The organism is Clostridium aquiflavi (assembly GCF_031344075.1).
Classification (GTDB): Bacteria; Bacillota; Clostridia; order Clostridiales; family Clostridiaceae; genus Clostridium; species Clostridium aquiflavi.
Genome location: NZ_JAVJAN010000017.1, coordinates 1 through 57,671, shown reverse-complemented (window position 1 = coordinate 57,671; position 57,671 = coordinate 1). Strand labels below are relative to the sequence as shown.

Here is a 57,671-nt window from a genome sequence, read left to right as displayed (position 1 = left end):
ATTTCGTTGGAATATGCAAAATAGAAAATAAATTTATCTTTTTATGGGAAATTAGATATAATATAATATAGGACAACTAGAATTTTATGGAGGAGATAATTAATGAATTCAATAGCCTATAATATCAATAATAAAGAACTGAATTCTACTAATACTTTTTATGATATATTATCTAAAGATATATTAGAAGTTAATAATATAGCATTATGTAAACTAAATGGAAAATATCATGAATTAAGAGAAATTATTGACGAATGTGGAAAAATAGAAGCAATACCATTTAACACAGAAATTGGATTAAATATATATACGAGAACTTTACAATTCATATTTATTAAAGCTACGTTAGATTTATTTCCAAATTCAAAAATTAAGATAGAACATTCAATCAGTAAGGGATTATTTGGAGAAATAATCAAAGAAAATCCTTTAAGCGACAAAGATATAAACTTAATTAAAGAGAAAATGAAGGAAATTATTTCAACAGATGTACCTATAAATAGCATAAAAGTTTCTAAAAATGAAGCTATTAATATATTTAAGAAATATGGAATGGAAGATAAAATTTCACTTTTACAATATTCTAATCTTAATGAGGTAAGATTATATGAATTAGAAGATAGATATGATTACTTTTATGGTCATATGGCATATTCAACAGGAGTTATAAAAGCTTTTGATTTAATTTATTATGAATCAGGATTTATATTAAGAAGCCCTGAAAAAGAAAATTTAAATGAACTTCCACAATATAAAGAAGAAAGAAAGTTAAGAAATATATTTTTTGAAACAGAAAAATGGCTTAGTATATTAGATATTGGAGAAGTAGGAACTTTAAATGAAAAACTTTCTAGTAATGAAGTACAAAGTTTAATATTAACTTCAGAAGCATTACATGAAAAGAAGATTGCTAATATAGCAGATCAAATAGCGAACAAAAAAGATTCTAAAATAGTTCTTATTGCAGGCCCATCATCTTCAGGAAAAACTACATTTGCCAATAGACTTGCAATACAACTTAAAGTTAATGGATTAGTGCCTCAATCATTGTCATTAGATGATTATTTTGTAGAGCGAGTAAATACACCTAAAGATAAAAATGGAGATTATGATTATGAATCTATTTATGCGTTAGATTTAGAATTAATTAATAAATCACTTACAGCTTTAATGAATGGCGAAGTTGTTGATATTCCTACTTATAATTTTTTAACAGGAAAAAGAGAATGGAATGGGAATAAGATAAAATTACATGAAAATGGTGTATTAATATTAGAAGGAATTCACGGATTAAATCCTATATTAACATCAGACGTTGATCAAAATAAAATTTTCAAAGTATATATTTCAGCATTGACTCAATTAAATTTAGATAATCATAATAGAATATCAACAACGGATGTTCGAAAAGTTAGAAGAATAGTTAGAGACTCATTAAGTAGAGGGCATGATGCAGAAGCAACCCTTAAAATGTGGCCTTCAATAAAAAAAGGAGAAAAAAATAATATATTTGTTTATCAAGATAAAGCTGATGTCATGTTTAATTCAACATTAGTGTATGAATTAGGATTATTAAAACCTTATGCATTAAAAGAATTAAATAAGGTTAAGGAAGATAGTCCAGTATATACAGAAGCAGCAAGATTAAAATCTATATTAAATTTCTTTAAAGAAGTAGATTCTAGTTATGTACCTATGAATTCAATACTTAGGGAATTTATAGGCGGAAGTTGTTTCTATGAGTATTAAATATATTAGGCATATGAAAATAAATAACAATCATACTAACTAGTTATTTATTTGAATGTGCCTTACCTTAATAAGATATGTTTTAAATTTAAAAACATATCTTTTTTCTTACCCCTTGACTATATTAATTAAATTATGCATTCTATATATGGATAATAAATTGAATTTTAATTTTTATAAATAAATTTTTAAATAAAATGTTAATGAGAGGGGGTATTTAGTAAAATGTTATTATATTTTACTAAGTAATGTTTATGAAAAGTTTAGGTGTTTTTGATATTTTAGGACCAATAATGATAGGTCCATCTAGTTCTCATACAGCAGGAGCTGCAAGACTTGGAAAAATTGCAAGAATAATAGCTGGTAATGAAATAAAGGAAGTAACATTCTTATTACATGGTTCTTTTGGTAAAACATATAAAGGGCATGGAACAGATAGGGCTTTAGTTGCAGGTATTTTAGGCATGGAACCAAGTGATGAAAGACTTAGAGATTCTATGGAAATAGCAAGAGAAAGAGGAATGAATTTTTCATTTAAAGAAGCTGATTTAGGTGATGTACATCCTAATACAGTTAAATTTTTAATGAATACAGTAAAGGATACATATTGTGAAGTTGTTGGATCATCTATTGGTGGTGGAAATATTCAAATTTCTGAAGTTAATGGTAATCCAGTTGAGTTTACTGGAAATTATGAAACGTTAATAGTTTCTCAAAGAGATTTACCAGGAGTTATACATAGTGTAACTAGTATTTTATCAAAGGAAAATATAAATGTAGCTTTTATGAAAGTTTTTAGAAACCATAAAGGTAAAGATGCTACAATGATTTTTGAAATGGATAACAAAGTTAGTGAAAAAGCTATAAACGAAATAGAAAAGTTAGAGTTAGTAAATAGGATTATTTCAATAAGTCCAGCAAAGGAAGGTGAGTAAAAATGCTTGCAAGAACAGGGGAAGAGCTATTAAAAATTTGTAAGGAAAATAATATATCTTTAAGTGAATATGCTATAAGATGTGAAGTTGAAGAAAAAGGGTTGACAAGAGAAGAAGTAATAGAAAAAATGAGAAAAAATTTAAATGTTATGATAGCTGCAGCAAAGGAAGGAACAGAAAAAGAAGTATATTCTGTTAGTGGTCTTATTGGTGGAGATGGACATAAGTTATATGAGTATTCAAAATCTAAGAAAACATTGACTGGTAGAGCAACTACAATAGCTATGGCAATGGCACTTGCTTCATCAGAAGTAAATGCATCTATGGGTAAAATAGTAGCATGTCCTACAGCTGGATCATGTGGGATACTTCCAGCTGTTATTTTAGCAGCAGGGGAAATTCTTGAATTAAATGAAGATGAACTTATAAAAGGATTATTAGCGGCAGCAGCAGTTGGGCTTATTATAGGTCTTAATGCAACATTATCTGGAGCAGAAGGAGGTTGCCAAGCTGAGTGTGGTTCAGCATCAGCCATGGGAGCAGCAGCTGTTGTAGAAATGATGGGTGGAACTCCAAAGATGAGCTTGGATGCTGGTTCTATAATACTTCAAAATATATTAGGATTAGTATGTGATCCCGTTGCAGGTTTAGTTGAAATACCATGTGCAAAAAGAAATGCACAAGGAGCAATAACAGCACTTTGCACTGCAGATATGGTTATGGCAGGTATTGAAGCTAAAATACCATTTGATGAAGCTGTAACTGCTATGTACAAGGTAGGAAAAAGCTTACCACCAGCATTAAGAGAAACTGCAATGGGCGGAATAGCAACAACACCTACTGCATTAAGACTTAAAAAACAAGTTTTTGGTGAGGAATAGATTAATTTATTATAATAGATTTTCTTGATTTTTTTACATTAATGGTATAATCTAAATATTATAGAAAACAAAATATTGAATTAATAACTAGGGGTGCTGATATATCAGCTGAGATTGGAAAAAGTGATTTCCTAGACCCTTATAACCTGATTTGGCTAGTACCAACGGAGGGAAGGATAAATATAAGACAAAATAGTTTATATTATGTAGCCCTTGGGCTACATTTTTTTTGGTTAAATATAGGTAATGAAGAGAGGATGAAGAAAAATGTTTAAGGCATTAACTATAGCAGGATCAGATAGTTGTGGAGGCGCAGGTATTCAAGCTGATTTAAAATCTTTTTCAGCCAATGGGGTATATGGAATGAGCGTTATTACAGCAATAACAGCACAAAATACAATGGGGGTTTTTGGAATACAAGATATAAATCCAGAAATTATTGAATCACAAATAAATGTTATTTTTGATGACATTATTGTGGATGCAATAAAGATAGGTATGGTTTCAAAAATTGAATCTATAAAAGCTATATCAAGAGGTTTGAGAAAAATTGAAAATTTACCTAAGGTAGTCTTAGATCCAGTTATGATTTCGAAAAGTGGATTTAATTTATTATCTCCAGATGCTAAAGAGGTATTAATTGAAGAATTATTTCCATTAGCAACTTTAATAACTCCAAACCTTCCAGAAGCAGAAGAGATATTAGGAATGAAAATAAGCAATTTAGATGAAATGAAAGAAGCAGCTAAGAAATTACAAGAATTAGGACCAAAGTATGTGTTGGTTAAAGGTGGACATTTAGAAGATGATGCAACTGATTTATTGCTTTATGGAGATGAGTTTGTTTTCCTTCCACAAAAAAGAATAAATACAGTTCACACTCATGGGACAGGATGTACTTTATCATCAGCAATTGCAGCAAACTTAGCAAAGGGATTAGATATTAAAGAATCAGTTATAAATGCAAAAGAATATATAACAGGTGCAATAGAAAATGGTTTTTCAATAGGAAATGGTGTAGGTCCAACACATCATTTTTATAAATTTTATTAAAATAAATACACTATTATTAAAAAGGAGATGTAAAATTAATGATTAATGAAATATTAGATAAGGTTGGAAGCTTATTAGCAGAGGTTAGGGAAAAAAAACCATTAGTACATAGTATAACTAATTATATAACAGCTACAGATTGTGCAAATGTGATTTTAGCAGTTGGTGGTTCTCCAACTATGGCTGATTATGTTAAAGAAGTTGAAGAAATTGCAAGTATTTCATCAGCAGTAGTTTTGAATATGGGAGTTATAAGTGATGATATGGTTGAAGCTATGATTCTTGCAGGAAAGAGTGCTAATAAAAATAATGTACCAGTTATTTTTGATCCTGTTGGAGCAGGTGTTGCTAATTTTAGAAATGAAAGTGCAGAAAAGATATTAAGTGAAGTAAAGATAGATATAATTAGGGGAAATATTTCTGAAATCAAATTTATATGCGGATTAAGTTCTGAAACAAAAGGTGTTGATGCTTCGGAAAGTGATATGAACATGAGTAATGATAAAAAAGTAATAGTAGCACAAGAGTTAGCAAAAAAATTAAATTGTACAGTAGCAATTACAGGAGTAGATGATATTATTTCAGATGGAAAAAGAAATGTAGTTTTATCTAATGGCCATAAAATGCTTGCAAATATTACTGGGACAGGATGCATGAGTAGTGCATTATGCGGGGTCTTTGCTGGAGCTAGTGATGATTATTTTATAGCAGCCATATGTGCAATTTTAACAATGGGTATAAGTGGTGAAATCGCGTATGAAAAATCTAAGGGAATTGGAATGGGAACTTTCCACATTTCACTTATTGATGCTATTAGTATGATGAATGAAAATATTATAAAGGAAAAGGCGAGGGTAAAGATTAATTGAGAAGTGAGAATTGAAAATTGATAGTATAGGAATAAATTCAATTGTGGAATTTAAAAATATGTTATTGAAATGAGGAGAGTTTATGAATAATAAAATAGATTATAGTATTTATCTTGTTACAGATAGGGATTTAATGAGCACTGAAACTTTAGAGGAGGCTGTAGAACAATCAATACTTGGAGGAGCTACATTAGTTCAACTAAGAGAAAAAGAATGTTCATCGCATGATTTTTATGAAACAGCATTAAAAATAAAAAAAATAACACAAAAATACAATATACCATTAATAATAAATGATAGAGTTGATATAGCTTTAGCTGTTGATGCAGATGGAATTCATATAGGACAAAGCGATTTACCAGCAACTATTGTGAGAAATATAATTGGAGAAGATAAAATTCTTGGAGTTTCAGCTGGTAATTTAGATGAAGCCTTAAAGGCACAAAAAGATAGCGCAGATTATATAGGGGTTGGAGCAATGTATTCAACTGGAACTAAGAAAGATGCAACGTCAACAACTATGAATGAATTAAAGAAAATAATGAAAAAAGTATCAATACCTGTAGTTGTGATAGGGGGAATAAATAAGGAACGAATTAAAGATTTTAATGGAATAAATATAGATGGATTAGCTATAGTATCGGCTATTATAGCACAAAAAGATATTGAAAAAGCCACAAGAGAATTAAAAGAAGAATTTTTAAAAATTAGATAGTTTAGGATTATTTATATAAAATCATACCATAAGTAAATACAAAAAGTAGTCTTAAACATTGAAAATACTTGTTTAAGGCTATTTTTATATTGATAGGAATTTATAGGACTTTTGAACCATGAAATGTTGATAAAGTCTGATATTAGATGTTTTTAAAGTTGACAATATACAATGAATAATTGAAAATTAAGGATAAAGGCTTCAAGGAGAAGGATAGAAGAACGAAATATAAAATGTACTGTATGAAAGTTTAGAATAATGTTAGAAAGAATATTATTAGTAATTTATACATTTTTTATGTAGTTAAAAATGTAAGAGTATGCTAGTATATTTAAATAATAATCGTTACTGATAATGTTTTTCTTTTGTATTTAGTGATTAAAGCATTACTATATTTTTAGTGTGAAAGATATGTATATTTTATAAGAAACTTTCACTATTCAGTAAAAAATTAATTATTTAAGTTGGAGGGATATATGAGAGTTGTTAATGTCTCGAGCCTCAAAGGAGATGAAATTCTAGGAAGGCAGATTTATGATGAATTAGGCAGGGTTTTACTTAATGTTGGAGTAAAATTAAAACCTTATTATATTGAAAAAATTAAAGAAATGGGAATTAATTCAGTGTACATTAATGATGATATATCAAAAGATGTTATTATTGAAGAAAGCATTTCTCAAAAAACAAGGCAAATGAGCAAACATGCTGTTAAGCAAATGATTCAAACATATTGTCGTGAAGGAAAGACTGATAATAGAAGTGTTATGAATTCAGTTAACTCAGTTATTGAAGATGTACTATTAAATAAAAGTGTTTTGATAAATGTTGGAGAAATAAGTACAAGTGATAACAATATATATTCGCATTCGGTAAATGTATGTGTATTGTCTACAATAATAGGAACTCATATGGGATACAGTATGTTAAAGCTTAAAGATATAGCAGCAGGTGCATTACTGCACGATATAGGTAAGATAAAAATTATGAATGATAAGAAACTTTTAGCAGAGTTTAAGACTAAGGAAGAATTAGATAAATATATTAGATTAATGCATCCAAAGGTTGGATATGATTTTTTAGGAGAGCAGTATATTTGGAATGCATCTGTCAAGGTAGTTGCCTTAATGCATCATGAAAGAAGTGATGGTAGTGGTTATCCTTTAAAATTAAAATGTGATGAAATAAATCAAATTGCAAAGATAGTATCTATATGTGATGTATTTGATAATTTGATATCAGGTAGAAATATGGAGGAAAGTAAAACTATATCTGAGGTTATTGAATATCTTGTAGGTATGAGTAACATTTATTTTGATGCAGAAATAGTCGAAAAATTTACTAGTAATATAGCTGCATTTCCAACTGGTTGTGGAGTTATTTTAAGTTCAAATGAAAAGGGTTTAGTTGTAAGGCAAAATAACTCAATGCCAATGCGACCTGTGGTAAAAGTTATATATGATAAAGTAGGAAATATGCTTTTAGAACCTTATGAAATTGATTTATTAGAAGAATTAACTATTTTTATTACAAAAACTTGTGAAATTTAGATTTTTGGAGGGATTTTATGAGTTATGAAGATAAGTACACAAATATTAGACATTCATATGATTGTCTAAAATTAATTAATTATACTTTTCAGAAATTTTTAGATGTAGATAGTATTAATTATCAGATTGAGTTAAAAAAATCATTAGAAGAAATTGGTTTGCTTTTTGAATTGGATAGAATTTATATCTATTATTTTTCTGAAGACCCTACTTTTATGCAAATAGAATGTCAATGGAATAAAAAAGATATAAAACCAAAAAGAGAAATACAACAAGATGAGGTAGTTTATGCTCTTCCATGGCTTATACGTGAGATTAAGAATAATGATTTTGTTGCAATAAATAATATGGATGAGCTTCCTGCTGAAGCGGTATTTGAAGAAGAAGCCTTTTTAAAGGAAGGAATAAAAGCTTCTCTTATAATTCCATTAAAAAATGAAAACAAATTAATTGGGTTTATAGGCTATGAAAGTTTGTCAAAACCTATTATATGGGAAGAGGATCAAGTAAAAATATTAAGAGATATTTCAAGAGCTTTTTCATATACAAGAGCAAGAATTATAAATGAAAAAGCGTATGAATCAACTCTTAATGGACAAGCAATTTTACTCAATAATTCTGAATCACAGATTTGGGCTTTGAGGAATGTTACTTCTTATGCAACTGTTAATGAAGCTCATGCAAAATTTTTTGGAAAGAAGAAAAAGAACTTAGAGTATCAAGATTTATACGATATATTTGATATAGATACTGCAAATAAGTTGTCTGAAAATAACTGGGATTTATTTCAAAAAAATGAGCCGGCAGAAAAAGAACTTGAGATTAAGAATTGGAAAGGTGAAAATAGGTTACTTAAAATTAAAAGTAAGCCCCAGAGAGATGAAGTAGGTAATATTAAGTTTATTATTTGTACTGCTGACGACATTACAGAGCAGAGGATAGCAGAAACTGAGCTATACAAGGCAAAAGAACAGGCAGAAGCAGCCAATATAGCAAAGGGTCAGTTCCTTGCCAATATGTCTCATGAAATAAGAACACCAATGAATGGAATATTAGGATTTCTTGAATTGTTGAAATCAACTAATATGTCTTTAGAACAAAAAGAATTTATACGTGAAGCAAAAGCCGCTTCAGAGATATTATTACATATTATTAATGATATATTGGATTTTTCAAAGATCGAAGCTAGAAAGTTAACTATGGAGAATATTGGTTTTAACTTAAGAAATATTATTGAAGATGCAGTTTCTCTCCTTGCTCATAAGGCAGCAGAAAAAGGAGTTCAACTTTATACTATGATTAACCTAGGTGTTCCTGAAGAGGTTGTTGGCGATCCAGCAAGGCTTAGCCAGATATTAAATAATCTTATAAGTAATGCAGTAAAATTTACTGAATGTGGTGAGATTTCTGTTACAGTTGATTGTTTAGAAGAAGAGAATGGAACAGCCATGCTTAATTTTCAAGTAAAGGACACTGGAATTGGAATTCATAAGGACCATATTAATACAATCTTTCAATCTTTTAGCCAAGGGGATTCTTCTACAACTAGAAAGTATGGAGGAACAGGACTCGGACTTGCGATATCTAATGAATTGGTCAAAATGATGGGTGGTAAAATTCATGTTGAAAGTGTACTAGGGGAAGGATCTACTTTCAAATTTAATGTGAGATTGAAGATTACTAAGAGAGCTTCAGAGCAGAAATTTGCGTTTGAAAAGCTTAATGGTGTGAATATTTTGATTGTTGATGATAATACGAATAATAGGAAAATTATGAGTTCATATATTCAAGGAAATGGTTTAAAGGTATTTGAAGCCCAAAATGCTACTAGTGCTATGACCACAATTTTTTCAAATGCAAATACAGAAAACAAAATAAGTGTTGCTATTATAAACTACCAAATGTCTGATATGAGTGCTTATGAACTTGCAACTACATTAAAAACAATACCTTTTGCAAAGGATATTAAACTAATACTTTTAACTTCAGTAGCTCAAAAAGTAGAGGCTAAAGTTGCAAAGGAATATGGCTTTTCATCGTATTTGGGTAAGCCTGTAAGAAGAGACGACTTACTTGCTTGTATTGCTATGGCATTGGGATTGAAAAAAGAAGATAAAGAAGAACATCAAGTTATAATGAAACATGTAGTTAAAGAAGTTAAGAATGCATTAAAACCGAGGATTTTATTGGTTGAAGACAATGAAATGAATCGTAAAATTGTTATAAGTATGCTTAAATCTCGTAATATGACTTGTGATGTGGCTGTAGATGGTAGTGAAGCATTAAAAGCAGTGTCAGAAAAAGATTATGATGTTGTTTTTATGGATTGCCAGATGCCAATAATGGATGGATATGAATGTACATCTAAAATAAGGTTGATTGAAGGAGATAAAAAGCATACTACAATTATTGCAATGACTGCTAATGCCATGGAAGGTGACTCAGAAAAGTGTATTGAATCTGGAATGGACGAGTATATTAGCAAGCCTATTAATTTTGATACTATGTTTAATATGATAGAAGTGAATATTAAAGAGAGGGAGCTTAGAGCTGATTATATTAGTATAATAGATAATAATATTGATCATTTTGTTGAAATCACAGGACTTGAAAAAGATGATGCGAGAGAAATATTTGAAGACTATATAAAATATTTGCCAAATTTATTGGCAGGTATTAATGATGCCATTGAAAGTAATGATTTTAAGAAATTAGCAAAGTTGACTCATGAGTTAAAAGGTTCCACTGGAACTTTAAGAATAACGTCTATTTATGAATTAGCAATAAAGCTTGAGGAAAAAACTACGAAAAGAGAAATAGATGAATGTGCTAGGCTTTTTATTAAAATAAAGGAGTTGTTTTATTAAGTAGATGCATTAGGTGATACTCAAAAATTTAGTAATTAAATTTAAAAAAATAAGAGATATAGGGGAGTTTTTAGTATGAAAAAGGTATTAATCATTGATGATTCATCATATATGCGAATGTTTTTAAAAAAAATTATTCAAAAAGGAGGTTCGTATACGATATTTGAGGCATCAACTAAAGATGATGCAATAGAGATGTTTAAAACTGAGAAACCAGATATTGTAACTTTAGATTTGAATATTTCTGCGGTTATGAGGGAAGGTATTGATACATTAATTGATATAATGAGTATTGATCCTGAAGCAGTTGTAATTATTGTATCAGCGTCGGGATACGAAAATTTTAAAGATGAATGTATTGAATTGGGAGCTAAGAGTTATATTAAGAAACCATTCGATACTGAGACTATATTAAAGACATTAGAAGAATATAAATAAAAAAAGCCTAGTGATGATAACACTAATCAATCCTTAGAACAAAAGCATATAATCCAAATATTACATTTGGTATTAGTTGCTTTCACATAGTGCTTATTTTGTTTTAGGGATATTGGATTTAACGGAATATATTAACAAAAAGGATGCTAATCTTGCGAGGATGGGGCATCTTTTTGTTTGCGTTTAATCTCAAGATCAAGACCAATAACAACCTGTAATTTATCTATTAGCGAAAAGAGTTTATCAGGTATATGAAACAAATGACAAGTTATTACATTTCATATTTAAAATTTTTATAAGTTAAAGTTTACATTTTGAATTGAAGAGATCTTTTAGTATATAGAAGACAACACAATCGATTGAAAAAATCTTCAAAAATAAACTTAATTTATAAGAAGGGATGATAAATATGAATAATGATAACAAGAAATTTGATGCTGTATTTGAAGGCGGAGGAGTAAAGGGTGTAGCTTTCGTAGGAGCCATAGCTAAACTTGAGGAGGAAGGATATTCAATAGAAAGATGTGCAGGAACATCAGCAGGAGCTATAATATCAGCACTTTTAGCAGTAGGATATACAGCAGCAGAAGTAAAAGAGATTATGCTTAATACAGATTATAATAATTTCTTAGATAAAAATATATCTATATTAAGTACTGGGAATATATTAGAAAAAGCATCTCATATGTACAATTTATTTACAGACAAAGGTTTTTATAGTGGAGATTACTTTGAAAAATGGATAGACAAGCTTCTTAAAGCAAAATTAAAAACTAAATTTAAGGATGTATGTGTCAATGGTAAGTCAAGATTAAAAATAATTGCTGCTGATATAACTAATAGCACTATGTTAATATTGCCTGATGATCTTAAAAAATATGGAATAGATCCTATGGAATTTGAAATATCAAAAGCTGTAAGAATGAGTATGAGTATTCCATTCTTCTTTAAGCCAGTAGAATTAAATACTGATAAAGGTACTAATTTTATTGTGGATGGTGGAATTTTATCTAATTATCCTATATGGATATTTGATTCAGAAGGTAAACCAGAATATCCTACATTTGGATTTAACCTTGATGAGAATGAGTTAAGTTATACAGCACAAGGTAAGACTAATTTCTTATACTATTCATATGATGTATTAAGCACTTGCATTTTTAGTCATAATAGTGAAGATAATTATATTAGAGATAAGGATTTGGTCAGAACAATAGATATACCAACACTTGGAGTGAGTACAACAGATTTTGACTTATCAAAAGAAAAGAGTTTAGCATTATATAAATCTGGATATGATAGCACTGAAAAATTCTTAAAAGAATGGGATTTTGGAAAGTATGTCAAGAATTATAGAGATGCAGCATAAAAGTCTGTATTTGAAGTTAGAGCATAATTTTAGTTAAAGAAATAGCAATGAAAATAAAAGGAGCTATCTTAGAATGATTTTTCAAATCATTAGCTGAGATGGCTCATTTTAATTTTGTTGATACATTTATTTTTATTATTACATAAGTAAAGAATAATTATTTTTAATCTTCAAATAATAAGAATGTTAAAAATATTACAACTAGATTATACAAGGAGGTATATATTTATGAATAATTTTAACGAAAGTCAAACTAAAGAAAACTTAATGAGAGCATTTGCGGGAGAAAGTCAGGCAAGAAATAGATATAACATTGCTGCATCAGTGGCTAAGAAAGAAGGATATTCTATTTTACAAGATTTATTTAACTATACAGCAAATCAAGAAAAAGCTCATGCAAAAGAATTTATGAAAAGATTAAAAGAATTTTCAGGAGAAGACATTACTATAACAGCAGCGTATCCAGCAGAAGTAGAAACAAGTACATTGGTTCTTTTAAGAGCAGCAGAAAAGCATGAAGCAGCTGAACATGATGATATTTATAGTGGTTTTGCAAAAATTGCACGAGAAGAAGGATTTGATGAAATTGGAACATTATTTGATAAGATAGCTTCAATCGAAAAAATTCATTCTAATAGATTCAAAAAATATGCGGATGAATTAGAAAATGGGAATCTATTTAAGAAAATTAATAATGAACAATGGATGTGTACTAATTGTGGATATATTTATGAAGGAACAGAAGCACCAGAAGTATGCCCTGTTTGTGTGCATCCTAAAGGATTCTTTATTCCATTTAAAAATTCACCTTTTGAATAAAGATTGTTAAACTAAAAAGGCTATTACTATTTATTGTTAATTATAAAATGGTAATAGTCTTTTTTGATTAATTAGAAAATACTTTATTAAATGATAATCTTACAACTGGAGATACAATAAGCATATTAAGAGGTAATGCCATAATAAAGTTTCTAATAATACATAATGGATAAATTTTTAATGCTCCACTATTAAAGCCAACAGCTGTTATAGCACCATACATAGACATACAAAGCACCATACCTATTACCATACATGATGAGATAGTTAATATAACCTTAATTGGTTTAGTTTCGTTATTAGGTTTCACAATTTTTAGTGCAATTGGTTTTGCAATTTTACCGACAATAAACACATCTAATAAAAGTGCAACAATAAATCCAAGCCAAAAATCTTTTAAAAGATTATTAAAGAATTGACTATGAAAGCCTTCATTTAATAGCATATTATAAATGGTCATACCTAAAACCATACCAAAGCACATCATTAAAGTAAAAATAAATTTTTGTAATTTTGTTTGTCCCATAATAAAAATTTTCCCCCATATTAAATATTTTTAAAGTCAACTAAGTTGACAAAATGAATTATAACAATTATTCTGTGTTGTGTCAACTTAGTTGACTCGGTGCGGTACTTATTAAATCTGAAATGCAGAAAAATATATGTTACAATATATGAAAATAAAGAATAAGGTGAGAATGATGAAGAGTAATTTAAATATAATAGATTTAATAAGCGAAAAACATATTGTACTCAGACGTGAAGTGGAAGATAGATGGGAAGCTGTAGAAGATGAGGAGATTTCTCATACTGAAGCACTTTTTTTAGCTAAAATTGAAATGGGTAAGATATCTATTGCTGAAGTTGCTAGGCAAGCTAATATATCTCGTCAAGCCATGTATAAATGTGCTAAAAAATTAGAGCTAAGAGGATACTTAAAATTTGTAATAGATGAAAGCAATAATAAATATACAGATCTAACAGAGAAAGGTAAAGATTATTGTAGAAGAAGCAAAGAATTAAAGGAGAGTATAGAAAAAGAAATTTCTGATGTTTTAGGTGAGGAAAATATAAGAATGCTTAAAGAATTATTAAATAAGAGATGGATAAAATAATAATACTATAAGAGTAATATATATATGTAATATATATATGTAATATAAACAAAATAAGCTGTTATGGAATGAGTTATATCATTAGTCCATAACGGCTTTTTATTTTAGATTAATAAAAATTATTCTTCAAATGTAAGAGAAAGTTGACCTTCACCTTTTAATATTACAGTATGTTTATCTATTGGAATATTTAAGAATACATTTGTCAAATTAATACTATTATTAAGATTAAAATAGTATTTTAATTTATCATTTGAATCTTCTATTATTATTACAGTTATTGGTTTCTCAGGTGTGATTAATCTTAATGTTACTTTTTGTCCAATACTTTTATCAAAATGATATATACCTTCAGTGTAAATTTTTGCAGTAGGAACTGGTTCACTTTTATATGCACTGGCTTTTAAAGGTGTATTTATGATTATACAAAAAATAATAAAAATAAAAATAAGTAATTTTTTCATTATATATATTTCACATCCTTTCCTTAGTAGTGTTCTTTATTTAGATAATATTATTACTATTATTTTTAAAATAACTATGCAAATCAGATAAAAATTATATATAAATAAAGTATAGATATATTTAAAATAAAGCGATATTTCTATTGAAGTTTTTTAATATCATATATCTGTAATACAAATATACTTAACAGAATATATTTGTAAAAAGGTTATAACTTACAGAATATTGATTGGAGGGAGCTACAATGGACTTTAGTAAATATAATTCACAAGTAATTAAGGATATAGAGCACTATGTAAGTAGGGCTAAAATAGGGATAATACTAAAATCTGAACAAAAAGAAATTACAAAAGATAATAAGAAAGTAAATACATTTAATTTGATTATTCAACTTAGAAAAGGTGAAGCAATAAAAATAGATGGAAAGAATAATATATATAATTTTACTGTTTCTATTGATGGGAAAGATGTTTATAAAGCAGAAAAATGCAACTATAGAGATGAAGAATTTAGACAGTCTATAAAAGATGCAAAAGAGAGCATTAATTTTATAAATTGTTTTGAAGCATTAGGAAAAATATTTAAAAAGAAAAGAAAATAAATAACTTATATAAGAACTAGTAACTTAAATTATGCTTAATGTTACTAGTTCTTATTTAATATTGATTAATAGATTAGAAAAGAGTTATCTTATTATTAATAATAAGGTATAATTAGGAAATGTTAGAGCATTTAACAGAATAATAATAGAAAAAATTTAAGATATAGGAGTAGACATAATGTATAAGATATTAATTGTAGAAGATGACCTAACTATAGCAAGTATTTTGAAAAATTATTTATGCAAATGGGGATATGAGGCAGAAATTATTTCTGATTTTAACAATGTTATGGAAGACTTTATTAAGTATGATCCACAATTAGTAATATTAGATATTACATTACCTTTTTATAATGGATTTCATTGGTGTACAGAGATTAGAAGAATATCTAAAGTTCCAATAATTTTTGCATCATCAGCAAGTGATAATATGAATTTAATTATGGCTATAAATATGGGGGCAGACGATTTTATTGCTAAGCCTTTTGATTTAAATGTAGTAGTTGCAAAGGTACAGGCTCTAATTAGAAGAACTTATTCATTTCAAGGACAGACAAATATTTTAGAGAGTAATGGAGCTGTTCTTAACTTAGGTGATACAACTCTTACATATAATAATAAAAAAATAGAATTAAGTAAAAATGAATTTAAGATACTGCAAATACTTTTAGAAAATAAAAATAAAACTGTTTCGCGTGACGATATTATGAGGCATCTTTGGAATAGTGATAGTTTTATTGATGATAACACTTTAACTGTTAATGTTACTAGACTTAGAAAAAAGTTAGAAGATATAGAACTTAAGGATTTTATTAAAACTAAAAAAGGTATTGGATATATAGTGGGTGATTAATATGAAGAGAGAATCTATTTTATTTATGATATATTCTTATATTAGAGAAAAGTTAAAAACTATTTTGGTATTTTTTATATTTATACTTATATTTTTTACAGTATATCTTTTGTATCATATATCATTAGAACCAGTCTTATATTCAATGCTATTAACTTGTACATTAGCTTTTTTATTTAGTGTATATGATTTTCATAAGTTTTATAATAAGCATATATATTTAAAAGATATTCTCAATGGTGTAGAAGAAAAGTTAGATAATTTACCTAGAAATAAGAGTTTAATAGAAAAAGACTATCGAAGTATTATTAAAGCGTTACATAAAAATAATGTAGAGTTAGAACATAAAGTTAATAACAATCGTAGTGAAATGATAGATTATTATACAATGTGGGTTCATCAAATAAAAACTCCTATTTCTGCATTGCACATGATTTTGCAATCTATGGATTCTGGTAAATACAAAAAGATTATGGATCAAGAAGTATTTAAAATAGAGCAATATGTTGAAATGGTACTTCATTATCTTAGATTAGAAAGTATGTCATGTGATTTACGTTTAGAAGAGTATGAGTTACAAAATATTCTTCATGAAGTAGTAAAAAAACATTCTATGATATTTATAAATAAGAAGATTTCATTAGATTTAGAACAAATAGATTATAAAGTGATTACTGATGAAAAGTGGCTTAGTTTTGTATTAGAACAAATTTTATCTAATGCATTAAAATACACAAGAGAAGGAAAAATTTCTATTTATATGGATAAGAAAAGAGAAGATACTTTAATAATTAAAGATACTGGTATTGGAATAGAAGAGGAAGATATATTTAGGGTATTTGAAAGAGGATTTACAGGATTTAATGGCAGAATGAATAAAAAATCTACGGGAATAGGGTTATATTTATGTAAAGAAATTTTAAATAACCTTTCTAATAAAATATTTATTACTTCAGAAGTAGGAAAAGGAACAAAAGTGGCTATTGATTTTTCAAGAAAAAATATTGAAGTAGAGTAACCTTACACAATTGTAAGATTAAAAGGAGAAATGTAAGTCAAGGTTAAGGCAGTACATTTCTTTTTTTATTATACTTAATTTGTAATAAGGTACATCAAAAATATTTGGAGGTAATAATAAATGGCATTATTAGAAGTTAAAAATTTAAAGAAGATATATACTACAAGATTTGGTGGAAATAAGGTAGAGGCATTATCTGATATTTCATTTTCAGTGGAAGAGGGAGAATATGTTGCTATTATGGGTGAATCAGGTTCAGGAAAAACTACATTACTTAATATATTAGCATCATTAGATAAACCAACTAATGGTGAAGTATTATTAGAAGGAAATAATATTGTGAATATAAAAGAAAAAGAAATTTCTGCTTTTCGTAGAAATCATTTAGGATTTGTATTTCAAGATTTTAATTTATTAGATACATTTTCATTAAAAGATAATATATTTTTACCTTTAGTATTATCAGGAAAAGAATATAAAGAGATGAATGAAAGATTAAAACCAATTGCTAGTAAATTAGGAATTAGAGATTTATTAGAAAAGTATCCATATGAAGTATCCGGAGGACAAAAGCAAAGAGCAGCAGTGGCAAGAGCACTTATAACAAATCCTAAATTAGTATTAGCAGATGAACCAACAGGAGCATTGGACTCAAAATCATCTACTGAACTATTAGATTTATTTTCAGATATAAATAAAGCAGGTCAAACAATAGTAATGGTTACTCATAGCACTAAAGCAGCTAGTCATGCAAGTCGTGTGTTATTTATAAAGGATGGAAAGCTTTTTCATCAAATTTATCGTGGCGCTATGAATAATGATGAGATGTATCAAAAGATTTCAGACAGTCTTACTGTTTTAACAACAGGAGGTGCTGAAATTGAATAATTCATTTTATTTTAAATTAGCTCTGACTAATTTGAAGAAGAATGGTAAGACTTATTTTCCTTATATTATAGCGGCAATTTGTGCAGTAATTACATTTTATACTATGAAGTCTATGGTATTAAACAAAGGATTAGACACAATGAGAGGTGCTTATGCATTAAAATCATTATTAGGATTTACATCATATGTAATAGCTATATTTTCTATAATATTTCTATTTTATACTAATAGTTTTTTAATAAAACGTAGAAAAAAAGAAATTGGGCTTTATAATATTCTTGGAATGGAAAAAAAACATATTGCAAAAGTACTCTTTTTTGAAACACTAATAGTAGCAGTTATAAGTTTAGTGTTAGGATTAATAGGTGGAATTCTAATAAGCAAGTTATTGTTTTTAATATTGCTTAATTTAATGAAATTTAAAGTTACATTATCTTTTTCAATATCAATTCCAGCAATAATTTCTACGGTTAAGATTTTTAATATAACTTTTATAGTTATATTAATTAAGAATTTTATACAAGTTAAAATATCTAATCCTATAGAATTATTAAAAGGTGGGGAAAAGGGAGAAAGAGTGCCTAAAACATCAAAATTCTTGGCTATTTCAGGAATTATTGAATTGATGATAGGTTATGGTATAGCAATTACAGTAAAATCTCCAGTAGAAGCACTTCAATTATTTTTTATAGCTGTACTTTTAGTAATGGCTGGAACATACAGTACTTTTAGAGCTGGAAGTATAGCTTTATTAAAATTATTAAAAAAGAATAAGAAGTTTTTTTATAAGACAAATAACTTTATTTCAGTATCAGGAATGATATATAGAATGAAGCAAAATGCGATAGGACTTGCTAATATATGTATACTTAGTACAGCAGTATTATTAACAGTATCTACTACAGTATGTTTATATGTTGGACAGGAAGATAGTCTTAGAGATAAATATCCTCAAGATATAAGTATATCTATAGACAATGGAGCAAATGAAAATGCAGAGAGCATTAACTATGTGATAAATGAAGAAGTAAAATATAATAATATAAATTTAGATAATAAGATTACATTTAATTATATTGAAATGATGACAATAAAAAATGGAGATGCTTTTGAAGTTGCACAAAAAGATATGTCTAATATAAGTAGATTATATGGTTTAACTTTGTTAACATTAAAAGATTACAATCAAATTGAAGGAAAAGATAGTTCTTTAGAAAATAATGAGGTATTAATATTTTCGCAGGAAGGAACTTTTAATGAAGAATCTATAAACATTGGGCAAAAGGAATATAAAATAAAAGATGAACTTAATAGTTTGAGATTCGTAAATAAACAAGATACTGCTATAATAAAAGGTTATTATATTGTTGTAAAGGATAGTGATGTTTTAAAAAATATATATAAAGATATGACTAATGAAGATTTAGAAAGTATAAAATATAACATCTCATTTGATGTCAGTGGTGATAAAAATTATATTATGAATTTTTGTAGTGATATAAGTAGTAAGGTTAATGAAATGTATAAGGGAGACTTTACTAGCATTTATACTGATAGACAAGAGCTTTTTACAATTAATGGTGGATTCTTATTTATAGGTGTGTTTTTAGGTTTATTATTTACAATGGCTACAGTTTTAATAATTTATTATAAGCAAATTTCAGAAGGCTATGATGATAGTGAAAGATTTAAGATAATGCAAAAGGTTGGTATGAGTAAAGAAGAAGTTAAAAGGACTATTAGTAAACAAATATTAATGGTATTTTTCTTACCATTAGTTACAGCTGTAATTCATATTGTTTTTGCCTTCAAAGTAATGAAAAAAATGTTAGCTTTATTTGCAATAAGCAATACAAGTATATTTTTACAATGTACTTTAGGAACAATGATTACTTTTGCTATAGTTTATATATTAGTTTATATGATAACAGCAAAAACTTATTATAAAATTGTTGAACAAGAAGATTAGTTAAATACAATTTGATGATAAATAGTAAATTAAATAAAATTTAAAGGGGGTATATCATGCAAAATACAATTATTAAAAGAAATCAAAGATTAACAGTTAAAGATTTAGTTATAACAGGCATTTTTAGTGCGTTATTTGCAGTAGTTACTGTGATAGGTGGATCATTTTGAGGTCTTTAGACAAAGATTTTTTTAAACAAATTATAGGAGAACGCATATGTAAAAAAGATTCTATAATTTATAAAATTGCATCACAGGCAGGAGAAGGAACTATGCAAAGTTTTAAAGTAATGCCTGGAATAGAGCTTATATATAATGATTTAAAGCTAAAAAATCCTATTAAAAATATGATGAATGTTGAAACCAATTGTGTTGAAATAACTTACTGTTTAAAAGGACAAGTTGAGATAAAATTTGGGAATGAAAAGTATGCTTATATGGCAGATGGTGATATATCTTTATTTGGATATCAAACAAAGGCAATTTCATGTGACTTTAGTTTAAAACATTTTGTTGGAATTAGAGTTATGATTTATATAGATGAATTTTTACAAAATCTAAATATTATGCTTGGAACAAATGAATTTAAAGGAGATACTTTCTTCAAAAATGTTTTTTGTTCTGATAGATGTATCATAACTCATGGTAACCAAAGTATACATCATATTTTTAAAGAACTTTATGTATTGCCAGATGAATATAAAAATTATCTTATGAAGATTAAAGTAGTTGAATTAATTCTATATTTAATATCAGGAACAGATTATAAGAAAAATGAGACAATTTATTTTTCTAAAACTTCTGTGGAGAAGATTAAAGAAGCTAGAAAAATTATTTTAAGCAAAGTGGATCAGTTTATTACAATAAAAAGTCTTTCTAGAATGGTTGGAATGAATACTACTGATTTAGAAAAAGGATTTAAGAGCATTTATGGTTATACCATTTTTTCATATAGTAAAATGTATAAAATGAAGAAAGCAAAGGAGCTTATTTCAAATGAGAAGATTCCTATATTAGAAATTTCATTATTATGTGGATATTCTAATGGGAGTAAATTTGCAAAAGCGTTTAGAGAAACTTTTGGAGTTCTACCAACACAATATAGAAAAGAGATGAGTGCATCAAAATAAGTTTGATGCACTCTATTATTTTTGAAAAAATTTTCAATCGGGCTATTACCTAAAAGAAAGAGCAGAAATATTAAATGAATATCATTATCATTTAATTACAGAAAGAAAGGAAGGTAATTATAATGAAACGAAAAAAAGAAAAGCCGCTAGCACTCTTATTTAAATGGGCGGAAGGCGATAAATATTATTTATATTCATCTATATTTTGTGCATTTATAAGTGGAATATGTATTATAATTCCATATTTGTGTATTTACAATATAATTGATGTTGTTTTTAAAGAAGATATTTCAAGTGTAATTATATTTAAAAATGCAGTTATTATTGGAGCTTCAGTGATAATAAGGTGTATATCATTCGGGACATCAGGAATATTGTCACATAAAGGTGCTTATAAAACATTATTTAAAGTTAGATGCATGGTTAATGAGCATATGGCTAAAATTCCATTAGGTCATTTAAATGAAAGAAGTACTGGTGAAATTAAGAAAGTGTTAAATGAGGACATTGAAAAACTAGAATTATTTTTAGCACATCACTTACCAGAACTTGTAATGTATGCAAGTGGACCATTAGCAGTTTTCATTTATCTTTGCACAGTAAACTTAAAATTAGCATTAATTTCATTGACTCCAATTCCAATTGCATTACTTTGTCAATGTTTTATGTTTTGTGGAGTGGGAACTTTACTTGATGAAATGAACAGTTCACTTGCATCTCTAAATTCAACAATGATTGAGTATATAAGCGGAATGAGACTAATTAAAGCTTATAATATGGGAAGTAAATCATTTGAAAAATACGCTAAGGCAATTAAAGATCAACGTTCTGTTTGGAAAAGGATGTCACGCAAAATGGGAATACCATTTTCAATGTATGTAATTATAATCGAATGTGGATTGATTTTAATTGCACCAATTGGAGGAATTATGTTACTTAATGAAAACATAACAGCAAGTACATTTATATTATTTGCATTTGTTGGATCATTATATTTAACTGAACTTCGTCCATTGCTTGAATTAGGATCAAATTTTTCACAAGTTTTAAATGGAGTAATAAAGATAAAAGAAATTTTAGATATACCAATGTTTAAAGGTGGTACAAAAGAGTTTCCTAAAAATCATGATATTATACTTAAAAATGTAGATTTCTCTTATGATGGAAAAACTAATGTACTTAAAAATGTAAATTTAAATATAAAAGATGGAGAGAAGATTGCAATGATTGGAAAATCTGGAAATGGAAAAAGTACTATTGTACAGCTTATTGCAAGATTTTATGATATTAATCAAGGTGAAATATTAATTGGTGAAAAGAATATAAAAGATATTGATTATGAAACACTTTTACAAAATGTAGCTATTGTTTTCCAAAAGACATTTTTAAGTAGAGGAAGTGTCTTTGAAAATATAGCTATGGGAAAGAAGTCAACACTAGAAGAAGTGAGATCTGCAGCTAAAAAAGCACAGATAGATGATTTTATTATTAATCTTCCAAATGGATATAATACACTTGTTGGAGGTTATGGATCAAGATTTTCAGGAGGACAAAAACAAAGAATAGCCATTGCAAGAGCGATTCTTAAAAATGCTCCTATTTTAATTCTTGATGAAGCAACCTCAGCAGCAGATCCAGAAAATCAAGTTGAAATTGATAAGGCTATTTACAATCTTTGTGAAGGAAAAACTGTAATAATAGTAGCACATCGATTGGGATTAGTGCAAAATTGCAATCGTGTTGCAGTAGTAGAAAACAACACAATTGAAATTATAGGAACACATGAAGAGGTTTTAAATAATAATAAATATTACAAAAAATCATGGCATGATTATAATGAAGCACGTAATATTTCATACGTTATGGAGGGCGGTGTTTCAAATGAATAGTAGTAATAATGTTATGAAAAAAAATAAGAAATTGTATATTTCAATGATATTAAATGTTGTAGAAGGATTAATGTCAGGAACTAACTTTGCAGTGTTATATTTTTTAATAAAATCACTTGTGGGTAAAACCTTAAGTAGAGAATTAGTTATGAATTATAGTACTTTACTAATAGGCATATTTGTTCTTAGATTAATTATTTATACTATAGCATATACGGGTGGACATATAGCAGGGGCAGAGATGTCACAAAAAATCAGGCTATTTTTAGGTGATAAGATTAAAAAAATTCCACTTTCTAAATTTACCAAGGTTAAGACAGGAGAATATATTAATGTAGTAACAAGTGATGTAAGCAATTATGAGAATATTTTGACGCATAAATTAGGAGATATAATAAAAAACATTTCACTTCTTAGTATGCTTACTATATTTATGGGTAGTGTGTATTTTAAGGGCGGGTTAATTATATTTGTGGCGACTTTAATAATGTTTCCTGCATTATACTTGTCTGCAAGAGTTGTTAAGAAGTATGGTACTGAAAAAAATAATACTATAAGTGAAAATGTAAGTAATGTTGTTGAGTATATAACAGGAATACAAACATTTCGTGCATATGGACTTGGTGGAACGAAAAATCAAACAGTTACAAAGTCCATGAAAAAGTATTCTGATATAAGTTATAAATATGAAGCAAAAATAATACCAATTGGATCTGTACAAGCTGTCATTACTGGTCTTTGTATGCCAGCTATAATACTTGTAGGACAATCATCAATATTAAATGGCACATTAAATGTAATTGATTTTATTATGGAAATTATGATACCAACTTTTGCCTGTAAACTTATAACAGCAATTTTTGTAGATTTTACTTCTTATAAAAATATGATGATTTCAAGAAGAGCTATTGAAAGAGTAGTAGATGAAGAAGAAGAAGAAATATCTAGTATAAATTTTGAACCAAAAACTCATGAAATAAATTTTGACAATGTATGTTTTTCTTATGAAGAAAATGAAAAAATACTTAAAAATGTTAGTTTTAAAGCTGAAAATGAAAAGTTAACAGCTATTATTGGAGAGTCCGGTTCAGGAAAATCAACAATATTAAATTTGATTGTAAAATATTATGAACCACAGTCTGGACAAATTAAAATAGGAGGAACTGTAATAAATAATATTAATTCTTCAAAAGTATTAAGTTATATATCAATAGTAGATCAGGATGTATTTTTATTTAATGATAGTATTAAAAATAATATTCGCCATGCAAGACAGAATGCTACAGATGCTGAAATAATAGAAGCTTGCAAGGTAGCAAACTGTGATAGTTTTATTAGAAAGATGGAACATGGATATGATACATTTGTTGGAGAAAATGGTAATTCACTTTCGGGTGGTGAACGTCAACGTTTATCCATTGCAAGAGCTATTCTTAAAAATAGTCCAATATTACTTTTAGATGAAGCAACAGCTTCTTTGGATATTGAAAATGAAATAGCTGTTAAATATGCAGTTCTCAATCTTCTTAAAAATAAAAAGACTGTTATCATGATTGCTCATACTCTTTCAATTATTCAAAATGCAGATAAAATAATCGTTGTGTCTGATGGAAAAATTATTGAGCAGGGTAAGCATGATGAATTGATTAATAATAGTGGCAAATACTATAATATGTGGAATGCTGAAAAAGAACTTTATAAATAAAAAATAGTATTAAAAAGAGTTGTATCAAGTTTAATTATAATAATTATGATACAACTTTTTTATTTAGAATTATTGCAGTATAGACGTTTTAAAGTTATTCATATAAATTTATTATTATATCTTTAAAATTATCTGTATATCTTTTGTTCTTATATGCTAATAATTTACACATAATTTTACAGTTAAACAAGGAGAAATTTAAAAATACTTTAACTTAGGTTTGAGAATTATTATCTGTGGTATATACTATATAATGAGGAAAGATATATGAATTATTATTTGGATTTTTTAAGATATACTTTATTTAGAGACACTTTAAATTAATTATTAACGGGAGGAATTTATGGATAATAGAGAAAAGGTTTTTTATGTATTAAAGAAGTATTATGGATATAGCACTTTAAGAAGAGGACAATATGAAATAATAAACAGTATTCTTAATTGTAGAGATACCTTTTGCCTTATGCCTACAGGTGCAGGAAAATCAATTTGTTATCAAATACCAGCCTTAATTTTTAATGGTATAACTCTTGTAATTTCACCGTTAATATCTCTAATGAAAGATCAAGTTGATAATCTTGTTGAAAGTGGTATAAAAGCAGCATACATAAATAGCACTCAAAGTATTGAGGAGATTAAAAACATATTATTAGAAGCTTCCATAAATGAATATAAAATAATATATATTGCACCTGAAAGATTGGAATCAAATATATTTAGAAATATGATAAAAGATTTAGATATTTCTCAAATAGCTATTGATGAAGCTCATTGTGTATCTCAATGGGGTCATGACTTTAGAAAAAGCTATTTGCAAATTTTAGAGTTTTATAAACTTTTAAAGAACAAACCAATAATTTCTGCTTTTACAGCAACAGCAACAAAAGAGGTAAAAGATGATGTAATAAATCTTTTAGGGTTATTTAAACCATATATATATATAGGTGATATTAATAGAGAAAATTTAAAATTAACTGTTTTAAAAGAAATTGATAAATTAGAAGAATTAAAAGATATTATAAGGAGTCATGAAGAACAATCAGGAATAGTATATTGTGCTTCACAAAAAGAAGTAGATAATCTTTATTACTATTTAAATGATTTAGGCTATAGTGTCGGAAAATATCACGGTGGGCTTAAAGATGAAGAAAAAGAAAGTTTTCAAGAAGGTTTTTTATTTGAAAAATTTAATGTAATGATTGCAACTAATGCATTTGGAATGGGCATTGATAAGTCAAATATAAGATTTATAGTACATTTTACTATCCCTCAAAATATAGAATGTTATTATCAGGAAATAGGAAGAGGGGGAAGAGATGGAGAAAAATGCGATTGTTATCTTTTCTATTATGAAAGTGATATAAGAAGAGTCGAATATATAATAAATAAGAGTTCATCTTTTAAAACACGAGAAGTTCATCTTAGAAAATTACAATATATGATTGATTATTGTAATTTAAAAGAATGTTATAGAAAATATATATTAAATTATTTTGGAAATTATGGAAAATTAAATTACTGCAATAATTGCAGTAATTGCTTAAATGATGATGAGCTAAAAGATTTTACAAAGGAAAGTCAAATGGTTTTATCAACTGTTTTTAGAACAAGAGAAAAATATGGAATATCAGTACTTATAGATATATTAAAAGGGTTTAAAGGCCCTAAGATAATACAAAATAATTTGGATAAAGTAACAACTTATGGAATAATGAAAGAATATGGTAGTTCATTAATTAAAGATTTGATTAATAGCTTATTAAAGCAAGGATATGTAGATTTAAAAGAAGGAACATATTCAATGTTAAAACTTAATCAACGTTCATATAAAGTCTTAAAAAACAAAGAAAAAGTTATATTTAAAATTTTAGACAAAGAAGAAAGTATTTTAAATATAGAATTATTTGAGGCATTGAAAAAATGGAGAAAAGAAAAAGCGTTTAAAGAAAATAAAAAACCATACATAATTTTTTCGGATACAACTTTAATTGATATATGTAATAATAAACCTGATAATGTAGAAAAACTACTAGATATTAGAGGTATTGGTGAAAAGAAAATAAATGATTATGGGGAAGAAATATTAAAAATAATCGCTTTGTTTTAAACAAATATCACGATGTATTTAAAGGAAAGTGAAGTTTAACTAAACTAAATTAGTATAGACTTCACCTTTTTTTATTTAGAATATTATGTTGGTTACACTAATGATTTATGAGAGAACTTAGCAGTTAGCAGAAAATAACATTACCGTTAATAAAATAATACTTGTGTATAAGAAAATCTTATTATAATTGTTTAAAAGAATGCCTTAAAAAATCAATAAATACTTCATCAGCTATACATTTTTTATAATTTTTATTTTTTATAAGATAAAGTTTTCTACTAATTTTTATGTTTTCTTTAAATGGAATAGATTTAATTAGTCCATAATTAAGTTCATTTTTGACTGAGTAGTAAGATAAAGCTGATACTCCAATGTTTGAAATAACTCCTTGTTTAATAGCTTCAATATTACCTATTGTGTAAATCTTTTCAGAATTGAATTTAAAATTACCTATACTTTCAAGATATTTAGTTATTGAACTTTTAGGATTTGATATTAGGAAAGTACTGTTTTTTAAATCATTTATACTTATAGATTTTTTTTTGGTAAAAGGATGGTTATTACCTACTAATAACACCAATGGGTCTTCACCAATAACTTCACAAATTAAATCATCATCAAAAAATTCAGGTTGGCTTATTAAACCAATTGAGCATACATTATCTTTTATATTTTGTATTACATCTTTAGCGTATTTGACATCGTTTAATATAGAGATGTATGGATGTTTTAAATTAAATTTATATATTATATCAGGAAGTATATAAGTTCCTGGTGTGCTAGAACATGAAATGTTTATTTTCTGTTCTTTTAAATCATTTAATAGTGAAATCTTGAGTTTAGCCTCATTTGTTGATTCTAATATTTTTCTAGCATATGGTAAAAATTCTTTTCCAGCTTCAGTTAATTTTACATCTTTATTATCTCGTGAAAATAGCTTTGTATTAAAATATGATTCTAAGCTTTTTATTCTAAGGGACACAGCAGCTTGAGTACAGAATAACTCTTCGGAAGTTTTGGTAAAGTTTTTATTTTCAGAGAGAATAAGAAATGTTTTTATATTTTGAATATTCATTTCAATACCCCTTAATATATGTTTATTTTAGTAAAATTATACTACACATTAATAATCTAATAAACAAGTAACTATAAAAAATGCTTATAGTAAAAGTAAAAAGAAAATTTTTAATAAGTATTTGTAATTGGATATGTAACTTGATTTACTGTTAGAATAATTCTCGAGGAAACTAATACAAAAATGAGAGGAGAATGTATTTTGAGCAATTCAGAAAAAGAAGTAAAGATAAAAAAACAAAAAAGTCCTTTTGAGATAAGAATGCAGTTTTTTGGTTTACCAATAGCACTTATATTATTTGCAATAATTTTTACAATGCCAACACCAAACGGACTTTCTTATTCAGGAAAGATGGCAATGGGGGTATTCTTATTTGCATTAACATTATGGATAACAAATAGTATACCTAATTATGTAACAGCACTACTTACTATAGTTCTTTTACCATTAACTGGTGCTTGGAACGAGACTCAAGTTATGGGGGTTTTAGGGTATGAAGTTATTTGGTTAACTTTTGCAGCCTTCATAATAGCATCTGGTATGGAAAAGAGTGGACTTGCTAAAAGATTAGCATTATTTCTTATTACTAAATTTGGAAAGAGTACTAATAATATATTAGCATTACTTATGGCAACAAATTTTCTAATAGCTTTTGTTGTTCCATCAACAACTGCTCGTGCTGCGATGATGTTCCCTATAGTAATGCTAGTAATAGAAGCTTTTCATGTTAATTTAGATGATCCTAAAAATAACTTTGGTAGATTATTAGCATTACAAGGAATTCAATCAAATAACTTATCAACTGCTGCTATATTAACAGCTACATCATCACAAATACTTGCAGTCAGCTTTATAAGAGATCTTTCAGGTCATGAAATTTCATGGGGTGAATGGTTTATGGCATCAGCTCCAATAACTATACTTACATTAATAGCTTCATTTTTTATAGGTAAGTCATTATTTAAAGTTCATAATAAAAAAGTAACTGTAGAAGACATGAAAAAACTGAACGATCAATATAAAAGCCTTGGAAAAATGTCAATAACAGAAAAGAAGGCACTTATTATTTTTGCTTTCACGGTTATTATGTGGGCACTAGATAAAGGACAACTTAAAATATTAGGATTTAGATTAAGTTTAGTTATGGTTGCAATATTATCAGCAGCATTATTCTTTATGCCTTATATAGGAATATTGAAATGGAAAGAGGCCAAGATATCATGGAACTTATTAATATTTGCATGTGGAGCATATGCAGGTGGAGTTGCATTAAATGATACTGGCGTTGCATCGTGGGTACTTAATAGTATATTTACTTCTTTGGGAATTGAAAATTTAAGTTTTTATGCTTTATTTGCAACAATAATGTTTATTTCAAGTTTTAGTCATTTAGTATTTACATCAAAAACAGTAAGAACAATAATACTTATACCAACAATAATAGCAATAGCAAAAACATCAGGTTATAATCCAATAGCATTGGCATTACCAGCAGCATTAACTATTGCGGATACGATTACATTGCCACCAAGTAGTAAGGTTAATCTTATATACTACAACACAGGATACTTTACTGTATTACAAGAATTAATCTATGGATTACTTGTATTATTAGTAAAATGGGCAATTTTAATGGGTGCTTCATTTACTTGGTTTAAAGTATTAGGAATAGTTTAGGAGGGAAATTTATATGAAAAAACTACTAACTATAGTATTAGTATTAACTTTAGTGACTTCATCATCAGTACCAGTTTTTGCAGCAGATAAAGATGCAAAGCTTGTATCTATAGAAGATGTAATTACTAAAGACGGAGAAAATGCAAATATAAAAGAAAGTATAAAAGCTATAACTGATTCAAATGGAAATATATATTTTCCATCCTATAAAGATAGCAAAATAAATAAAATTACAATAGAAAATGGAACACAAAATGGAAATGTTAAGCTTATAAAAAATGGAGATATAGAATATAACTCATTAAACTTCAAAGAAAAAAATACAGAAGTTACATTTGATCTTGAAATTATACAAGAAAAAACTTATGTAGAAAAGGGAGCTAAAATAGGAAGTACATTTCCTAAAAATATAAATATGATTGAATTTAAAGATAAAAATAATTCTCCTTTAAATATTGAAAATTACACAATTAATTTAGCAGCTCCTATTGGATATGAACTTTTAAATATAGTTAATTTTGATCCAGAAAAAGAATATGAAGTTTTTGAAAAAGACGGAAAAATTTTTGGTAAATATGCATTTGGAAAAATTAAAAGTGGATCTGATATGAAACTTGCAATTAATATATATAACAAAAATAAAACTTTTAATTATATAGTTTGGGGAATGGCTATAATAATTTCAATATTGTTTATGGTTAAGAATAAGGATTTATTAACAAAGGCTAAAGAAGAAAAATTAAAGAACAAAAGTTTAAAAATGAAGAATATATAATATAATAAGTAGGTGAATAAAGTGAGGAAAAGACAAGGCATATTAATAATAGCAGATGGTTTGGGTGACAGACCTAATAAAGAATTAAATGGATTAACTCCACTTGAAAAAGCTAATACTCCTAACTTAGATAGATTAGTGAGTGAAGGAATGTGTGGAAATGTACATCCAATAGCACCAGGTATAAGAGTAGGTACTGATGTAGGTCATCTTGAGATATTTGGATATGATAGCAGTAAAGTCTATCCAGGTAGGGGACCACTTGAAGCTGTAAGTGCTGGTATAGAAATTAATGATGGAGATATTGCTTTTAGAGGTAACTTTGGAACTATAGATGAGAATGATATTGTTATTGATAGAAGAGCTGGACGTATTAGAAAAGATACAGATTTATTAGCAAAGTCATTAAATGGAATGTTATTAGAAGATGGGACAAAGGTTTTAGTTAAGGAACTAACTGATCATAGAGTAGCTGTTGTATTAAGAGGAGAGGGTTTGGGAAAAGAAATAATTTGTACAGATCCAGGAACAGCTTGTGAAGGTGAGAAGTTAGTAATTCCAACAGCAATAGATAAAAATGATATTAAAAGTGAAAAAACAGCAAAAAATCTTCTTGAGTTTACAATTAAAGCGAATAAAATACTAAAAAATCATACAGTTAATTTAAAAAGAATTGAACAGGGAGAAAAACCTGCAAATACAATTTTGACCAGAGGTGTTGGACAAAAGAAATTCATGTCTAAGATAACAGAAAAGTTTGGAATTAAGGCAGTATGTATAGCTGGAGATAAAACAGTTTATGGTATTGCAAATTTAGCAGGAATGGAAAAATATACTGAAGATGATTTTACTGCGAATTTTGATACGAGAATAGATAAAAAAGCTGAAAAGGCAATAGAATATATAAATAAAGGTTATGATTGGGTTGTGGTTCATGTCAAGGCAACAGATCTTGCAGGTCATGATAATTTACCTATGAAAAAGGTTGAGGTTATAGAGAAGATAGACAAGATGGTTGGATATGTATTAGACAATATAGATAAAACGAAATGTTATGTGAGTTTTACAGCAGATCATTCAACTCCATGTGAAGCAAGAGATCATACTGGAGACGGAGTTCCAACTATAATATGGGGAGAAGATGTTAGAAAAGATGAGGTTAAGTTAACTGGAGAAAAATACTTTAATAATGGTTGTTTAAATAATATTACTGCATCTGATATTTTCATGTTACAAATGGATTTTATGGGATTTACTAAGAAAAGAGGAGCATAAAAATTAAATAATATAAGTTTAAGAGAACTGTATCTGGATATTTTTTGAAAAAATTCAGTATACAGTTCTTTGTTTTTATTAAGTATATTAATGAATTTACAAAAATTTGTCATACTGTTACCTTTTTGTTGAATATATTTTAATAAAAAGGAGGCGGGGATATGGACTTTAAAGAATTTATACAAATAGATAGAGAAAAGAATGGTAAAAATAAATTTTCAGGAACTTTTTTAGATTATTTAGAATTGGTAAAGGGTGATCCTGATATTGCTAAACTATCACATAAAAGAGTTTATGATATGATTTTAAAACAAGGAGTAGAGGAACTAAAAGGGGATGAAAACCCTAGAATAAGAAAAATATATGGCAATGATGTAATAAGAAGATATGGATTTTTTAAGGATGAATTTTATGGTATTGATAAAGTAATCATGAAAATATGTAACTATTTTAAATCAGCAGCTATGAAAGGTGAAGAAGTAAGGCAAGTATTATATCTTGTAGGTCCAGTTGGAGCTGGTAAATCTTCATTGGTTGAAAGTATAAAAAATGCACTTGAAGATTGTGATCCTATATATGCATTAGAGGGATGCCCTATGCATGAAGAACCATTGCATCTTATACCTAAGCATTTAAGGCCTAAATTTGAAGAGATGTTAGGAGTTCAAATTGAAGGAGACTTATGTCCTATATGTAAATATAGATTAAGTCATGAGTTTAAAGGAAAATATGAAGAATTCCCAATTGAAACAACAGACTTTTCAGTAAGATCTAGAAAAGGAATAGGTGTTGTACCACCAGTAGATCCTAATAATCAAGATACTTCTATTTTAAATGGATCTATTGATATATCTAAAATGGATTTATATTCTGAGGATGATCCAAGAATATTCTCTTTAAACGGAGCATTTAACGTTGGAAATAGAGGTATGGTAGAATTTATAGAAGTTTTCAAAAATGATGTTGAATATCTTCACACTATTATTACTGCAACACAAGAAAAATCAATACCTTCACCAGGAAAAGGCTCAATGCTTTATTTTGATGGAGTAATATTAGCACATTCAAATGAAGCAGAATGGAGTAAATTTAAATCAGATCATACCAATGAAGCTATTTTAGATAGAATAGTAAAAATAGAAGTTCCTTATTGCTTAGAATTAGATGAGGAAGTAAAAATATATAAGAAAATTTTAAATAGAAGTAATTTCAAAGCTCATGTAGCACCTCATACTATTGAGATAGCAGCTATGTTTGCAATTTTATCAAGATTATCTCAATCAGCTAAAGTTGATCCAATAACTAAGTTAAAGATTTATAATGGTGAAGAGATTGTAGAAAAGGGAAGTACTAAGAGAATCGACATATTGGAGTTAAGAGAAGAAGCTGGACAGTATGAAGGTATGAAAGGAATTAGCACTAGATTTATTATAAAGGTTATAGATAATGCTCTTGCTGATTCAGAATACGATTGTATAAATCCTTTAAGCATAATGGAAAGTTTAATAAGATCAGTTAAGGAAATGGATATATCAGCTGATGAAAAGAAGATGTATCTAGGATTTATTCAAGATACTATAAGAAAAGAATATAATAAAGTTTTAGAAAAAGAAATTACAAAAGCATTTATAGTTTCATTTAGAGAACAAGCAGAAAGCTTATTTAATAATTATATAGATAATGCTGAGGCTTTTGTAAATAAGAGTAAAATTAAGGATGTATCTACTGGAGAAGAGCTTAATCCGGATGAAGAGTTTATGAGAAGTATCGAAGAGCAAATAGGAGTTTATGATGCATCATCTAAAGGATTCAGAAGTGATGTCACTTCATATATGTTCTATGTTGTTAGAAATGGTGGAAAGATTGATTATACTTCATATGAACCACTTAAAGATGCAATAGAAAAGAAACTTATAGCTTCAGTTAAAGATTTGTCTAGAATTATAACAAAATCAAAAGTTAGAAATGAAGAGCAAGCAGAGAAATATAATTCTATGGTAGATGAAATGAAACGAAATGGCTATTGTCTTCATTGTTGTGATGTAATATTAAAATATGCGGCTAACAACCTATGGAAGGACTAAGTTAGCATATGGCAATTTTTAGAGATAGAACTGATAAACAAGTAGATCACGATAGAGCAATAGAAGATAAAAGAAGACATAGGCAATTAGTTGAAAAATCAATTAAAGAAAATTTAGGCGATATCTTATCTGAAGAGAGTATAGTCGGTCAAAGTAAAAATAAAAAATTTAAAATACCAATAAAAAGTATTAAAGAATATCAATTTGTATATGGTAAAAATTCTAAAGGGGTAGCTACTGGAACAGGTGAGGAAAAACGTGGCGATAAAATAGAGTCAGGTTCTAAAAAAGCAATGGGAAAAGGTAATAAGGGTGCAGGCAATGAAGAGGGTGATGAGGTTTATGAAACTGAAATTACCCTTGATGAACTTATGGAATATATATCGGATGAATTGAATTTACCTAATTTAGATGAGAAGAAGTATTCAGAAATAATAACTGATAGCTGCGGGAAGAAAAAAGGATATCAAAGACATGGAATAAGGCCAAGACTTGCTAAAAAAAGAACAGTTATGGCTAAGATATCTAGAAAGCAAAGTAAAAAAAGGGCCCTAATAGAAGAAGGCAGAGATTATGAAACTGAAAGATTTCCGTTTAGAGAAGAAGATCTTAGATATTATAAAGTTAAAATGCAACCTAAAAAAGCAAGTAATGCAGTTATGATATTTATTATGGATGCTTCAGGATCTATGGATTCAACAAAGAAATATTTAGCAAGATCATATTTCTTTGTATTATCTAGATTTTTAAAAAGAAAATATAACAATATAGCATTTGAATTTATATATCACACTACTGTTGCTAAAAGAGTAAGTGAGTACGAGTTCTTCCACAAATCTGAATCAGGAGGTACGTATATATCTAGTGGAATAGTAGAGGCTATAAAATTAATAGATGAAAAATATCCTCCAAGTGAATGGAATATATATCCTGTTTATGCCAGTGATGGTGATAATTGGTCTGAAGATAATATAAAAGCAATAGAATCAGTAAGAAAAATTTGCGAAATTAGTAATATGTTTGGATATGCAGAACTTTTACCATCAACTTATACTCAAACTATGTATTATAAATTTAATAAAGACATCAATGAAAAGAATTTTGTTTCTGTAGTTATTAAAGAGAAAAAGGATTTATGGGAAGCTTTAAAGACTATGCTTAAACAGGAATTAAAGGAGGATTAGTAAAATGAGCTACACTTTAAGGGAGATTGAAGAATGGAATGATAAAATAGAGAAAAAAGTAGTAGAATATGGCTTGGATTTTTATAGTCAAGAATTCGAGTTTATAGACTTTAATGAGATGCTAGGTTATGAATCGTATGTAGGGATGCCATCCAAATATCCTCATTGGAGCTATGGCAAAGCCTATGAAAAAAATAAAATGTTGTATTCATTAAATCTTACAGGACTTCCTTATGAAATGGTAATTAATTCTGATCCTTGTTTAGCATATTTAATGAAAGAAAATACATTATTACTTCAAATATTAACTATGGCTCACGTATATGGACATAATGATTTTTTTAAGAATAATAGGTTATTTAAAGAAGGAACTAATGCAAAATATGCCATTGAAATGTTTAAACTAGATGCTGATATTATAAGAAGATATATTAATAATCCAAGTATTGGATATAAAAAAGTTGAGAGAATATTAGATGCAGCTCATGCTATAAGGTATCAGATTGGAAGAGTTATTGGGGTTAAAAAGTTATCAGATGAAGAAATAAAAGAAAATATGATTAAAGATTATGAAAGTAAATTAGATAATAGAGGAATATTAAATCAAGGTGAGGAGATTAAATTTCCGGATTTAGACAAGATTCCTATAGAGCCAGAAGATGATGTAGTGGATTTTATAATAAAGTACGGAGATTTACAAGAATGGGAAAGAACAATTTTGAGAATTGTAAAAAGAGAAACAGAATACTTTCTTCCACAAATTGAAACTAAGATAATGAATGAGGGCTGGGCAAGTTATACTCATTATAATATATTAAAAGAATTAAACTTACCCGAAGGATTACATTTTGAATTTTTAAAGAGGCATAATGACGTTATAGCTCCTATATTAGGAGGGTTAAATCCGTATTATGTAGGTTTCAAGATATTTGAAGATTTAGATAAAAAGTATGGAAAAGAAAAAATATTTGAAGTAAGAGAAATTGAAAGAGATAGCTCATTCTTGAGAAGATATTTGACTAGAGAATTGTGTGAAGAACTTAATTTATTTGAGTATAATAAAAGAACATTTGATATTGTTATTGAAGAAGTTTCTGATGAAGATGGATGGAAAGCAATTAGAGACAATTTAAGTTATACTTGTGGTATAGGTGGAATTCCCTATATTAGAGTTATTGATTTTAATACTAAGGATTATACACTAACTTTAGAGCATGTATTTGATGGAAGAGAATTAGAATTAAGCTATGCAAAGGAAACGTTAAAATACATTCAAGAGTTATGGGGTAAAAAAGTAAAATTAATAACTAAAGACTCTGACAAAAAGGATGTTATTATAACTTGTAATATGGATAAAGAAATTACAATTAGTTGAATTATTCCCCAAAAAGGATATGAGATTTTTTCTTATATCCTTTTACTTTTATATTTAATTAAAATTTGTAAAAGATATTATAAAAGTTATAAGTTTAGTTAACATAATGATGTTGTAACAAAAAGAAACAAAATGAATATTTTAATATAAGGTATGACATTAGAAGATTAATTAATGTCTAAATAATATTTAGGAGATAAGCATGAATTTAAAGGGGAGTAAAACAGAAAAAAATTTATATAAGACTTTTGCAGGAGAATGTAGGGCTAGAAGTACTTATAACTTATATGCAGAAAAAGCAACGTTAGAGGGATTCAGATGGATTGCTAAAGTATTTGATGAAACAGCTGAAAATGAATACGCTCATTCAAGAGAAGTTTTTAAGAGATATTTATGTAATGTAAAAACAACAGAAGAAAATTTAGTATCAGCTGCAATTGGAGAGGCAAATGAAAATAAAAATATTTATAAGGAATTTGAAGAGGCTGCTAGAGATGAAGGATTTTTAGAAATAGCTGACTTTTATAAAGAACTTAGAGAGGTTGAAGAATCACATGAAAAAAGATATTTAGAATTAGCTGAAAAAGTTAAATTAGGTATATTGTTTAAATGTGAAGAGACATGTTATTGGAAATGCTTAAATTGCGGATATATTTACGAAGGAAATGAAGCTCCAAATGTATGTCCATTATGTAAATATCCTAGAGCATACTTTGAGAAAATCTGTGAAAAAGATGTGAAAAAATAGGGGGATAATTGATTATGTATTTTAAATTTCCAAATGATTTTTTAATCCCTGTTAAATCAGTAAGTGATTTAATAGATAATTTGGATATAGAAAATTTAAGAACAGATAAAAGTGAAGAAATTGAAGAAGAGATAAACGAAGTAATAGAAGAGGAAATTAAAGAAGAAAAAGAAGAAGTACTTTTAAGTAAACGTGGATTAAAAGGAATTGATGAAGTAATAAATGATGAGGAATTTAGTGAATTTATAGCAAGTAAATGTGATTTTTCAGATGAATGTAAAATTACACAAAAAGAAATCATAGAAGAAGTAGAAAGAAAAGAAGGCATTTCTATCGAAGAAGGATTAAAAGACATTAAAAATAAAAAAATATGGGAAGAAATAGATGAAGAATATTCAGAGAGTCAATTGATGAAATAGTAAAAATGATAAAAGTTTAAATTTAAAAATATGATAAAATTTAATGTTATATAGGAAATTATAAAGAAAAAGTGGAGAGCTAGTAAAAATTCAAAGTGAAATTTCAAAAATATACTATTTTAGCAAATTTGCAAAGTTTAAATTATAATGATAAATTTGTATCTCTCCGCTTTTAATTAAGAGATGTAGTACAGTCTTTTAGGATTGAGTTTATACAACAAGGACATAAAAAATACTTACTAAAAATAAAATTAATATAATATATTAATTTGAAAATATTATATTGTGTGAGGTCAATATTTTATGAAATATAGAAATTTGATAAATGAACAGAGTCAAGACATAACTGTTTTAAGTCAATTGCTTAAAACTTATGTTGATTCTTATAGATTACTTATAGGGGGAGCATCTGAATTATATAATGTAAATATCGCCAAAAAAAGTGAAGTTAAAAAAGCACTAGACAGGATTAGTGAATTAGGGGAGTTGATTGATAAGTTAATAGTATCATTAGATAAGTGTGAAAGTGGATATATAAAATATTGTAAAATTAAAAGTGATTATATTTCAGTAAAATCAGAGAAGGATATTATACTTACAGAAATAGATAATGAGTTGGATTTTAAAGATAATAAGAATAGAGATGAAGATGAGTACGAAGAAATATAAAATTAGGACAAGCAGTAAATGTGACAATACTCATTTAGAATTCTCAAAGTCCAATTACAATGCCACTTTGCTTATTGCATATATCAACACACATTTAGAACAGAGCCTTTATTTAAAATATAGCAACATAAAAGAAAAGGGTGTATTAAGAAATAGTTCTTAATACACCCTTAAATTTTAAAGTTTTTTTAATCTAAAATTGCTTATCATTAAATATGAAAATGCAAGCATAAGTATAATTGCAATATAAATAGGTGATTGAGCTTTTAAATTAAATAATGCAAAAAGTGCTAAAAGACACCCTGCAATTGTAATAGGTATTCCAGTAAAAACTCCGTCAAAGTCAGATGTATTATATCTGGCAAGTCTAAATGCACCACATATTGGAAATAATAATAATAATATTAATCCAATAGATCCTTTTGGTCCTAAATTTGTAAATTCAAATAATATATATATTAGTATAGATGGCGCTACACCAAAAGAAACTAAATCAGCTAAAGAATCTAATTCTTTGCCTAAATCACTAGATACGTTTAAAAAACGTGCGACTCTACCATCATATCTATCAACTAAGCCGGCAATTAATATAAAAATACTTGCAAGATCTATTCTATCATACATAACCGATAGTATTGAAAGAACACCACAAGATAGATTTATAAATGTGAATATATTAGGAATACAACTTTTTCTCATAAAAATCACTCCTGAATTTATTAAAAATCATTTACGAAATATTATTATAGCATACATGTTCTTAAAATATAAGGTGTAATTTAATTAATATTTTCTTAATTTATAAAATAAGAAATTTATACCATAAAAATACATAAAAGATAATATATTATCGACATTAAAAGTACAAAATGATATAATCAGCTGTATAACGAATTTGGTTGGAGGGAATTTATATTTATGAAAAAGGTTAAATTCATATATAACCCGTACTCAGGAGAAAATATTATAGTTAATGAACTAGATAATGTTATAAAACTACATGAAGAAGCGGAATTTCAAATAATTCCATATAGGATTCAAAAAGGAAAATCATTATATGAAGCCTTAGATGACATAGATGATACTTACGAATATATATTAATAGCTGGTGGCGATGGTACTGTTGATTCAGTTGTAAATGCCATGAAACAAAAGAAACTAGATTTGCCAATAGGAATATTACCAGTAGGAACTGCAAATGATTTTGGTAAATTTATTAATATACCAAATAACATTACAGATGCTTGTAATAAAATATTAAATTCAAAACCTGTTGGAGTTGACCTTGGCAAAATAAATGATAAGTATTTTATAAATGTAGCAAGTACAGGACTTTTTACTGATGTTTCTCAAAAGACCGATGTAAACTTAAAGAACACTATAGGTAAATTAGCGTACTACTTAAAAGGTATAGAAGAGTTACCTAACTTTAGAAGACTAAAAGTCAATATAACGTCTAAAGAGTGTACTTATGATGGTGAAATGTATCTTTTATTAGTATTCAATGGAGAAAGTGCTGGTAACTTTAGATTAGCTACAGAAGCAGACATGACAGATGGTAAGCTTGATGTAATTATATTTAAAGCCATTCCAATTATTGAATTAATACCATTATTTATTAAAGTATTAAAAGGAGAGCATTTAGATTCTAAAAAAGTAGTATACTTTAAAACAGATGATTTATATATTGAATCTAAAGAAAATATAGTTACAGATATTGATGGAGAACGAGGACCAGATTTTCCATTAAATATTAAATGTATTAAAAGTGGAATTAAAGTTTTAGGAATTGATTAGTAAAGTAATTATTAAGTAGTTATAGGTATAAAATATGTAATTATATAATAAATATAAGTAACAGGAATGTAGATAGGAGTGTAATTTGTGAATTTTGCATATTATTTATTTTTGTTACTTATAATTTTTTTATGTCTGATACTTTTAAAAAAGAATATACAGGTTTCACCTAAGAAAATAAAAATATATGTGACTATTGTAATTACATTATTTTTATTAAGACATATAACATTATTTATTTTATGCATACTTAAAAATAGTACAATTGTATACTATTTTAAATCCGTAATTTTCTTAAACCATATATCAGTGCCTCTAATGATTTTAGCTATAACATATGTGTATCTTAGATCTGAAAATTTAAAATTTAGCACTAACTATATTATTGCTGTAATAATATCAGTTGTTTATGGCTTAATAATCTATTTTTCTAAAGCAACAGTGCAAGTAAACACTTTGTATGGTTTTATTTTAAAAATAGATAAAGAAACATTAATATTCTTATTTTCATTAATATTATTAGGAATACTACTTATTTTTAATGTAATTATACTAGATAAACCTTTTGTAAATAAAAAGGGCATATGGCTTATAATTTTATCAATTTCAATTGTAATGATTGAAGATATTATTATTTTAGGGGGAATAAGAGTTTTCCCATATCCAGTTATAGGAGATTTTATATTTCTTATAATTATGAGTTTAGTACTGAATGGTTTTAAAAAAATTAGAGAAATACAATAAAAAATAAGAAAAGACTAATGATTCCAAAACAAACAGAAACATTAGTCTTTTTATATAGTTAAAATTATTTTCTTCTAGTAGAAGTTTTAGGTTTAAAATTACCTTTAGATTTTTTTCTATTTTCTACATTTTTATCTTTTGAATTAGATTTAGAACTTTGAGTTATACTTTTAGCACTTGAATTAGATTTTGCATTATTCTTATTAGAAGTTCTAGTGCTAGTTGTATGTGAACTCTTTTCGCCATCATTATTAGATGATTTATTTCTATTATTTTTACCTTGATATCCAAGTTTAGCTGGTGTAAAACCAATCAAACAATCTTTATCATTACCAATTAAATCTTCTCTGTGTGCTGCAATTAAGGCCTTTTTTACCTTTTTATGATTTTTAGGTACAGCAAATTGAATTAAAGCTCTTTGCATTTCTTTTTCTTCAGGAGTTCTAGGAACATAAACTTCTTCTCCAGTAAGAGGGTTAAATCCAGTGTAGTACATAGTAGTTGACAAGCTTCCAGGAGTAGGGTAAAAATCTTGTACTTGTTCTGGAGTATATCCCATTTCTTTAACATATTGTGCTAGTTCTATTGCTGCATTTAAATCAGAACCAGGATGAGAAGACATTAAATAAGGTACAAGGAATTGTTTCTTATTTAATTTTTTATTTATATTAAAGTATTTATCTACAAATCTATCATATACTTCTCTTGTTGGTTTTCCCATTTGATTTAATACTTTTGGAACAACATGTTCTGGGGCTACTTTTAATTGACCGCTTATATGATGTTCACATAATTCTTTGAAGAAAGAGTCATTTTTATCATGAATTAAATAATCATATCTTATACCTGAACGAATAAACACTTTTTTTATACCAGGTAATTTTCTAACTTTTTTTAATAAAGAAAGATATTCAGTATGATCAATCTTTAAATTTTTACAAGGTGCTGGAAACATACACTGCTTAGTCTTACATGTTCCATGTACTTCTTGTTTTTTACAAGCTCTATGTCTGAAATCAGCAGTTGGACCACCAATATCATGAATGTATCCTTTAAAATCAGGGAGAGTAGTTAATAATGTTGCTTCATCAATTATAGAATTTTGGCTTCTATTTTGAATTACTCTTCCTTGATGGAATGTTAATGCACAAAATGAGCATGAACCAAAACATCCTCTATGACTTGTAATTGAGAATTTAACTTCTTGAATTGCAGGTATTCCACCTTCAGATTCATATATTGGATGATAAGTTCTTGTATAAGGTAAATTATATGTAATATCCATTTCATCTTGGGTTAAGTTTTCTTGAGGTGGATTTTGAACTAGATATCTATCACCATATTTTTGTATTACTGTTTTACCAATAATTGAATCTTGTTCATAATATTCTAATTTATAAGCTTCTGAATAAGCATTTTTATCATTTACCACTTCTTCATATGATGGAACGATAACTGGATTTTCAATATGTGATATATCATTAGTTAAGTAACATGTACCTCTAACGTTAGTGATATTCTTTATATTTGCACCATATCTTAATAAGTCCGCAATTTGAACTACTGTTTTTTCACCCATACCATACATCAATAAATCTGCTTTAGAATCTAGAAGGACACTTCTTCTTATTTTATTATCCCAATAATCATAATGAGCAAATCTTCTAAGACTTGCTTCTATTCCACCAATTGCAATTGCTACATCTTTAAAAGCTTCTCTTATTCTATTGCAATAAACAATTACAGCTCTATCAGGTCTATGTCCTGATTTACCACCTGGAGAATATAAATCTTCGCTTCTATGTCTTTTGGCAGCAGTATAATGGTTAACCATAGAATCTATATTACCTGAATTAACTAAAAATCCATATTTAGGACGCCCTAATTTTTTAAAATCTTCACAATCATTCCAGTTAGGTTGTGCAATAATTCCAACGGTAAATCCTTCTGATTCAAGGGTTCTTCCAATTATAGCAGTACCAAAAGATGGATGATCAACATAGGCATCTCCAGTTACAATTATAAAATCTAATTGATCAATATTTCTTTTTATTAAATCTTCTTTACATATAGGTAAAAATTCTTTACAAAGTTTCATATATTAATTAACTCCAATTCATATATTAATTTAAATTTATATTACTAAGGTATATAGCATTTAACAAGCATTTATCAAGGGTTAAGACACATTTAACCTATGAATAATAACTCAGTTTATATTAACATACGCAAGATTACTTTACAAATAACAATAATTATTATTTTAGTAAAATAGTCGCAAGTTTTAAATAAATAATAACTATACATTTCAAAATAACAGTAACATTATAATACAAGGGGCTTTGGCAGAAAAAATTTGTTGCCTTTTTGCGTCTATGTAATATAATAATTAGTAGAAATAAACAAAGATGATGACGTAATTTAAATTTTTATATTTATCTCATAAATTAGTAGTTTAAAAATTTCTTAATTGCAGTAGTATGAGATAAATGAGCATGCTTATTTATTAGGTGTACATTAATTATAATAATAGGACTATTTGTAAATTTAGTTTAAAAATTAGATTATAGATTATAAGGTGGTGTAAAAGATGGAGGCTGGACCTCAGATTATTAATGATTTTAAATTACAACTTAATATATTTAGGAAGAGCTATTCATCTATTTAAATGTAATGAAAGTTCTTCCTGAAAACATAGAGGAGGAATCTTTCATGAAGAAATTATCAGTATTTTTATATACAAATATTTTATCTAAAAATATTTACGATGAATTTGGGGACGTTCTTGGAGAGCTAAGAGATGTTTATGTAACAACTGAAGAGGGATATCCAAGAGTTATAGGCTATAAACTTAGGAAAGATGGCATCACATTTCATTATGAATTTAGATATATAGAATTTTTAGATGATAATGGAAATGTAAAAATAAAAACAAGAGGAAGCAAAGAAATACTTCCAATGACTTATACTTATCTTCTTTCAAAAAATTTGTTGGATAAAAAAATAGTAGATATAAATGGCAAACAAGTAGTACGAGTTAATGATTTGAGAATTGCTGAAATAGCAGGAGAATATAGAGTTGTGGCAGTTGAAACAGGACCTCTAGCAAGATATAGAAGATTGAATATTGCAGGACTTGCTAAATGTGTATATAAAGTCTTAGGTAAAGATTATGAAGATAAAGTTTTAATGTGGGAAGATGTTGAATCATTGGAAATGGTTGATAATAATTTAAAATTAGTATTACCATATCAAAAATTATCTACACTTCATCCAGCTGACCTTGCAGATATATTAGAAGATTTAGATGCAAGATCGAGAAAGCAAATATTTGAATCATTAGATGAGGATTTAGCAGCAGATACATTAGAAGAAATAGACCCTGAATATAAGGGGAGTATAATTAAGGATTTATCAGAAACTAAAGCTGCTGAGTTGTTAGAAAATATGGCTAATGATGAAATTGCTGATTTATTAGATGATTTAGATGAAGAAGAAAGAGAAAAAATATTAATAAATTTAGAAAAAGAAGATGCAAAAGAAGTTAAAGAATTACTAGAATATGAAGATGAAACTGTTGGTAGTATTATGAGTAAAGAATTTATATCATTAAACTTAGATATAACAATTTCTGATGCATTAGATATACTTAAAGAAATGCAGCCTGATGAAGAAGTTATGTATTATATATATATAACAAATGAAGAAGACAAGATTGAAGGAATGATTTCTTTAAGAGATTTAATAATAAATGATAGCAGTAAAAAAATAAAAGATATAATGGATGAAACTGTTTCTCGTGTAAAACATGATGATGAAATAAATGAAGCAATAGAAGTAGCAGCTAAATATGATTTAGTTACTGTACCAGTAGTTGATGATGAAGATAGACTGGTGGGAATAGTAATAATACATGATTTGATAGATGAATTTTTATTTCCTTTCTGGAAAAAGAAAAATTAAATAAATTTCAAAAATTATATTGACTTTTTTTTGAAATAACATATAATGAAATTATAAAAGCATATCAATTTACTCAGAATTAAAAACTGTGAAAAAGTAAAGTAGCATAAAGGAAAGTTTACAGAGAGAAAAGAATTAGCTGAAATTTTTTTATCAAGAATTTATGTGAAGTGCACTTTGGAGTTGAAATCTGAATTAAGCATTTAAATGTTTATAGTAAGATTTTTCGGGATCACCCGTTATAGTGATAATGCATAAATTTGTGCTAAATTTGAAGAGGAATTAAATTTTTAATTTAATTCAATTAGAGTGGAACCGCGGATACAACTTCGTCTCTATATTTTTATAGAAGACGAAGTTTTTTTATTTTATATAAAATATTTGTAAATATTAAAAATCAAACTTAAAGGTTATAATAAAATATTAGTTAAGAATTGAGAGGATAAAATGGAGAGCTAAGTACTTTCAACCAATAACTCATAACTCTTATTTTTTCACTAATTTAACTAACAAAGTGTGGCATAGCACGTTTTTTAAGAAGTATATAAATTTTAAAAGATAAGTATTAAGGAGGAAAAAAGATGATTTATAATGGAATACTAGAATTAATAGGAAAAACACCAATTTTAAAATTAAACAATTTAGTTAATGATGATAATATGGCAGAGGTTTATGTTAAACTAGAAAAATTTAATCCAGGTGGAAGTGTTAAAGATAGAGCAGCACTTGGTATGATAGAAAAAGCTGAAAAGGAAGGACTATTAAAAAAAGGCTCAACAATAGTTGAACCTACAAGCGGAAATACAGGTATAGCACTTGCTTTAATAGGAAAATTAAAGGGATATAAAGTTATAATAGTTATGCCTGAAACAATGAGTAAGGAAAGAAGAGATTTAATTAAGGCATATGGGGCAGAATTAATATTAACAGATGGAAGTAAAGGTATGAAAGGTGCTATTGAAAAAGCACTAGAAATTGGTGTTGGAGATGAGTATTTTATTCCTCAACAATTTGAGAATATAGCTAATCCAGAAAAACACTATGAAACAACAGCAGAAGAAATTCATAAAGATATACCGGATTTAGATGCAATTGTTGCTGGTGTTGGAACTGGTGGAACATTAGTTGGAATATCAAAAAGCTTAAAAACTAAAAATCCGCAAATCAAAGCAGTGGCAGTAGAGCCATTTTCATCACCAGTATTAAGTGGAGGAAAACCAGGAGCTCACAAAATACAGGGTATAGGAGCAGGATTTATACCTGGAATATATGATGAAAAATATATAGATGAAATCTTAAAAGTAAAAGATGAGGATGCGTTAAAAGTTGCTAAGAATGTTGCACAAACAGAAGGTGTTTTAGTAGGAATATCAGCTGGAGCTGCTATATACGGAGCTATTGAAATAGCTCAAAAACTAGGAAAAGGAAAGAAAGTATTAGCCATTGCACCAGATGGAGGAGAAAAATATATATCAATGGGTATATACGATTAATTTAGATTATCTTTTGATATATGCATAAGAAAAGCTGGACTGAGTAATTGAGTTTTACCTATTGCATATATCAAAACTATATTAGAATATAAACTAAATTTAAATTCTATTGAATTTTATTGAAGAAGGAGAATGGAATTGTGTTTAAAAATTTAAATTATGATTTGGAAAGGGTTTTAATAAATGATCCGGCTGCTAAAAGTAAGGTAGAAGTATTACTTTTATATCCATGTATTCATGCTCTTATATCTTATAGAGTTTCACATTTTTTATATAAGCACAAGTTTTTCTTTTTAGCTAGATTTATTTCTCAATTAGCACGATTTCTTACTGGAATAGAAATTCACCCAGGCGCAACTATAGGAAAAGGGCTATTTATAGATCATGGAATGGGAGTTGTAATTGGAGAAACTGCTGAAATTGGTAATGATGTTATTTTATATCATGGAGTAACTCTTGGTGGAACTGGTAAAGATAAAGGTAAGAGACATCCAACAGTAGGAAATAATGTTCTTATAGGGGCAGGAGCAAAAGTTTTGGGTCCAATTAATATTGGAGACAATGCTAAAATAGGTTCTAATGCCGTTGTATTGCATGATGTTCCACAGGGGGCAACAACAGTAGGAGTTTCTGCTAGAAATATTATTAGAACTAAGGCTTCTATAATTGAAATAGAAGATTTAAAAGGAAGAAAGAAAAAAATTTATAACGAAATGATAATTTAGAGGAATATACGATGGGAGTAAAAGATCAAATAATTAAAACCTGTTCTTCTTTAGGTATAGATTCAATAGGTTTTATAAAGTGTAGGAAATTTGATGAACTAAAGAACTTTTATAAAAATAGAAAAGACTTAAATTTACAAAATGAATTTGAAGAGGATGATATAGATAAAAGAATAAATCCAATTCAATATTTAGAAGAGGGGAAAACTATAATTTCTATAGCTTTCCCTTATTTGACTTCTGAGTCAAATAATAATAATGGTTTTTCTGTATACACAAAGGGGAAGGATTATCACTATGTAGTAAATAAATACTTAAAAATTATTTGTGAAATAATAGAATCTAATGGGGGCATTGCTAAAAGTTTTGTTGATAGCAATTCGTTACCTGAAAGATATATAGCTTATTTGGGTGGAGTTGGATTTGTTGGGAAAAATAATTTACTTATAAATAAGAAATATGGGTCATATATTTTTTTAGGTGAGATAATAACTGATTTAGAAATTTATGATGAGGATAAAGGTACATTTGAAGAGATGAATTTATTTAAAGAATGTGGTAAATGTGAAGAGTGCTACGCAGCATGTCCAACGAAAGCCATTAATTCTAACAAAAAAAATTGTAACATATGTTTATCTTATATTACTCAAAAAAAAGATTTAGCTGATTGGGAAATAGAAAAATTACAAGGAAGAATGTTTGGTTGTGATACATGTCAATTGGTATGTCCTTATAATATAGAAAAAGAATTGTCTAGAATACCTGAATTTTTACCATTTGATTTTATGGTTAAGGATAATGAGGGGTTTATTATTAATATGGAAAATCGACAGTTTAAAGAGAGTTTTAAGAATACATCTTGTGGATGGAGAGGAAAAAATATCTTAAAAAGAAATGCCTTGATCAGAAGTAAAATGTATTTAAAAAATAATAATTTAAACCAAAATCAAAAGTTTGAATCACCATATTTAAATGAGTATATAAATAGACTTTTCCAAAAAACTAGAATATAATTATTATATAAAGAGATATAGAGATTAGAGCGGGAGTGAGAAATATGCTATCACCAACTATAGTAAAAATATTAGAAATGTTACCAGAAAGTTTTCTTGTGAATTTTGGTAAAATGAAAATTGCGAATTATATAAAAAAATATGCAAACATAACCTTAAAAGGAATTGAAAATATAGATAAAGTTAAAAAACCTAGAATTTTTATATGTAATCATTTAAGTAATGCAGATGGATTAGTGTTAGATCGAATATTAAGACAAAAAAGTGATCCATATTTTATTGCAGGTGCTAAGTTAAGTGATGATCTTATAACTAGAATAGGAACAAAGGTTATAAAAAATATTCCTATAAAGCCTAATTCACCAGACAAAGATGCTATAACAAGAATTGTTAAGACTCTTAGAGCTGGGAATGATATTTTAATTTTTCCAGAAGGAACTAGAAGTAGAACTGGTGCTATGATTGAAGGTAAAAAAGGAATATTATTAATGGCAAGAATGTCAAAAGCAGAAATAATTCCTATTGGGATGTGTGGAACAGAAAAGCTTCTTCCAATAAGTGAAAGTGGTGACATGGGTGGAGAAAACTGGCGAAATGCAGATGTTAATATAAATATAGGACAAAAAATAGAACTTCCAAAGAAAAATGAAAATGAAGATAAACATGAATATGATGATAGATGTCTCCATATATTAATGAAGAGTATAGCAAACTTATTACCTGAAGAATACAGGGGAGTTTATAAATAAGAGGAGATTATAAATAATATGAAAGTAAGGACACAAAAGATTTTAGATATTCTAAAAGAAACTTACCCAGATGCTAAATGTGAATTAAATTATGAAACACCTTTTCAGTTGTTAGTAGCTACAATTTTATCAGCACAAACTACTGATAAAAAGGTTAATGAAGTTACACAAACTTTATTTAAAGATTATCCTGACTTAGACTCTTTTTTAAATATAACAAATGAAGAGTTGGAGCAAAGAATAAGACAAATAGGGTTATATCGTAACAAGTCTAAAAATTTAATACTTATGTTTAGACAATTAAAAGAAAATTTTAATGGGGAAGTTCCAAGAACCATGGAAGGGATAACTTCGCTTGCAGGAGCAGGTAGAAAGACTGCAAATGTAGTTTTATCAAATGCTTTTAAAGTGCCGTCAATAGCTGTAGATACGCATGTTTTTAGAGTGTCAAATAGATTAGGGCTTGCAAGTTCTGAAAATGTATTAGAAGTTGAAATGCAGTTACAAAAAGAGTTACCTAAAAGTGAGTGGTCTTTAACTCATCATTTGCTAATATTTCATGGAAGAAGATGTTGCACATCTAGGAATCCTAAATGCAAGGAATGTCCATTAAATAATATATGTAAATATGATAATATTAAATAATCTCTGTTTTAGCAAAGTTTTTATGTATGCATAAGTAAGGTGGACTGAGTAATTAAATAAAACATATTTAGAACCACTAGTAATTTAAAGGTTATTATTAGTGGTTCTTTAATTTTGGCAAAAAATTTATTAATATATAATTATAAGATATATTAAAATTAATAGAATATGATTAATATAAAATAATTATTGAACTAAGATATTGGAGGTAACTTATGAAAGTTGGAGTAATAATGGGTGGTATTTCATCAGAAAGAGAAATATCTTTAAAAAGTGGTAAATCAATAGTTGATAGTATAAACAAAGATAAATATGAAGTGATTTCTATAGTTATTGATGAAAAAGAAGATATAATAAATAAAGTTAAAGGTATTGATTTTGCACTTTTAGCATTACATGGTCAATTTGGAGAAGATGGAACAGTTCAATCAGTTCTTCAAACACTTGGAATACCATATTCAGGATGCGGTCCATTAAGTAGCTCTATGTGCATGGATAAGGATATAAGTAAATGTATATTAAAAGCTGATAACATAAGAACAGCACCTTGGATAAATTTAAGAAGAAATGACCAAATAAATTATGAAGAAATAGAAAAAATGGGATATCCAGTAGTAGTAAAACCAACCCATGGAGGATCAAGTGTTGCTACATTTATAATAAAAGAAGAAAAAGATATAGAAAGTGCCGTGACAGAAGCTTTTAAATGGGACAGCGAAGTTATTATAGAAAAATTTATAAAAGGTGATGAAATAACTTGCCCTGTATTTGGTGATAAGATGTTACCAGTTGTAGCAATAAAGCCAAAAGCTGAATTTTTTGATTTCACTGCAAAATATGCAGATGGGGGATCAGATGAATTTGTAACAGAACTTCCAAAAGAATTACATGAAGAAGTAGAAGAAATGGCTTTAGCAACATATAAGGCATTAAAATGTGAGGTTTATTCAAGAGTTGATATGATAGTAACTGAAGATAAAGTTCCATATATTTTAGAAGTTAATACTTTGCCAGGAATGACTCCTAATAGTTTAATTCCTAAGAGTGCAGCAGGACTTAATATATCATTCCCAGAACTTATAGACATGATAATTGATGAGTCAATGAAGGTTATTAGATAAACTACACTTAGTTGGATATAAAAACTTTAACTAAATTTTAACCATTATAAAATAATAATCATATAACATAGAGATAAGCGTCTGTATAAATGCTTGTCTCTATTTATTTTGTCTTTGATAAAATATATTATTAAAACAGATCCAAAGTTGCTTAGCTGTTTTTAGTGTAGTTAATTTAATATATAACCGATAATTAAAAGAATGAGTTAAGTTTAGAAAATCTTAAGAAGTTTACGGAGGTTTTTTTTAGAAGTTTAAGTTAAAATATAGTTAAGGAATATTATGTTTATTTAAAGTGAGAAAAGGGGAATGGACATGCTAGAAAATAAAACTATTTTAATCGTTGATGATGAAAAAGAAATTAGAGATTTAGTTGAAATATATTTAAAAAGTGAAGGTTATATTACTATAAAAGCATGTAATGGTGAAGAGGCATTAGATGTAATTAGGGATAAAGATATAGATTTAGTAATATTAGATGTTATGATGCCTAAACTGAATGGTATAGATACATGCTTAAAGATAAGAGAAGAAAGAGAAATGCCAATAATAATGTTATCAGCTAAAAGTGAAGATATAGATAAAATATTAGGACTTAATATGGGGGCTGATGATTATTTAACAAAGCCATTTAATCCATTAGAACTTGTTGCTAGAGTAAAATCACAATTAAGAAGATTTTGCAAATTTAATACAAAGCATTCTGATGATGGAGAGTTAGAAGAAAGTGTAATAGAAATTGATGAATTAATAATAAACTTAGAAACACATGAAGTAATATTAAATAACAATTTAGTAAAATTAACACCTACTGAATTTGATATATTATTGTTACTTGCTAAGAATAGAGGAAAAGTTTTTTCAATAGAAAATATATATGAAAGTGTATAGAGGAAAAGTTTTTTCAATAGAAAATATATATGAAAGTGTTTGGAACCAAGAATTTATGTCTTCAGATAATACTGTAATGGTACATATAAGAAAAATAAGAGAAAAAATAGAAAGTGATCCAAGAAACCCTAAATTTATAAAGACCGTATGGGGAGTTGGGTATAAAATTGAAAAATAAAGAAAAGTTAAAAAATCTTTATAAAAAATATAATGAAAAATTAATTACTTTAAATTTTTACAAGTTTTTTCGAAGTACATGTTTAAGATTAAAAATAAATATTGAGAGAAGCATTAGATTTGAATTAATGTTAGTAATTGGAGTATGCTTTTTGTTATCTTTTACATTTTATAATTTTACAGATGTATTGTTAAAAAAAGAATATAGAAATCCAGAAGTATTTTATGATTATGAATCTACAGAAAAAGAAGCTAATATGTTATTAAAGGAATTAGAGAGAACGGAACATTTAAAGATAGATGATTCTAAAGATATAGAAAAAATATTAAATTCTCCTATGTATAATAATAGTAAGATATATATTACAAATACTGAAGGAAAAGTTATTTTCAAAACCTCAAATGTTTATGAAGAAACCATAGACATATATAGTGTATTTAGAGATATTATTTCTAATGAGAATGATACTAGTAATGCAGCAAGGGAAAGAGTTCATATTATGCCATTAAAAATGGATAGTACTAGATTGTATTTAATATACTCTAAAATACCAAAGGCAGAAATAGTATATAATACGGTGGAAATGTCTAATTCATCATTAGCTTTGTCGCTTACATTTATAATTTTTATAATTTCATTTGTAATAATTACAAATAATAAGATGAAGTATTTAGATGAAATTGCATCTGGTTTAAAAATAATAGCAAATGGGAATTTAAATTATAGGATTGAAGAAAAAGGAAGAGATGAAATTCGGAAGATAGCTAACAACATAAATAATATGGCTAAAGAGATTGGGGAAAAAATACAAGCTGAAAGGGATGCAGAAAAAACAAAAACTGATTTGATTACAAATGTATCTCATGATTTAAGAACGCCTCTAACTTCTATTATGGGTTATATAGGACTTGTAAAAGAAGATAGATATAAAAATAAAGAAGAAATGAACGAATATTTAAATATAGCCTATAATAAGGCACAAAAATTAAATATATTAATCGAAGATTTATTTGAATACACAAAACTTAACAATAATGGAATGAAACTAAATAAAGAAAAAGTTAATTTATGTGAACTTTTATCACAATTGATAGAAGAAATGATACCTATAGTATATGAAAATTCAATAAATATAAATAAAAAATTTGATATTGATAAAGCATATGTTTTTATAGATATAGTAAAAATGCTTAGAGTATTTGAAAACTTAATAATGAATGCTGTAAAGTATTCAATTAAACCTGGTGAAATAATAATAGGTCTTTATCAAAAAGATGATTATATAACTTTTGTATGTAGAAATAAAGGAGAATATATATCTAAAGAGAAATTAGACAAGGTGTTTGATAGGTTTTATAGAGTTGATGAATCAAGAAATACTACCACAGGAGGATCAGGATTAGGACTTGCTATTTCTAAGAATATAATTAATTTACATGAAGGTAAAATATGGGCTGAATGTATTGATGATAATATAAGTTTTTATGTTAATTTAAAAATGGAAAATTTATAGTAAAAATATAATTATATTTTATTGGTACTTTTTTTGAGTAACTTTAATATTTTATAATAAGACTACTTTTTTTAGGAGGAAGTATGCAAAATAAAAATGATAAGAGTCTTTTTGGAATAGATATTAATGAGTATACTCAAGATGCTCAATTTTCTATTTTAGCAACTAAAATAGATTTTCTATACTTAAGATCATCTGGCTCAGGTACAGGTAGGTTTAGAGTAGATAAAAAATTCATTCAATTTGCAAAAGAAAGCAGAAACTATGGGATTCCTGTAGGGGCATATCATTTTGGAGTTCCGTCATATGACTTAACAGATGCTGATAGACAATGTGATGATTTTATAAATTTATTACAACAAGGTTTTGGAAATAAAGATTATGGAGATTTATTTCCAGTATTAGATATTGAAGTACCTATAGATAAATCTATACCAACTAAGACTCTAGTGGAATGGATAGATAGATTTAGGGTGAGATTTGAAAGAAAAACTAGAAGAAGACTTATGCTTTATACGGGATTGTTTTTCATAGAATTATATGATAATTTTTATGTAAAAGGAAAGGGATATCCTTTGAAAAACATGCCATTATGGATCGCTATGTACACAAAAGTTCCAATTAATCCGCCTTATCCACCTGATATTGGAGGATGGACTAGATGGAGAATTTGGCAATTTAGCGAAGATCAAAAGGTAATGGGAGTAGGAAATCCAGTAGATGCTAATTGGGGACCTGATAATATAAGGTTATTAACTCAACCTTATGATGTGACTGGATTTAAAGCCAGCATGAATGGAAATAATATATATCTTTCATGGAATAGGGTACCCGATATAGATTTGCTAGGATATAATATATTTGTAAATAATTATTGGATAGCAACTGTAGATGAGAATGCAACCAAATATGTTATAGATAAAAATAAACTAGAAATTCCTAAAGGGAATCCTATAAATATCACAATTGAAGCATTTGATTATGATGGCGAAACATCTAAAACTAGAGCTAAAGTTAAATTATAAATAAAATATAAGATAAAGGTATCTTAATTTTATGAAAAGATACCTTTATTTTTATGTAAATTATACGATAATATTCTTATTAAATATAAGAAATAATGTGATATAATAAAACTTGCAATTATGTTTAGAACATGTAATTTTTTATAAAAATGTTAATAGTGTTAAACTGTTAATTCAGTATATTTATTGAAAGGGGAATAAATGTGAACGGAGAGAATGGAAAAAGGGGGAAAGTCCTTAGAAAAATATCAAGTAATAAAAAGAAAAAGAGAATAATAATAGGAATATGTGCATTTATAGTAATTATTTCGGCATTATTTACTGGATATTTTTTATCTATTAATAAAATAGTGGAAGAATGGAATAATAAGATATATTTAGGTGTTGCAGTGCAAGATGTGAACATTGGAGGAATGACAAAAGAAGAAGCAAGAGAAAAATTAATTCAAGAGCTTCAAGGAAAAATAGGAGATAAAAAAGTATCTATAAAAATAGGTGAGTCAGAATTTGAGCTTTTATATTCGGACATATCTCCAGTTTATGATATTGATAATGTGATAAATGATGCTATGAATTTTGGAAAAAATGATTCGGTATTAAAAAAATATTCTTACATAAAGAATAAGGGGAAAGATAAGCATGAAATTGATTTAAATTTATCATATGATGAAGAGAAATTAAAAGCTTATGAAGAAATGGTGAAAAGTAAAGTTGAAGATGAGCCTAAAGATGCAACTCTTTCAATTAATGGGAACGGGTTCAGTATTGTAGACGAAGTTGTTGGTAAAAGTATAAATATGGATGAATTTGATAAAAAATTAAAAGAAATTATAACAGGACATATAAATGAAGAAATTGTAGTTTCAATGGATTTAGAAACGGTACAACCTAAAATTACAAGTAAGGATTTATCAAAAATAAATGGAATTATTGGTTCATATTCTTCAAATTATGGTACGTCATCTGAAGGAAGAAGTGCTAATATAGATCTTGCAACTAAAGCCATAAATGGAGTGATTTTAATGCCAGGAGATGTATTTAGTTTCAATGAAGTTGTTGGTCCTAGAACAGTGGAAAGAGGGTATAAAGAAGCAGCAACTTATGTTGGTAATAAGGTAGAGCCAGGAATAGGTGGAGGCATATGCCAAGTATCAACAGCGCTTTATAGAGCGGTAATGCATGCTAATATAAGAGCGGTAGAAAGAAGAAATCATTCCATGTCTGTAGGTTATGCAAAACCTGGACTAGATGCAACTGTTTCTTATGGGGATATAGATTACAAGTTTAAAAATACTTATGATTCTCCAATTTATATACAAGGAAGTACATACAATAAAGTTATGACTTATAATATATATGGTGATGTTTCTGCATTGGGAGGCAAAACTTATGATATGGAAAATGAAATAATTCAGACCATAGAACCGACTGTAAAAGTAGTAGAAGATGCAACTTTGCCAGAAGGACAAGAGGTTACAGAAAGTGGTGGAATGACAGGTTATAAAACTAATTCTTATCAATTAACATATGAAAATGGTGTTCAAACAAATAAAGAGTTAATATCAAATGATTATTATACAGCTGTTGATATAGTTGTTAAAAAAGGAACACAACCGTTAGTCCCACCAGCAGCTACAGAACAAACTCCAGGTGTTGTTCCACCTGCAAATCCACCAGTAACACCGCCTGTATCACAAGATTCAGTAGCTCCACCAGTAGCTCAATAGTGAAAAAATAAAAGGTACTTTTAGTACCTTTTATTTTTGTTATGTAAACTATTTTTAGTAACTTTCATTTTAATTTAACTTAAGTAAGCTACGACTAGACAGTTAATAAACCATATAGTATACTTTTTAATTATACTGATGGTAACAACAGTAAGTAATTAGAGAAGGTGATCTTTTGAATTTAAATATAGTATTATATCAACCAGAAATTCCGCAAAATACTGGGAATATAGCAAGAACCTGTGTACTTACAGATAGTAAGCTACATTTAATAAAACCGTTAGGATTTGATATAGATGAAAAGCATGTAAGAAGAGCAGGATTAGATTATTGGAAATATTTAAACCTAGAAATTCATGAAAGCTATGAAGCATTTATGGAAAAATACAAGAATGAAAGAATATTTTTATCAAGCACTCATGCTGGAGATTATTACAATGAAATTTCATTTCAAAAGGGTGATTTTATAATGTTTGGAAGGGAATCAAGTGGTGTACCAGAAGAAATCCATGAAGTAATTACTGGTATGAGAATACCAATGATTCAATCAAGTACTAGAAGTTTAAACTTATCTAATACTGTGTCAATAGTTGCGTATGAAGCTTTAAGACAATTTGGATTTCCAAACATGAAATAGGAGAAGGGAATGAGGCAAATGGAGAAGATAAAAATTATCACAGATAGTACTGCTGATTTACCAAAAGAAATATATGAAAAGTATGATATAGAAGTTTTACCAGTTTTAATAAATTTTAAAGAAGAAAGTTATTTAGATGGAGTTGAAATAACTCCATCTAAAGTTTTTGAAAAAATAGAAAGAGATAATATTTTACCTACTACAGGTCAAGTTATTCCTAGTAGATTTGTAGAAACATATAAAAAATATTTAGATGATGGATATAAAATACTTTCAATTCATATGTCTTCTGCTATGAGTGGAACATACCAATCTGCATGTATAGCTAAAAATACATTAGAAAGTGATAATATAATGGTGGTGGATTCTCAAAATATAGCACCAGCATTAGGGATTTTAGTGCTAAAAGCATCTATACTTTTAGATAAGGGAAATAGTTTGGAAAATGTATTTAAAGAGATTGATTCAGCTAAGTACAATATAAAAACATTAATGTGCTTTGAATCATTGGAATATCTTATAAGAGGTGGAAGAATATCTAAAACCGCTGGAATGGTTGGTAGCGTATTTGGAATAAAATTAATCTTAGATATAAAAGATGGATTAATGTCTGTTAAAGATAAAATAAGAGGAAATAAAAAGGTTATTAAAAAAATAATTTCAGAATTAGAAGAAGCACAATTAGATGAGGATGTTCCAATATTACTAGTTGATGCCAAAAATGTAGAAATTAAAGCAGCTCTTTTAGAATACTTACAAGAAAATAATATGAACTATACTGAATGTCCATTAGGATCTAGTGTATGTATTCATTCAGGACCTAATTGTTGTGGACTAGTATATTTAACTAAATAAAATAATAACTTATAGTACCATTTTAGCTTGCTCCCAATATAAAAAACGAGACAAGCAGTAAATATAATAATACTTGCATAACTATTTTAAAAGTCCAATTACAATGCCACTTTGCGTATTAGATAGATCAACACATATTAAAATATAGGCAAAATAATAAAAGGCTATGATTTAAACAAAAAGTTATTAAATTTGTTTGAATCATGGTTTTTATTATTTTTATCATTGGCTCTGTTTTAGCAGGGTGTTGATATATGTATAAGCAAAGTGGGCTGAGTAATTGAACTTAGGAATGCTAAAATGAGTATAGTCCCATTTTAGCTTGCTCCCAAT

At 27.4% G+C, this 57,671-nt stretch carries 49 protein-coding genes, 1 pseudogene, 1 riboswitch and 1 other annotated feature; of the genes and pseudogenes, 45 read left to right on the top strand and 5 right to left on the bottom strand.

What is annotated here, in order from left to right:
• The first annotated feature begins 102 nt into the window (after nt 1-102).
• From RGC78_RS07775 to rbr, 11 genes are all read left to right on the top strand, one after another.
• Nucleotides 103-1,749 carry a nucleoside kinase gene (locus RGC78_RS07775; protein ID WP_309556365.1) on the top strand — a complete coding sequence of 549 codons (1,647 nt, stop codon included), beginning with the start codon at nt 103-105 and terminating at the stop codon, nt 1,747-1,749.
• Nucleotides 1,750-2,003: 254 nt separating this feature from the next.
• A complete protein-coding gene (gene sdaAB / locus RGC78_RS07770) occupies nt 2,004-2,684 on the top strand; it encodes an L-serine ammonia-lyase, iron-sulfur-dependent subunit beta (RefSeq protein WP_309556363.1) in 681 nt (226 codons plus the stop codon).
• A 2-nt stretch (nt 2,685-2,686) separates the two neighbouring features.
• A complete protein-coding gene (sdaAA, locus tag RGC78_RS07765; protein ID WP_252211870.1) occupies nt 2,687-3,565 on the top strand; it encodes an L-serine ammonia-lyase, iron-sulfur-dependent, subunit alpha in 879 nt (292 codons plus the stop codon).
• Between the two features lie 79 nt (nt 3,566-3,644).
• A riboswitch (TPP riboswitch) is annotated at nt 3,645-3,756 on the top strand.
• Between the two features lie 76 nt (nt 3,757-3,832).
• Complete coding sequence (gene thiD / locus RGC78_RS07760; protein ID WP_309556362.1) at nt 3,833-4,618, top strand: bifunctional hydroxymethylpyrimidine kinase/phosphomethylpyrimidine kinase; 786 nt, start codon at nt 3,833-3,835, stop codon at nt 4,616-4,618.
• 38 nt (nt 4,619-4,656) lie between these two features.
• Entirely contained in the window at nt 4,657-5,487 is an 831-nt protein-coding gene (gene thiM, locus RGC78_RS07755; protein WP_309556361.1) for a hydroxyethylthiazole kinase, read from the top strand.
• A gap of 82 nt (nt 5,488-5,569) precedes the next feature.
• A complete protein-coding gene (gene thiE / locus RGC78_RS07750) occupies nt 5,570-6,202 on the top strand; it encodes a thiamine phosphate synthase (RefSeq protein ID WP_309556359.1) in 633 nt (210 codons plus the stop codon).
• Nucleotides 6,203-6,678: 476 nt separating this feature from the next.
• Nucleotides 6,679-7,749, top strand: a complete 1,071-nt coding sequence (locus tag RGC78_RS07745) for an HD-GYP domain-containing protein (protein ID WP_252226581.1) — start codon at nt 6,679-6,681, stop codon at nt 7,747-7,749.
• 17 nt (nt 7,750-7,766) lie between these two features.
• Nucleotides 7,767-10,616 (top strand): response regulator, encoded by a 2,850-nt coding sequence (locus RGC78_RS07740; RefSeq protein ID WP_252211875.1) that lies wholly within the window; start codon nt 7,767-7,769, stop codon nt 10,614-10,616.
• A 75-nt stretch (nt 10,617-10,691) separates the two neighbouring features.
• Nucleotides 10,692-11,054, top strand: a complete 363-nt coding sequence (locus RGC78_RS07735; protein WP_252211876.1) for a response regulator — start codon at nt 10,692-10,694, stop codon at nt 11,052-11,054.
• Nucleotides 11,055-11,463: 409 nt separating this feature from the next.
• Nucleotides 11,464-12,423 (top strand): patatin-like phospholipase family protein, encoded by a 960-nt coding sequence (locus RGC78_RS07730; protein ID WP_252211877.1) that lies wholly within the window; start codon nt 11,464-11,466, stop codon nt 12,421-12,423.
• Between the two features lie 228 nt (nt 12,424-12,651).
• Nucleotides 12,652-13,242, top strand: a complete 591-nt coding sequence (gene rbr / locus RGC78_RS07725; RefSeq protein ID WP_252211878.1) for a rubrerythrin — start codon at nt 12,652-12,654, stop codon at nt 13,240-13,242.
• Between the two features lie 67 nt (nt 13,243-13,309).
• Here the strand turns inward: rbr and RGC78_RS07720 are convergent, their stop codons facing one another.
• Nucleotides 13,310-13,768, bottom strand: coding sequence for a DUF2798 domain-containing protein (locus RGC78_RS07720; protein ID WP_252211879.1), 459 nt, complete (start codon nt 13,766-13,768; stop codon nt 13,310-13,312).
• Nucleotides 13,769-13,943: 175 nt separating this feature from the next.
• Here RGC78_RS07720 and RGC78_RS07715 point away from each other — a divergent pair, with 175 nt between their 5' ends.
• Complete coding sequence (locus RGC78_RS07715) at nt 13,944-14,357, top strand: MarR family winged helix-turn-helix transcriptional regulator (protein ID WP_252226567.1); 414 nt, start codon at nt 13,944-13,946, stop codon at nt 14,355-14,357.
• 119 nt (nt 14,358-14,476) lie between these two features.
• Here RGC78_RS07715 and RGC78_RS07710 read toward each other — a convergent pair whose 3' ends face one another.
• Complete coding sequence (locus tag RGC78_RS07710) at nt 14,477-14,821, bottom strand: hypothetical protein (protein ID WP_309556357.1); 345 nt, start codon at nt 14,819-14,821, stop codon at nt 14,477-14,479.
• 245 nt (nt 14,822-15,066) lie between these two features.
• Here RGC78_RS07710 and RGC78_RS07705 point away from each other — a divergent pair, with 245 nt between their 5' ends.
• From RGC78_RS07705 to recQ, 9 genes are all read left to right on the top strand, one after another.
• Complete coding sequence (locus RGC78_RS07705) at nt 15,067-15,423, top strand: hypothetical protein (RefSeq protein WP_252226563.1); 357 nt, start codon at nt 15,067-15,069, stop codon at nt 15,421-15,423.
• Between the two features lie 178 nt (nt 15,424-15,601).
• The gene (locus RGC78_RS07700; protein ID WP_252231795.1) at nt 15,602-16,276 is read left to right on the top strand and encodes a response regulator transcription factor; all 675 of its coding nucleotides are present in this window, start codon (nt 15,602-15,604) and stop codon (nt 16,274-16,276) included.
• Between the two features lies 1 nt (nt 16,277).
• Nucleotides 16,278-17,294, top strand: coding sequence for a sensor histidine kinase (locus tag RGC78_RS07695; protein ID WP_309556355.1), 1,017 nt, complete (start codon nt 16,278-16,280; stop codon nt 17,292-17,294).
• Nucleotides 17,295-17,414: 120 nt separating this feature from the next.
• On the top strand, nt 17,415-18,182 hold the full coding sequence (locus RGC78_RS07690) for an ABC transporter ATP-binding protein (protein WP_252231797.1): 768 nt from the start codon (nt 17,415-17,417) through the stop codon (nt 18,180-18,182).
• On the top strand, nt 18,175-20,151 hold the full coding sequence (locus RGC78_RS07685) for an FtsX-like permease family protein (protein ID WP_252211890.1): 1,977 nt from the start codon (nt 18,175-18,177) through the stop codon (nt 20,149-20,151). Before RGC78_RS07690 ends, RGC78_RS07685 begins: the two co-directional genes overlap by 8 nt.
• Before the next feature lie 166 nt (nt 20,152-20,317).
• A complete protein-coding gene (locus RGC78_RS07680) occupies nt 20,318-21,280 on the top strand; it encodes a helix-turn-helix domain-containing protein (protein WP_252211892.1) in 963 nt (320 codons plus the stop codon).
• A gap of 122 nt (nt 21,281-21,402) precedes the next feature.
• Nucleotides 21,403-23,169, top strand: a complete 1,767-nt coding sequence (locus RGC78_RS07675; RefSeq protein ID WP_309556352.1) for an ABC transporter ATP-binding protein — start codon at nt 21,403-21,405, stop codon at nt 23,167-23,169.
• Entirely contained in the window at nt 23,162-24,874 is a 1,713-nt protein-coding gene (locus RGC78_RS07670; protein ID WP_309556351.1) for an ABC transporter ATP-binding protein, read from the top strand. Before RGC78_RS07675 ends, RGC78_RS07670 begins: the two co-directional genes overlap by 8 nt.
• Before the next feature lie 343 nt (nt 24,875-25,217).
• Nucleotides 25,218-26,981: a DNA helicase RecQ gene (recQ, locus tag RGC78_RS07665; protein WP_309556350.1), complete on the top strand. Its 1,764-nt coding sequence runs from the start codon at nt 25,218-25,220 to the stop codon at nt 26,979-26,981.
• Between the two features lie 181 nt (nt 26,982-27,162).
• Here the strand turns inward: recQ and RGC78_RS07660 are convergent, their stop codons facing one another.
• Complete coding sequence (locus RGC78_RS07660) at nt 27,163-28,056, bottom strand: LysR family transcriptional regulator (RefSeq protein WP_309556348.1); 894 nt, start codon at nt 28,054-28,056, stop codon at nt 27,163-27,165.
• Between the two features lie 201 nt (nt 28,057-28,257).
• Here RGC78_RS07660 and RGC78_RS07655 point away from each other — a divergent pair, with 201 nt between their 5' ends.
• From RGC78_RS07655 to RGC78_RS07615, 9 genes are all read left to right on the top strand, one after another.
• Nucleotides 28,258-29,733: an SLC13 family permease gene (locus RGC78_RS07655; RefSeq protein WP_224656120.1), complete on the top strand. Its 1,476-nt coding sequence runs from the start codon at nt 28,258-28,260 to the stop codon at nt 29,731-29,733.
• Between the two features lie 13 nt (nt 29,734-29,746).
• Complete coding sequence (locus RGC78_RS07650; protein ID WP_309556347.1) at nt 29,747-30,508, top strand: hypothetical protein; 762 nt, start codon at nt 29,747-29,749, stop codon at nt 30,506-30,508.
• A 21-nt stretch (nt 30,509-30,529) separates the two neighbouring features.
• Nucleotides 30,530-31,783, top strand: coding sequence for a 2,3-bisphosphoglycerate-independent phosphoglycerate mutase (gene apgM, locus RGC78_RS07645; protein WP_252211907.1), 1,254 nt, complete (start codon nt 30,530-30,532; stop codon nt 31,781-31,783).
• 161 nt (nt 31,784-31,944) lie between these two features.
• Nucleotides 31,945-33,867, top strand: coding sequence for a PrkA family serine protein kinase (locus RGC78_RS07640; RefSeq protein ID WP_252211908.1), 1,923 nt, complete (start codon nt 31,945-31,947; stop codon nt 33,865-33,867).
• A gap of 8 nt (nt 33,868-33,875) precedes the next feature.
• Complete coding sequence (gene yhbH / locus RGC78_RS07635) at nt 33,876-35,051, top strand: sporulation protein YhbH (protein ID WP_309556345.1); 1,176 nt, start codon at nt 33,876-33,878, stop codon at nt 35,049-35,051.
• A gap of 4 nt (nt 35,052-35,055) precedes the next feature.
• Nucleotides 35,056-36,426 (top strand): SpoVR family protein, encoded by a 1,371-nt coding sequence (locus RGC78_RS07630; protein ID WP_309556343.1) that lies wholly within the window; start codon nt 35,056-35,058, stop codon nt 36,424-36,426.
• Between the two features lie 202 nt (nt 36,427-36,628).
• Nucleotides 36,629-37,174 carry a rubrerythrin family protein gene (locus RGC78_RS07625; protein ID WP_252211913.1) on the top strand — a complete coding sequence of 182 codons (546 nt, stop codon included), beginning with the start codon at nt 36,629-36,631 and terminating at the stop codon, nt 37,172-37,174.
• Nucleotides 37,175-37,188: 14 nt separating this feature from the next.
• Entirely contained in the window at nt 37,189-37,593 is a 405-nt protein-coding gene (locus RGC78_RS07620) for a hypothetical protein (RefSeq protein ID WP_252211915.1), read from the top strand.
• Between the two features lie 303 nt (nt 37,594-37,896).
• Nucleotides 37,897-38,262, top strand: coding sequence for a hypothetical protein (locus tag RGC78_RS07615; protein WP_252211917.1), 366 nt, complete (start codon nt 37,897-37,899; stop codon nt 38,260-38,262).
• Nucleotides 38,263-38,439: 177 nt separating this feature from the next.
• Here RGC78_RS07615 and pssA read toward each other — a convergent pair whose 3' ends face one another.
• Nucleotides 38,440-38,961 carry a CDP-diacylglycerol--serine O-phosphatidyltransferase gene (gene pssA, locus RGC78_RS07610; protein WP_252231811.1) on the bottom strand — a complete coding sequence of 174 codons (522 nt, stop codon included), beginning with the start codon at nt 38,959-38,961 and terminating at the stop codon, nt 38,440-38,442.
• Between the two features lie 219 nt (nt 38,962-39,180).
• Between pssA and RGC78_RS07605 the strand changes: the two genes are divergently transcribed.
• Together RGC78_RS07605 and RGC78_RS07600 are read left to right on the top strand one after the other, a co-directional pair.
• Nucleotides 39,181-40,059 carry a YegS/Rv2252/BmrU family lipid kinase gene (locus RGC78_RS07605; RefSeq protein ID WP_252211921.1) on the top strand — a complete coding sequence of 293 codons (879 nt, stop codon included), beginning with the start codon at nt 39,181-39,183 and terminating at the stop codon, nt 40,057-40,059.
• 87 nt (nt 40,060-40,146) lie between these two features.
• Entirely contained in the window at nt 40,147-40,803 is a 657-nt protein-coding gene (locus RGC78_RS07600; protein WP_252227135.1) for a hypothetical protein, read from the top strand.
• A 64-nt stretch (nt 40,804-40,867) separates the two neighbouring features.
• Here the strand turns inward: RGC78_RS07600 and RGC78_RS07595 are convergent, their stop codons facing one another.
• Nucleotides 40,868-42,901, bottom strand: coding sequence for a YgiQ family radical SAM protein (locus RGC78_RS07595; RefSeq protein WP_309556341.1), 2,034 nt, complete (start codon nt 42,899-42,901; stop codon nt 40,868-40,870).
• A gap of 614 nt (nt 42,902-43,515) precedes the next feature.
• Here RGC78_RS07595 and RGC78_RS07590 point away from each other — a divergent pair.
• From RGC78_RS07590 to RGC78_RS07530, 13 genes and pseudogenes are all read left to right on the top strand, one after another.
• Complete coding sequence (locus RGC78_RS07590) at nt 43,516-44,766, top strand: magnesium transporter MgtE N-terminal domain-containing protein (RefSeq protein ID WP_309556339.1); 1,251 nt, start codon at nt 43,516-43,518, stop codon at nt 44,764-44,766.
• Nucleotides 44,767-44,845: 79 nt separating this feature from the next.
• Nucleotides 44,846-45,106, top strand: a binding site (T-box leader).
• Between the two features lie 241 nt (nt 45,107-45,347).
• Nucleotides 45,348-46,259 (top strand): cysteine synthase A, encoded by a 912-nt coding sequence (cysK, locus tag RGC78_RS07585; protein ID WP_252227140.1) that lies wholly within the window; start codon nt 45,348-45,350, stop codon nt 46,257-46,259.
• Nucleotides 46,260-46,399: 140 nt separating this feature from the next.
• Nucleotides 46,400-46,984 (top strand): serine O-acetyltransferase EpsC, encoded by a 585-nt coding sequence (gene epsC / locus RGC78_RS07580; protein WP_252211928.1) that lies wholly within the window; start codon nt 46,400-46,402, stop codon nt 46,982-46,984.
• Between the two features lie 11 nt (nt 46,985-46,995).
• Nucleotides 46,996-47,997 (top strand): tRNA epoxyqueuosine(34) reductase QueG, encoded by a 1,002-nt coding sequence (gene queG, locus RGC78_RS07575; protein WP_309556337.1) that lies wholly within the window; start codon nt 46,996-46,998, stop codon nt 47,995-47,997.
• A 44-nt stretch (nt 47,998-48,041) separates the two neighbouring features.
• On the top strand, nt 48,042-48,746 hold the full coding sequence (locus tag RGC78_RS07570) for a lysophospholipid acyltransferase family protein (RefSeq protein WP_252211931.1): 705 nt from the start codon (nt 48,042-48,044) through the stop codon (nt 48,744-48,746).
• 18 nt (nt 48,747-48,764) lie between these two features.
• Nucleotides 48,765-49,391, top strand: a complete 627-nt coding sequence (nth, locus tag RGC78_RS07565; protein WP_252211932.1) for an endonuclease III — start codon at nt 48,765-48,767, stop codon at nt 49,389-49,391.
• A gap of 215 nt (nt 49,392-49,606) precedes the next feature.
• Nucleotides 49,607-50,512, top strand: a complete 906-nt coding sequence (locus RGC78_RS07560) for a D-alanine--D-alanine ligase (protein ID WP_252211933.1) — start codon at nt 49,607-49,609, stop codon at nt 50,510-50,512.
• Between the two features lie 315 nt (nt 50,513-50,827).
• A pseudogene (locus RGC78_RS07555) lies at nt 50,828-51,581 on the top strand (response regulator).
• Complete coding sequence (locus RGC78_RS07550) at nt 51,571-53,094, top strand: sensor histidine kinase (RefSeq protein WP_252225553.1); 1,524 nt, start codon at nt 51,571-51,573, stop codon at nt 53,092-53,094. Before RGC78_RS07555 ends, RGC78_RS07550 begins: the two are co-directional and overlap by 11 nt.
• Nucleotides 53,095-53,177: 83 nt before the next feature.
• Nucleotides 53,178-54,119, top strand: a complete 942-nt coding sequence (locus RGC78_RS07545) for a glycoside hydrolase family 25 protein (RefSeq protein WP_252225552.1) — start codon at nt 53,178-53,180, stop codon at nt 54,117-54,119.
• A 203-nt stretch (nt 54,120-54,322) separates the two neighbouring features.
• On the top strand, nt 54,323-55,846 hold the full coding sequence (locus tag RGC78_RS07540; RefSeq protein ID WP_252211939.1) for a VanW family protein: 1,524 nt from the start codon (nt 54,323-54,325) through the stop codon (nt 55,844-55,846).
• A 175-nt stretch (nt 55,847-56,021) separates the two neighbouring features.
• Nucleotides 56,022-56,483, top strand: coding sequence for a tRNA (cytidine(34)-2'-O)-methyltransferase (locus RGC78_RS07535; RefSeq protein ID WP_252211940.1), 462 nt, complete (start codon nt 56,022-56,024; stop codon nt 56,481-56,483).
• An 18-nt stretch (nt 56,484-56,501) separates the two neighbouring features.
• Nucleotides 56,502-57,338, top strand: coding sequence for a DegV family protein (locus tag RGC78_RS07530; protein ID WP_252212095.1), 837 nt, complete (start codon nt 56,502-56,504; stop codon nt 57,336-57,338).
• Nucleotides 57,339-57,671 lie beyond the last annotated feature (333 nt).

Coding starts and splice junctions, on each gene's coding strand:
- RGC78_RS07775 (WP_309556365.1), top strand. CDS start 103: ATGAATTCAATAGCCTATAATATCAATAATAAAGAACTGAATTCTACT.
- sdaAB (WP_309556363.1), top strand. CDS start 2,004: ATGAAAAGTTTAGGTGTTTTTGATATTTTAGGACCAATAATGATAGGT.
- sdaAA (WP_252211870.1), top strand. CDS start 2,687: ATGCTTGCAAGAACAGGGGAAGAGCTATTAAAAATTTGTAAGGAAAAT.
- thiD (WP_309556362.1), top strand. CDS start 3,833: ATGTTTAAGGCATTAACTATAGCAGGATCAGATAGTTGTGGAGGCGCA.
- thiM (WP_309556361.1), top strand. CDS start 4,657: ATGATTAATGAAATATTAGATAAGGTTGGAAGCTTATTAGCAGAGGTT.
- thiE (WP_309556359.1), top strand. CDS start 5,570: ATGAATAATAAAATAGATTATAGTATTTATCTTGTTACAGATAGGGAT.
- RGC78_RS07745 (WP_252226581.1), top strand. CDS start 6,679: ATGAGAGTTGTTAATGTCTCGAGCCTCAAAGGAGATGAAATTCTAGGA.
- RGC78_RS07740 (WP_252211875.1), top strand. CDS start 7,767: ATGAGTTATGAAGATAAGTACACAAATATTAGACATTCATATGATTGT.
- RGC78_RS07735 (WP_252211876.1), top strand. CDS start 10,692: ATGAAAAAGGTATTAATCATTGATGATTCATCATATATGCGAATGTTT.
- RGC78_RS07730 (WP_252211877.1), top strand. CDS start 11,464: ATGAATAATGATAACAAGAAATTTGATGCTGTATTTGAAGGCGGAGGA.
- rbr (WP_252211878.1), top strand. CDS start 12,652: ATGAATAATTTTAACGAAAGTCAAACTAAAGAAAACTTAATGAGAGCA.
- RGC78_RS07720 (WP_252211879.1), bottom strand. CDS start 13,768: ATGGGACAAACAAAATTACAAAAATTTATTTTTACTTTAATGATGTGC.
- RGC78_RS07715 (WP_252226567.1), top strand. CDS start 13,944: ATGAAGAGTAATTTAAATATAATAGATTTAATAAGCGAAAAACATATT.
- RGC78_RS07710 (WP_309556357.1), bottom strand. CDS start 14,821: ATGAAAAAATTACTTATTTTTATTTTTATTATTTTTTGTATAATCATA.
- RGC78_RS07705 (WP_252226563.1), top strand. CDS start 15,067: ATGGACTTTAGTAAATATAATTCACAAGTAATTAAGGATATAGAGCAC.
- RGC78_RS07700 (WP_252231795.1), top strand. CDS start 15,602: ATGTATAAGATATTAATTGTAGAAGATGACCTAACTATAGCAAGTATT.
- RGC78_RS07695 (WP_309556355.1), top strand. CDS start 16,278: ATGAAGAGAGAATCTATTTTATTTATGATATATTCTTATATTAGAGAA.
- RGC78_RS07690 (WP_252231797.1), top strand. CDS start 17,415: ATGGCATTATTAGAAGTTAAAAATTTAAAGAAGATATATACTACAAGA.
- RGC78_RS07675 (WP_309556352.1), top strand. CDS start 21,403: ATGAAACGAAAAAAAGAAAAGCCGCTAGCACTCTTATTTAAATGGGCG.
- RGC78_RS07670 (WP_309556351.1), top strand. CDS start 23,162: ATGAATAGTAGTAATAATGTTATGAAAAAAAATAAGAAATTGTATATT.
- recQ (WP_309556350.1), top strand. CDS start 25,218: ATGGATAATAGAGAAAAGGTTTTTTATGTATTAAAGAAGTATTATGGA.
- RGC78_RS07660 (WP_309556348.1), bottom strand. CDS start 28,056: ATGAATATTCAAAATATAAAAACATTTCTTATTCTCTCTGAAAATAAA.
- RGC78_RS07650 (WP_309556347.1), top strand. CDS start 29,747: ATGAAAAAACTACTAACTATAGTATTAGTATTAACTTTAGTGACTTCA.
- RGC78_RS07640 (WP_252211908.1), top strand. CDS start 31,945: ATGGACTTTAAAGAATTTATACAAATAGATAGAGAAAAGAATGGTAAA.
- yhbH (WP_309556345.1), top strand. CDS start 33,876: ATGGCAATTTTTAGAGATAGAACTGATAAACAAGTAGATCACGATAGA.
- RGC78_RS07630 (WP_309556343.1), top strand. CDS start 35,056: ATGAGCTACACTTTAAGGGAGATTGAAGAATGGAATGATAAAATAGAG.
- RGC78_RS07625 (WP_252211913.1), top strand. CDS start 36,629: ATGAATTTAAAGGGGAGTAAAACAGAAAAAAATTTATATAAGACTTTT.
- RGC78_RS07620 (WP_252211915.1), top strand. CDS start 37,189: ATGTATTTTAAATTTCCAAATGATTTTTTAATCCCTGTTAAATCAGTA.
- RGC78_RS07615 (WP_252211917.1), top strand. CDS start 37,897: ATGAAATATAGAAATTTGATAAATGAACAGAGTCAAGACATAACTGTT.
- pssA (WP_252231811.1), bottom strand. CDS start 38,961: ATGAGAAAAAGTTGTATTCCTAATATATTCACATTTATAAATCTATCT.
- RGC78_RS07605 (WP_252211921.1), top strand. CDS start 39,181: ATGAAAAAGGTTAAATTCATATATAACCCGTACTCAGGAGAAAATATT.
- RGC78_RS07595 (WP_309556341.1), bottom strand. CDS start 42,901: ATGAAACTTTGTAAAGAATTTTTACCTATATGTAAAGAAGATTTAATA.
- RGC78_RS07590 (WP_309556339.1), top strand. CDS start 43,516: ATGAAGAAATTATCAGTATTTTTATATACAAATATTTTATCTAAAAAT.
- cysK (WP_252227140.1), top strand. CDS start 45,348: ATGATTTATAATGGAATACTAGAATTAATAGGAAAAACACCAATTTTA.
- queG (WP_309556337.1), top strand. CDS start 46,996: ATGGGAGTAAAAGATCAAATAATTAAAACCTGTTCTTCTTTAGGTATA.
- RGC78_RS07570 (WP_252211931.1), top strand. CDS start 48,042: ATGCTATCACCAACTATAGTAAAAATATTAGAAATGTTACCAGAAAGT.
- nth (WP_252211932.1), top strand. CDS start 48,765: ATGAAAGTAAGGACACAAAAGATTTTAGATATTCTAAAAGAAACTTAC.
- RGC78_RS07560 (WP_252211933.1), top strand. CDS start 49,607: ATGAAAGTTGGAGTAATAATGGGTGGTATTTCATCAGAAAGAGAAATA.
- RGC78_RS07545 (WP_252225552.1), top strand. CDS start 53,178: ATGCAAAATAAAAATGATAAGAGTCTTTTTGGAATAGATATTAATGAG.
- RGC78_RS07530 (WP_252212095.1), top strand. CDS start 56,502: ATGGAGAAGATAAAAATTATCACAGATAGTACTGCTGATTTACCAAAA.